Here is a 57,671-nt window from a genome sequence, read left to right on the forward strand (position 1 = left end):
CATTTATCATCGCACCTATTAGTATTTTACTTGCTTTTAAACTTAAATTTATTGCTCTTGTTCCATTAGTGGTACTTAATATTATACTTTTTCCTTTTATTTTATCTCTCGTATACTCTAATGGTGAATTAGTAAAGTCAAATCCTTCTATTTTTATAGCTCTTCGCTCTCCCCCTAACAATGTGGCTATTCCTTTTTCTGAAAGTTCTTTTTTCTTATTGAAGGCTTCCTCTACGGTTAGCATAGGAATAACTTCCCTTGCTCCATTTGCTAATGCTGTTGTAATAACCGATGTAGCTCTTAGCATATCTATTACTACTACGGTCTTATCTTCTAGATATTCTTCTTTAATATGATCTGCAGATATAATTACATCTATATTCATAAAAATACCTCCCCATATTTTAAATTGAAATTTGATCAATTATTAATTTTTATATTTTAATTCTTCATCTTTAATAATTAGACTATTTAAAATTCTTTCCTTGCCATATATCATTATCCTCTAGTGCTTTATCTATGGCATTTAATACTTCCCACTTTTTTAAGCTCCACATTGGTCCTATTAGCAATTCCCTTGGTGCATCTCCTGTTAATCTATGCACTACCATTTCTTCTGGAATCATAGAAACTCCCTTACAAACTAAATCTATGTATTGTTCCTGTGTTAATAGCTTTAGTTCACCACTTTCATATTGCTCAACCATTTTTGTCCCTTCCATTAGATGAAGCAGATGGAACTTTATACCCTTTGCCCCTGAGTGTGCTATATAATCTACTGTCTTTAACATATCCTCTTCTGTTTCACCTGGTAATCCAAAAATAGTATGTACAACTACCTCAATGTTTCTTTCTAATAATCTTTTTAATGTATTATCAAATACTTCAAAGTCATATCCTCTATTAAAGTTTCTAGCACTTTCATCATTTATTGTTTGTAGTCCAAGCTCAACAATCAAATATGTTTTTTCATTTAATTCAGTCAAAAACTCTAAAACATCATCATCAATACAATCTGGTCTTGTTGCTATCGATAAAGCTACTACATTTTTTTGCATTAATGCTTCTCTATATTTTCTTCTAAGTTCTTCTACTGGTGCATAAGTGTTGGTATAAGCTTGGAAATATGCAATTAGCTTTCCATCCTTCCACTTTTTCTCCATCATATCTTTTCTATCTTCAAATTGCTTTGTTATAGATAAGGTTCTACTTCCAGCAAAATCACCTGATCCTCTAGCACTACAAAATGTGCAACCTCCTTTAGCAACTTTTCCATCTCTATTTGGACAAGTAAATCCTCCATCTAAGGATATCTTATATACTTTTTCATTAAATTTATTTCTAAGATAATAGTTTAAACTATGATATCTCTTACCATTCCATTCTTTCATTATTTCCTCCTAATAAAAAAATAAAAGTACCACTATATTTAAGTTGTACTTTTATTCTACTACATTATTTTTATATGTTAAGTATTTTAAATATTTTTTTTAACTTCCTCTTCTTCCATATTTGCTTTATATCCACCAATAACATCTATATTAATATCATTTCTACCTTCCTTACCACTTACCTCAACAGTAATTTCACTTTTATCAAAGCTCTTTAAATTTATATTATATTTATCTTCTGGAAACATTTCATTAAATTTTAACTTAACAAGTTCTCCATCAGCTGTTTTATATACATTTATTCTATTTAACCCACTAGCATTTAAATATTCTACGATTAAATATCCCTCTTCTTTTGAAAACACCAAATTTTTCATTTTAACATTATCCAGTATATCTAAAGGTACAACTTTCTTAGCTATTGGTTTATCTACTAGCTCCTCTAAATCACTACTAATATTAGAATTTTGATTTGCACCTGCTGTTGCACTTTCTCCACCGCCTTGCCCTTGAGCCGCTTTACTTTCTTCTATATATGCAATTGATAAAAAAGCCTTATTATTTCCTATTGTGGAGATAGCTACTTTTTGTCCTTTATATCCTAATGATACTGGTCCAAATGCCTCAGATGGAGCTTTTTCCTTATATAACATTATTTTATTTTCACTTACATAAACATCCTTAGGTAAATTATTTAATGTTAGTATTAGATCACTTTTTCCCCCATCCTCTCCAATTATTCTTAAGGATTTATTTCTTACAAAAACTTGCTTTTTATTCATTGATTTAACTTCATCAATTTTATATTCATCTCCAATTTTTAAAACCTTTATTGCATAATTATCTAAATCACATTTTGGTTCTGATGCTGAATTTCTAATTACATTATATATCGCATAAACTGAACCCGAAGATTCTATCATGTTATCAGGCGCATAAGCTATTATTCTTGATGTTCCAGTAGAAATCTCCTTATTTTTACTTATCAATTGCTCTGTACATAGCTTATTTGCTTCTTCTATATTGTCATCCTTAACATAGTTTAAATAACTTTCAGCAATTTTTGCTGCTTCCTTTGGATTAAATAAATCTATATTAGCTTTTTCATTATTTTCTTTTTTTGCACATGCAGATAATAAATAAAAACTCATAATTACTACTAAACAACATTTAAACAAATTCCTCTTTTTCACTTTAATTACCTCCTTATATATATTCCTCAAAGTTATTTTCCCTAAGAAAATATACCTTATTCATTTTTGAAGAATAAAAGTGCTTTTATAAATATATATTTGTTAATAGATAGTAAATAGGGGGATTAAAAATGAAACGTGAATTTTCTAAAATTTTTCAAATAGCAGTTGTTTTTATTGGAACAATTGTTGGCGCTGGGTTAGCTTCTGGACAAGAAATCAAAGAATTTTTCACATCATATGGAGTATCAAGCTTTATAGGAATTATAGCTTGTGGTATATTTTATATAATTATGGGTTCTATAGTCTCTAAAATTAGTATTAAATATAAGTTAAACTCTTATGGTGATGTAATTAAGGTTGTAAGTCCAAATTTACTCGGCAAAATTACTGGTGTAATTACTACACTATACTTAATTTCTAGTGCGTCAATAATATTAGCTGGTAGTGGTGCATTAATAAATCAATTTTTTAATATTCCTAAGATAATTGGATCTTTAATAATGGTTGCTTTAGCAGTTTTCTTTCTTTTAAGAGATACAGATGGTTTAATTGAAGTTAATTCATTTATTGTTCCAACTCTTGTTATTACTATAACAACAATAACCATACTATATTTTATGTTTTGTAAAGATATGATTTCTATAGAATTTTTAACTAAATTTGAACCTAAAAAGACTGGTATCACATTATCTACAATACTATATGCTGGATATAATACTCTTTGTTGTCTTGGTGTATTAGTGCCTCTTAGTAATCAAATAAAAAAACCTAAAACTATGTTTTATGGAATTACACTTGGTGCAATAGGTTTAGCTTGTTTAAGTTTTGCTATAAACTTTTTGTTAATGATAAACCAACCATATATACATCAATATGAAATACCTTTATTATTTGTAGCACAACGCTTTGGCAATGTAATTCAAGCATTATTATTAGTTGTAATTTGGTTAGAAATGTTTTCCACTGAGGTTTCTGATGTTTACTCCATAAGTAAAACATTAGATAATAGCTTTAATATAGACTTTAAGAAAGCAATCTTCATAGTTCTAATTATTGCTCTTCCTATATCAAGAATAGGATTTTCAAAATTAATTGGATCATTATATCCTCTTTTTGGTATGCTTAGCTTGGTATTTATAGCACAAACAATTTATTTTTATTTTAAACATAAAAAAGAATTAAATTAATTCATAAAACAAAACACCCCAGCCTCAAAAATTGAGTCCATGGGGTGTAATTTTTTAATTATATATTTACATCATTTTCAAAGTTATCTCCAACATCCTTAATTTTTTGGAGAGTATCTATCATATCCTGAATATTTCTAGTAAACTCTTCTATATCTTGGTTAACTTGTTGAGATGATGCTGCATTTTCTGCTGCAATAGAAGCTAGTGAATCAATAGTTTTAAACATTTCTTCTACTGATTTAACTTCATTATTTAATTGGATTATTGATTTATTAGTTTCATTTGATACAACTTTAATCAACTCATTAGCTTCTAAGCTTATCTTTCTAACATTCTCTAAATTATCTGTTTCTAGCTCCAATATATTATATTGGCTTTCTATACTTGTTACTAATGAATTAATTTCTTCTGCAAAGAACGATAAATTACTATTTATATCCTTAACAGCTTGTTGTGATTGTTCTGCAAGCTTTCTTACCTCTTCCGCTACAACAGCAAATCCTCGTCCTTGCTCTCCAGCCCTTGCAGCTTCTATTGAAGCATTTAATGCTAAAAGATTAGTTTGAGACGAAATCCCTGCTACTAAAGATACTATATTAGTAATATCTTCTGCTTTTCTTTGAAGATTTTTCCCCTTTTCCTTTACATCCATAAATGATTTTAATGATTCTTTTATAGCTTCACTTGACTTGTCCACATTTATATGACTTTGATTAATTTTTTCAACAGATTTATCTAATTCATTTTTATTTTTATCTTCGGTCTTTACAAGATCTTTTAAAGCTAAAATATTTTCATTTGTTTGCTTTACAAGAGTTTCAGTACTTAATTCTTGTTGCATTGCTAACTCTGAAACTTGTTCTGAATAACTAGATATTTCCTCTGTAGTTTTTCTCATTTTTTCTGTTGTATTATGCATCGCTTTGGTAAATGTTGATAATTCATTAGCCGCAAGACTAGCTGATGTTGAATCTTTACCAATATTATCTTTTAACCTTGATATTCCCTTATATATTTTTTCAAGCTTATCATTTGTAGAAATACTTCTATCTATAGCCTCAAAATTATTATTTTCTATATTTTCTATTATGTCATTTAAAGGCTTTATTGTCATATAACATACAAATGCAGATACAATTCCAGAAATGACTCCAATAATTAATCCCTTTGACAATCCTGCAAGTAATATACTAATACAAGTAGTAATTATAAATATTGGAACTGCCATCTTTAATTCTAAACTCTTTAATCCTATTCTTGATAAACTATTACTGAATATGTACCTCTTACTATGTTGAATTGTATTTTCAAAATTAATATGTACTTTTAATTCTCCCTTTTTTCTTTCTACTTCTCTAATCTCTATAGTCTCACCAAAATGTTTAGCACTTCCATTTAACAAACCTAAGAAATAATCAAATAATTCTCTATCAGATTTATATGTAAGATATATACTATTATTTGATATTGGCTCTAAATGCATCTTAGGTGGCCTAGAACCCCTTATCTTTTTCATTATTATTGAATGTATAAAGTTAAGTGAATCTAAAAACTTATATAAGTTTACTCTTTTAAAGAATATAGGATAATCTTCTGAAAACTTCTGCAGATTATTTTCTCCAATGACTTGCCACAGCTCATTTACTGAAGTACCTACATTATCTGCTATAGTCTGTATTAAATTAAATATCTGTGGATCATTTACATCTTCTAACGGTGTAAACACTATGTTTTCTGACCAATTTACTGATTTTAAACTTTTATTTATAACTTCATTTCCATATAAATCTCTACATGTCCTTAGCCATGTAGAAACAACTGTACCTTTCATAACTGTCCCCCTTAATTTTAAATATGTATCCGCTCTGTTGTAGGTAATAAAAAAACTTATATATTCATGTTCATTATATAACTATTTTTATGAAAAAAATAGATGAATTGGAAATATTCCAATTCATCTCCTTATCATACCATATCATCCATGTAATCAAACTTAGGAATTGTAGGATCATAGTAGTTATCAAAAGACCTTGGAGGAACAAATATTCTTTGAACACTTCTTGCACTTCCCCTTAATTCTGCTATTCTTGTTACTCCTACATAAACATCTGATATTTTATACCAAGTTGCATAATCAACTACACCAGTTTTAGGTAAATTGAAAACTCCTTGGAAAACCCTAACTGCCTCTGCTGTATTAGCTCCATATATCCCATCTTGGGCAACCTTAGGAATTAGAGGATAGTTCTGGGATATTCTGTTTAAAAATTCCTGTACAGTACTAACTTCTACTCCCGATGACCCTATTATTAAATCATATCCAGGATATGATTTTGGTACTCCTTTAACTTGCTCTGCAGTAACTAATTCAATATCACTTCCATAAAAGCTCGTTAATATTTCATATGGAGTTTTACCTTGATCGCCTAAATACTTACTTCCCCATTGCGTCATCCAACCTGGACAAGATACATTTTTACCATCACAATATTGGGTTAATAGCGGTTGCTTTCTTCCCATCCTTCTTACATAAGTTGCAAATATATCATCTACTACTTCACTAATACTTTCAAATATATTTCTTCCATAAGTAAATGCATGATCATATGCTGTAGAATTTGTTATATCAAAATTCTTTCCCTTACCTCTATACCACTCTGTATATATTCTATTTAAAGTAAATGAAACTATAGCATAAACATTTGAACGTATTGTATTTTCTGACCAAGTTGAATATATCTCACATGATGCAACATTTTTTATATACTCCTTATAAGGAACTCTGTAATTAGGCGCTGATGTATTATTGGGGCCTCCAGCATGGACAACTATAAATTCGGGTACAACTGGTTTTTGCAAAACAACTCCGCTCGTTGGAGGTGGCAATGGCTTTTCTTCTTCTTCAGGTATTTTCTCTGGATAATTTCCATTTAAAACATTTGGACCTATATTTATTACTTCATTAATATTTCCTGTTGTCGGTGATACATTTGGTCCAGTTGGCGAAATATTTGATGTATTAGGTGGAACATTTATAGTTTCAGTTCTGTATGCTCTATTTAAAGATTCAATCATATTACATGGCTGTAAAGCCAATTCATCAGGAAAAACCTGACACCTATTTATTAATATACTTTGAAATCCTTCCCTCTCTACTCTTATATCATACATACTATATGGGACCTGTCCTGTTGGCTGTTGTGAGTATTCTAAAGGAGGTGCATCTAATTCTATTATTTCTGATTCTCCCATAGAGTTAGTAGTTAAAACTATATCATTTGTTTCTGGACTCCCAATCGATGGTCTTATAACTATCCTTGAATTTTCAATAGGTATATAAGTTTCATTAACAAAACATTGTACCTTTAATCTACCTTTTTGAGCCATACATTTCTCCTTTAATATTTTTCCTTTAATCAATATATGCCTTTGCCATCAATTTGGTTCTTTTATATATCTGTTGGTTTGCTTACAAATAGATTCCCCACTCTATATTCTTCATTATCTCTTGTTTGACTAACACCACCAGTTAGATTTTCTCTTATAGAATCGAATACTCCCTTCATATCTACTGCTCCATACCCCCATTGTTCGTTTGGATATATATCTCCTACCCTCATACTTGTTCCCCTTATTAAATAAGTTCTAATTTCTGTTGCATACAAATTAGGATCATTTCCATCTACAACTCCCCATTGCATTATTAATGCACAACAACCTGCTGTAATAGCTGTTGAAACAGATGAACCACTTACTACTCTAGTTCCACCTCCTGGCATTGTAACTACCGCATTTATACCACCTGCCGCAACATCAGGTTTTACTCTTCCATCCCTTGTAAATCCCCTGCCTGATTGACCTACGGTTGCATTATTATTTTGATTATAAAACGCAGCTACTATTGCCCCTCTTGACGTTCCAGGAACCGTTAATGTTGTATATTGACTTGGACTTAAGAACTTAGTATCAGGGTCTAACAAGCTTCTTTGGGGCAACCAGCTCCAATACCTTCCATCAACTATATAATCACCATAAAGCCTAAACTGCCATATTCCCTCCTTAAGTCCCCTTGCTTCTACGCTTATTATCTCATCTCCAGTAACAGGATCTGGATAAATATAAGAAATTCTCATTCGTGTACCTTCATAAACAAAACTTATATTCTCTACTTTATTTAATCTTACTGTTAGCTTTTCAACAACTTCGCCTGAAGGAGATACCACTCCTAGTGAAACTTTATCTGGTTGCTGAATATATATTTGAAAATTTAAGTCTTTTTGGCCTTTACCTATTCTAATTTCTATATTCTTTATTTGACCTGGCTTATCAAATTTACCTTCTGTATGAGTATCAGTATCACCTTCATTTCCAGTCCCTGTAACACATGCAACCGCCAATTGGCTACTTGTATTTGCCATTATTATTTCAATAGCATTAGTTCCATCATGAGCTCCTGTATTACTTCCAAGAGGGACGCATATTACCATCGGCCTTTTTATATCACTTGCTAATCTTGATAAATATCTTACAGCCAATAATACTTCAACAGTTGCATATCTTCCTGTTCCTGGAGTGCTAACTCCTGCATAATCTAATATAACGCTAGGTGCCTGCTTTAACTTAACTATTGCAAAATCACAATCTGGGGCTGCTCCCATAACTTCAGGATTTATTCCTCTAGCTCCAGCTAAACTAGCTACCATAGTTCCATGTCCTATATCATCTTTTGTTTTAACTATGGCATATGGATCTTCTCCTCTCTTATTTGCTTGTATAGCTTGATTAATTTGATCACTATTATATTCAACACCTAACTTAGCGCCATAAATATCACTCTCGCCATTTAAGCTCTGATCCCATATCCTTAATATCCTTGTAGTTTCATCTTCCCTCATAAATTCATTATTTAAATAATCTATACCTGTGTCTACAATACCTACTACAACCCCTCTTCCATTTAATTTTAGAAATGGATTGTTATGAAACAGAGGAGCACCACTAGCTTCTACCGGAGAGGATTGTTCTAATGTATAAATTACTGGTACCTCTATTGAAACTATATCTTTGACGTATGGCTCTACTTCTAAAATTCTATTAAAAGGTATATAAACTATAGCAAAGTTATTATCTAATATTGTAACTGATGCATCTGGAAGATTATTTATCTTTAATAATTCTTCTCTTGATGTATATTCAACTATAAAACCTACCACCTCGTTATAATCCTTATAGTTTTGAAATGTTTCTCTTTCAAAGTCCTTGTATATACTTGGCTGCCTGTAATCATTGCTTTTTACATCCACTTCCTTCTCCTCCAAAATTCTATTAATTAAACTTTCACTTTTGCCATCTTCATCACTATTTTTGATTTTATTATCTATAGTCACTATGTTATTCGAATCTTCATCTGCCTCATTATCACTATCCGAATCTTCATTGATGTTATTCACGCCATCATTTCTATATAATTTACTACTTCTAGATCCTATAAACCCAATATTATTTATTATAGCTTCTATAGCTGCATTTAAGCATACCTGACCATATCCCCAACTCGGATCTGGATATATTACATCCGTTCTTGGCCTCTTAGCTGAAATTACTAAATAATACTTTAATCTCTCACCAAATAGATATGGATCATTTCTTTTTAATATTCCCCATTCCATCATTAATGCTGCAATTCCAGCTACATGTGGAGTAGCCATAGATGTACCACTTTTAGTATCAAATGACCTGTTTGGAGTTGGTGCTGAAATACCTTCTCCTGGAGCTACTAAATCTGGTCTTATTGTCTGAAATATTGCTGGCCTTCCTCTTCCACTAAAAGAAGATATATTATTAGTAACATAATTATAGCTTCCAACTGCAATTATATTGCTTACTGTTGCAGGAATTCCAAGTGTATTTAATACAGTTGGTTGTAAAAACTTTGTATTAATATTTAATCCTTCAGATATTGGCAACCACATATCAAACATACCCTTATACTCATTTTGTAATGATAATCTAATTTCCCACTGCCCTGATGATATATATTGACTATTTGTTAGTAATGCAATTGATATTTCTCCTATTAAATCAAATGGTTTAGGCCCAGTATAAAAAACCTGGTATCTATCCCTTCCTATTATTCCTTCAGTATAGCCTTCCCTTATTACTATCTCTCCACTTGTCGCTGCAGTGGGGCTTGTTATTCTTATAGCTATATTGGATAAAACAGATTTATATAAATTTAATACTACGGCAGGTTCATCCTCAGCTACATTTATAGAGATTCTTTTTTCTCCTGTAAGCTCTCCACCAACATGATGAGCTGCATCTCCCTCATTTCCAGCGGCAATGGCAATTGTAATTCTTTCCAATGTTGATATGGTTGATATATATTGCTCTAAAAGACTTGTACCATTATGAGCTCCATCATTTGTACTTAAACTTATATTAACTACTAATGGTTTATTCAATTCCTTACCTCTATCAACAAGAAACTTTAATCCTCTCATTATATTAGTACTAAGTGCAAATTGGCCTCTAGTAGATTTAACCATTGCAATTGAACTTTTGGGGGCTACCCCATAAAAGGATGGATTTATATTTCCTCCAGCACAAGCAATCCCAGCAACATGAGTTCCATGTTCTGTATTATCATAAGAAGGAACTACAGAAAATGGATCCGGATTTTGAAGCGCAGTATTAATAATCTCCCTATTGTATATTTTCCCATTATCACTTAAATCATATATATAATCTATCCTTGTTGTTCCATCTTCATTCCTAAATGCTGGATGAGTATAATCTATCCCTGAATCTATAAATCCAATTAAAATCCCTTCACCTTGAATATTAAAACTCTCTCTAGCTGTATTTACACAGGCAGCCCTATTACTTTGAGCATCTGTAGTATATAAGCTTTTAGGTAACTCTATATATTGTATTGAATTGCTATTTGCTAATCTCCACAAATTTTCAACAGGTATATTAACTATTCCAAATCCAAAACCTAAATTTTCATATCTTCCTCCTAAGTCCTCTACAATTTTAGTTACATTCTCAGGACTATCTCCAGATATTATAGTGACTTCTATTGTACTTCCCTCTGAAAAACTAGTACCATGGCTTATTCCTAATTTACTCAATACATTCTTTGGTACATTTTGTATAAGTCCTAATCCTGCATCTACCTTATTTGGATTTATGTTTTCTATAGTTCTCACCTCACAAATTTTGTTTATATCAATATATGTATTGTTTTTGTAAAGTGGGAACCTAAATTGTAATTTGTTTTATATATTGATGAGTTTTATTATAAAAAAAAGTTGTTTTGAATTTATTAATCCAAAACAACTTTTTATTTATAACTTTATTTCTACTCTCTCTAATTTCGCTAATACAGAAATCTCGTTAAGATTCATAGTTTCAGTTAATAGACTTCCTGCATTGCTAACCAATAAGACTTTAGAATTTCCTAAGTTCTTTATTTGTCTTATTGCTCTTTTCCCTTTATATTCAACTAAAAATATTCCATTATTGCTTACTTCCTTTACTAAAGTAGCAAAAGCTAAATCTCCTTTTAACATTCTAAATCCAGACATCTCATCGTCTTGAATCTCTAAGTATAGAACCTTATCTTGAGAATATCCTTCAACTTTATTTGAGTGTATAGGTAATTCTTTAAATCCCTTATTATTTTTTAATGAATAATCTAGAACAGGAACATTCTTTAAAACAGATGAAAAGGCATTAGTCCAAACCTCGTCCTTTTCTATATTTCCTTTAAAAGTCTTATTTTTAACTTCTTTCATAGCCTTTCTTTCTTCAATTAAAGCTTCATCAGTAACAACCATACTAACATCATTAAAATCAGAATTTAATATTTTTGATGCTTTTTCAATTAAAGATTCTTGAGCTACTCTTCTTCCCATTTCAACTTCATTTATAAATTTTTCTGCTACACCTAACTTTTTAGCTAATACCTTTTGGCTCATTCCACTTTTAAGTCGAGCCTCTTTTATCTTTTCCCCAACTCTACTCACTTTGAGATCTTCCCTTCTGTTGTTTTAAGTACCACTCTCTTTCTTCAATTAAGTGCTCTACTAAATAATTAAATTTCCACTCCATTGAAGTCGGCGTTACTGTTGCTAATATTCCGCCTTTGAATTTTTTTCTAATACTTCTTATAGTTCCTTTTAGCTCTTCATCAGAAAAATTATTAAAAAGAATAACAGATTCTCTTCGTGGATTTGAATTAAATGTCTCGAACTTTAATCCATTTATTATATCCCTAATAGTCATTTCAACCATTTCTGATGATATTTCTAAAAGCCTAATTCCTTCTTCTTTTAAAATATTTAACTCTCTTTCAGGAACATTATAAACTAAAATACACTTATTGTTGTCAAGCATATAACCCCTCCTAAACTCTCTATTAATCCTCTATTATTTCTGGAGCATCATAAGTTTCTCCAAAAGTATCTACTGTCATTTTTAATATCTTTTGATCTTCATAAGGTTTGTCACTATAATCCCTCTTTGAATTTACTATCTTGTCTGCAATATCCATTCCTTCAATAACTTTCCCAAATGATGCATATTGTCCATCTAAATGAGGTGCATCTGCAACCATTATAAAGAATTGACTACCTGCAGAATCAGGGATCATAGTTCTCGCCATTGAAAGAACTCCTCTTGAGTGCTTTAAGTCATTTTTAAATCCATTTCTAGAAAATTCGCCTTTAATGCTATAACCTGGTCCACCTATACCTGTTCCTTCTGGGCATCCCCCTTGAATCATGAAACCTGGTATTACTCTATGAAATATAATGCCATCATAGAAACCTCTATTTATTAAGTCTATAAAATTTCTTACTGTATTTGGTGCTATTTCTGGATATAATTCAGCTTTTATAACACCTCCATTTTCCATACTTATAGTTACTATTGGATTTTTCATAATAAATCTCCTTTCAAAATTAAATCTTCTATTATTATTGTCATATTTGAATCTATAAATTCAAAGTTATATATATATCCACTTATAATTTAAAACTGGAGTTATATATGTTTTTCTTCTTATGGTAATTATATATTATTTAATAAAAAAAGCATAGATTTCTCTATGCTTTATTGAAAAGAGGTACCTAAAACTACCCTAGAATAATCAGTATAATTTGATAAATTTTTAACATATATTTGTTTAAAAATAAATTCTCTCCCAAATTTATTTATTAAATCACCAAGTAAAACATTTAAAAAAGTAGTTGGGATTCTCTCAAATCCTTCAAAATCAAGGGATACTCCAATATTTATACTATTTCTAATCATTTCTCTTAATAAAATAGCGTCCTCTATAGTTATATCTTCTCCCAATACATCTTTTATTTTAATTTCCATAAAACATACCCCCCAGTACTTTATAATTGTTTAAATTTTCTGAAAACTCCCTTTAATATAATATATCAATTTCCAGGAATTTTGTCAACATTTTAACAAATATTTTCAAAATATTAGACTTATAGAATAAAACTATAAGTCTAATATTATTATCTTTAATATTTATATTTTTATTTTTTATTAGATTCAGTTAAAGATTTTTCTATTGATTCAATAATCTATAGCTCAAATCTATAACTTCATTTTTATTTGAAGAGTTAAATATTTCAACGTTTCCCTTTTCCTTTGACTCAGTTAATAAGTTTTTCTCATTTAACCTTCTCCTTAACTCTTTAGCTGTTCCTAGTCCTCCATCTATTATAGTAATATCCTTTCCTATAATCTTAGTTAAAGTGTCTTTTATAAATGGATAATGTGTACATCCCAAAACTATAGAAGATATTTTACCATCATTGTATGTATTCATTTTTTCAAACAAATATGCTTCAACATCTTCCCCATCAAACTTACCAGATTCAATAAATTCTACAAGACCAGGGCATGGTACAGGAACTATTGATGCTCTATCCTTATATCTATTCATTAACTTGTTAAATTTCTCTTCTTTTAGTGTCATTGATGTTGCCATGATTAATATATTTCCATCATTGTTAAGTTCAACTGCTGGTTTTAATGCAGGTTCTATACCTACCAAAGGTAAATCTGGATACACTTTTCTAAGATCTGCAACAGCTGCGCTAGTTGCTGTATTACAAGCAATAGCTATGCCCTTAACCCCTTTATTTAATAGGAATTCTACAGCCTTAAATGTTAAGTCTCTAACCTCTTCAACGCTTTTTACTCCATAAGGTGCATTTTTAGAATCTCCAAAATATATATAGTTCTCATTCGGCATTACTTTCATTGCTTCTTTCATTACACTTAATCCGCCTACTCCTGAATCAAAAAAACCTATTGGCCTATTCTTATTGTCCACCTAATCTCACTCCATTTTCTTTAATTCTATATTTTATTTTATACCTTTATTTAATATAAATCTACAGATTTATATTGTTATTTAACTTCTATACATTTATAAATTACTTTCAAATACTATTTTTCCCATCTATGTTATATTATAATAAATAATACAATTAATATAATAGGGGTGGTTTTTTGAAAAGAAAGTTATTAATTTATAAGTATCTTACATTCATTTTTGTAGCTTTGTCTATAGCTACTATTTATTTTACATTTAAATTAGGAACACAGTTAGGAGGCAGAATATATCAAATAGGAATTTTTCTTTTTATTATACTTATTGTTATCTCTTCTAAACTCTTTGATAAATCAAGAAAGTTTAATGAAATAATTTTCTTAATCTCCTCTTGGCCAGATTCATATGATTCTAAATTTGACTTTAATAAGATACATAAATTTTATTATGAATATGGTCCTAAATCTTTAAATGAAAATACCTTTCATGATATAGATGATCAAACTGCTCATGATTTAAATATTGATGAGGTCTTTAAGAAAATAAGCAATTGTTCATCAACTCTAGGTGAACAAATGCTATATTATATTTTAAGAACACCAAAAACTAATAGTGCTGAATTAATAAAAAGAAATAAAATAATAGAAAAATTTAAAAATGATGAAAATCTAAGAAGTACAATACAACAGATATTTTCTAATTTAGGAAAACAAAGAAAAGGTGAGATATTTAATTTATTTAATACAGAAACAGTTGTAAATAAATCAAAGGTATTATTATACAATCTAATAGCTTTAAGCTCAGTTGTAACATTAGTTTGGTTTATTATTGATGGCGCTAATAAAATTCCAACCTTTATAGGAATTTTCGCCATATACATGTTCATTTCACTACGAACAGCATCTGAAATAGAATATGAACTTACTTCACTTCAATATTTAGGTAACTTTATTAGAGCTTCTAAGGAACTATCTAAAATTGACGATCCTACTTTAAAAGACGAAATAGACAAAATAAAAGAAAGAGTAGATCTATTTTCTAAAATAGATAAAAAAACATTATTTATCTATTCTCAAGGAGCTTTAGATATATTTATAGAAACAATAAATGCTTTATTTTTAACTAGAATACGATCTTACTACTCTATAATCAATATTATCAAGAAAAATAGACAAGAGTTAATAGAACTCTATGCATTAGTTGGTAAAATAGAAGCTTATATCTCTGTATCTTCTTATAGAACTAAATTAAAAAATTATAGTTTACCTAACTTTACTGATAATAAAAATAATTTATTTAAAATAGAAAATGCTTGTCATCCATTATTAGAGAATGGTATTCCTAACAGTATAAATTTAAATAACAAGGGAGTTATTTTGACAGGTTCAAATATGTCTGGTAAATCTACATTCATGAGAACTCTAGCTTTAAATATCCTATTAGCTCAATCTATTTATACATGTTTATGTGATGATTATAATGCTTCTTTCTTTAGGGTTATGTCATCACTTAGTATTTCAGATGATGTTTTATCTGGTACTAGCTATTATTTAGAAGAATGTAATGCTGTTCTTAGAATTTTAAATTCATTAGAAGAAGAAGTACCTGCATTTTGCATAATTGATGAAATATTTAAAGGAACAAACCCAATTGAGAGAATAGCTACATCTAAACAGATTTTAAAATATATTATGAATAGAAATGCACTTTCAATTGTTGCAACACATGATTTAGAATTAGCCGAAACTTGTAATGATAAATATTTAAAATATTATTTTTGTGAAGATGTTGATGAAAATGAAGGTTTAATTTTTGATTTTAAATTAAAAGAAGGCATTTGTAATACAGGAAATGCCATAAAACTATTATCCTATTTAGGCTATCCTAATGAGATAATAAATGATTCAATTAAAGATATTTCTTCTAAATAAAAAATATAAGTATGTAGGTTTGTTTTTTATATCTTCACTTGAAGATATAACAAGCCTGCATATTTTTATTTAAAAATCCTATATATCTCTCTAATATTATTCTTACATTATTTTGTTAAATTAATTATTGACATCATATCATGTATATAATAGAATTGCTTTATAAATTAAAGAATTTTACGAATATTATGACGTCTAGACCAGTTTAATATTCGATTTAAAGCAGAAAGGAAGTGACTTTTCCTTGTTAAGTTTCGGCAAGGAAGATTTTATGAAAGATTTAATTTTTACAATACCAAAATCAAAGCATAATAAAGAAGACTTATTTAGAATCTTTAAAGACCATCCTGAAATAAAATTTGTATCTATCGTTGGAATAGATTTATCAGGCAATGATACTGATGAAAAAATTCCAACAAGATTATTTTTAGATGATATTGACTCATTTTTAAATGGAGTAGCTATTCAAACAGATGGTTCTTCAGTTGTACTTCCTGGGATCGCAACATTAAATGATGCAAAAGTAGATATGGTAGCAGACATTAATGCTAATTGGTTTGTTGACTATAATTTCGATCATATTGATCCATTAACTAACAAGCCTATTGGAACTCTTAGAATCCCTTCATTCCTAATTCATAATAATAAATCAGTATGTTCAAGAAATATTCTTAATTCAGCAATAAATACATTTAAATCAACTCTTTTAGATATCTTTAAAAATAAACCTAAAACTTTAGAACCATTTAGAATTGAATATGATGATATAGATGAAATTGTAATAACTTCAGCTTCTGAATTAGAATTTTGGGTTAAAACTCCAAATGAACAAGCTCACATAGAAGAATTATCTACATCTCAAGTATTACAAGAACAATATTGGACAAGAACTAAAGGTGCTGTTAGAACTGCATTAGAGGAAACCTTACTTCTTATGGAATCATATGGATTCGAACCTGAAATGGGACATAAAGAAGTTGGTGGAGTAAAATCAAAGCTTGATACTAATGGACAATTCAATCATATAATGGAACAACTTGAAATTGACTGGAAATATTCAGATGCTATTCAAGCTGCTGACAATGAAATCTTCGTAAAAATATTAACTCAAGAAACATTCAGAAGACATGGCCTAGATGTTACATTTAAAGCAAAACCAATAGATGATGTTGCTGGTTCTGGAATGCATATACACTTAGGCGTTAGTTTAAAATTGAAAGATGGAAAGAGAATAAACCTATTCCATGCAACTAAAGAAGATTTCTTAAGCTGCATAGGATATGGAGCTATAATGGGAGTATTAAAAAACTATGAAATTATGAATCCATTTATCTCTTCAACTAGTGGAGCTTTTAAAAGATTAAAGCCTGGCTTTGAAGCACCTATATGTATAGTTACTTCACTTGGAGTATCTCCTGATAATCCATCAAGAAATAGAACCATATTAATAGGCTTAATTAGAGATTTAACAAATCCATTAGCAACAAGATTTGAGCTTAGATCACCTAATCCTCATACAAATATATATCTTGCTCTTTCTGTTTCATATATGTCAATGCTTGATGGAATAATATATGCTCTTGAAAATGATAAAACTGAAGAAGAGCTTTTAGCAGAATTATCAAAAAAACCTGGTGATGATGCATCTTATTTAGAAAAAACTAGAGCTTATAGAAGTGAAGAAGACGTATTTGAATTCTACACAGAGAAAGAAAGAAATGAATACTTTGGTAAAGCACCTGCTACTGTATATGAAAACTTAATTCAATTAGATACGTATTCAAATAAACTAAATATATTAAAAAGAAATGATGTATTTAGTGATAAACTAATAAATAGCTTTAAACTTGCTACAATTCAAAGATGGACTACAGATATTGTTCATAGAGTTATACTAAATCACGCTGCTGAAGTTAGATCATTTAAAAAGCTTCACTCTGAGAATGCATTAGATTTAGATATATCAAATTGGATGACTATAGATAACTTAAGACATTTTATAATGAAAGACACTTATACAACAAAAAGCTTATTCACTCGTATAAAATTAGCTTTATCTAATGAAGATTATGCTCTAGCATCTGATTTATCGCTTGAATTAGAAGATAAAATGAGTGAATTAAGAAATCTTTATACTAACTATACAAAGAATTTACTAGATATATAAATTTATATAAAAAATTTTTTAAGAAAAGTTAAGCTGACAAGCTTAGCTTTTTTTATTTTATTGAGAAATAACTTCACAATTTTAAATTCAATAAAAGGTAGAGAAAAGTTTACTCTTGATGAGTATCCCTCTGCCTTATTTTTTTTATATTAACTTATACTTTTATATCCATGCAGGAATATGAATTTTTTCATTTTCCATAAATGATATATTATTATCTAGAACATTTTTTATAACGTTCTTTTTTGTATTTAATGAATTATTATTTATAAAATCTTCAGCTTCCTTCATACTATTTGCTTTAAATATAAAAGTCCAACCATTTTTATCATATTTACCTGTACACATTAAATACTTTTCTTTTTCATTATCTATATGTTGTCTATCTATTATTAAACTCTTAAATTCACCTATTGTTTTATAATTTAATTTTACAAAAATATCATTATTCATATTACCCTCCAACCAAACATAAGTTCTACATTCATATTATACGAACATACGTTTCATGTCAATACTTGTATATAATTTTTACATAATAATTATAAAAATACTCTTTTATTGTAGAAATTTATTTTTTATTGTCAAAATTTATATAAATATTTATATAATAAAAAGTATTTTTATTATGTTGACGTACATTCTTTATATACTATGTTTACCAATATTATAGTATACCCATATACAATTATTTTTTTAATTCTTAATATAAATAATTATAAATACATAAGTTTCCTTCTTCATTTCGCCTATTAAAAGTAAAAAACAAATAGAGATCTTATTAAACAATACGTCCATAAGATCTCCATTTAATTCTTCATTATTATTCTGTTATATCAAAAACCTCTAAGTTTTTGTTTTCTACACCAAAAACTTTAACTTCAGCTATTGCTCTTAATGTATCTAAAGCTGTTATAACACCTATATTTCTTTCTACAGCAGCCCTTCTTATAATAAATCCATCTCTCTTGGAATCATTTCCCTTAGTTGGAGTATTAACTACTAAGTCTACTTCCTTATTTTTTACTACATCTAATATATTAGGTGCATTTTCATGTAACTTTCTTACTACTTCAACTTCAATATCAGCTTCTCTTAAAAGATTAGCCGTTCCTTCTGTTGCAACAAACTTATATCCAACTTCAGCTAGCATTTTAGCTATAGGTAAGAATTCCTTTTTATCATGCTTATTTATAGTCGCTAATATCTTTCCTTTTTTATTTGAAGGATACATTCCACCTGCAACAAACCCTTTATATAAAGCTTCCTTTATATTTCTTCCTACCCCTAAAACTTCTCCAGTTGATTTCATTTCTGGTCCTAATGATACTTCAACCTTAGGTAATTTTTGTGTTGAGAATACAGGTACCTTTACGGATACTAATTCTGGCTCCTTGTATATATCAACTCCATATCCTAAATCTTTTAATTTATGTCCAAGCATAACTTTAGTAGCTAAATCTACTATTGGAACCTTACTTACCTTACTTATATATGGTACAGTTCTTGATGCTCTAGGGTTAACCTCTATAATATAAAGTTCTCCCTTAAATTCTATGAACTGAATATTTATCATTCCCTTTATTCCAATTGCTACTGCTAATTTTTTAGTATAATCTAAAACCTTAGTTTTTGTTTCAGAAGTAATATTTTGACTTGGATACATAGTTACTGAATCTCCAGAGTGAACTCCAGCTCTTTCTAGATGTTCCATTACTCCTGGAATTAATATATCTTCTCCATCTGATATGGCATCTACTTCTATTTCTCTACCCATTAAATATTTATCTACTAATATAGGGTTTTTCTTATCTTTAGCAAATGTATTCTTTAAGTAATACTTTAATTCTTCTTCATCATGAGTAATTTCCATACCTTGACCACCAAGAACATAGGAAGGCCTTACTAATACTGGGAAACCTAATTCCCTAGCTTCCTCTAAGCCTTCTTCCATATTCCAAATACCTTTACCTTTTGGTCTATCTATTCCTAATCTTTCTAATAGCTCATCAAACTTCTCTCTATCTTCAGCCATATCTATTTGATCTGCTGTAGTTCCTAAAGTTTTAATTCCCTTTTCTTTTAAGAAGTTAGCGAGTTTTATAGCTGTTTGACCACCAAATTGCAGTATAACTCCATCTGGATTTTCCTTATCAATTATATTTAATACATCCTCTTCAGTTAATGGCTCAAAATAAAGTTTATCTGATATATTAAAATCTGTACTTACTGTTTCTGGATTGTTATTTATTATTATGGTTTCAATACCCATTTTCTTTAACGATTTTACGCAGTGTACTGAAGCATAGTCAAATTCTATACCTTGTCCTATTCTTATTGGACCTGAACCTATAACTATTACTTTCTTTCTATCTGATACCTCTACTTCATCATATTGTTCATAAGTTGAATAGTAATATGGTGATAAAGCTTCAAATTCTCCTCCACATGTATCAACCATCTTATATGCAGGCTTGATATTCCATATCATTCTTAACTTATAAACATCCTCAGGACTAACCTTAAGCATATCTGCTATAGCTTTGTCTGAGAATCCCTTTTTCTTTAAGTTTAATAACCATTCTTTATCTAAATCTTCTATCTTGCTTAATTTTAATCTAGTTTCTTCTTCAACTATCCATTTGAATTTCTCTAAGAAGAATATATCTATTCCAGTTATTTTTGCGATACTTTCTATTCTATAGTCTCTTCTTATCATTTCAGCAAGAGCAAATAGTCTTTCATCATCAGGCTTAACTACGATTGATTTCAATTCTTGAATACTTAATTCCTTAAATTTAGGATGATCTAGAGAATATTTTCCTATTTCTAAGCTTCTTATTCCTTTTAAAAGTGCAGCTTCTAAATTAGCACCTATTGCCATTATTTCTCCAGTCGCCATCATCTTAGTTCCTAAAGCTCTATCTGCTGCATAAAACTTATCAAAAGGCCACTTTGGAATCTTAACTACTACATAATCTAATGTTGGCTCAAAACAAGCATAAGTCTTTTGAGTTACTGCATTTTTTATTTCATCTAATCCATAGCCTAATGCTATCTTTGCTGCAAGCTTTGCTATTGGATATCCTGTTGCCTTAGATGCTAAAGCAGATGATCTTGAAACTCTAGGATTAATTTCTATTACTGCATACTCAAATGAATTTGGATTTAATGCAAATTGTACATTACATCCTCCTTCTATTCCAACTGCATTTATAATATTTATTGCTGAAGTTCTAAGCATTTGATATTCTTTATCAGATAAAGTTTGAGATGGTGCAACAACTATACTATCACCAGTATGAATCCCAACTGGATCTATATTTTCCATGTTACATACAGTTATACAGTTTCCATAAGAGTCCCTCATCACTTCGTACTCTATTTCTTTCCATCCTTTAACTGATTTTTCTAAAAGAACTTGGCCAATTGTACTTAATTGTAATCCTGAAGCTAATATTTCTCTAAGTTCTGTTTCATTTTCGGCAATTCCGCCACCGGTTCCCCCTAATGTATATGCAGGTCTAACTATTACTGGGTATCCAATATTTGTAGCATAAGCAACCCCCGCTTCTATTTCAGTTATAATTTCACTTTGTATAACTGGCTCATTAATTCTATTCATCATATTTCTAAAAAGCTCTCTATCTTCACCTTCTTTAATAGATTGAATAGATGTACCAATTACTTTTACATTATATTTATCTAAAATTCCTGCCTCATATAAATCTACAGCAAGGTTAAGTCCTGTTTGACCACCCATTCCTGTAAGTAAGCTATCTGGCCTTTCCTTATCTATAACTTTTTCTAAAAACTCCACTGTTAGTGGCTCTATATATATCTTATCAGCAACTTCTGAATCAGTCATAATAGTTGCTGGATTTGAATTAACTAAAACTACTTCTATTCCTTCTTCTTTTAATGCTTGGCAAGCCTGAGTTCCTGAATAATCAAATTCAGCTGCTTGACCTATAACTATTGGACCTGATCCTATTACTAAAACTTTTTTAATATCTTTATTTAATGGCATATCCTAAATCCTCCTATAGTGCATATTTTATAAACTTATCAAATATATATTCGCTATCTTTTGGGCCTGCTGCTGCTTCTGGATGAAATTGAACTGAGAATATTGGAAGGCTTGTATGCTTCATTCCTTCAATAGTTCCATCATTTATATTGATATGTGTTGCTACAACATCATTTGGCAAAGTTTCAACCACATATCCATGGTTTTGTGATGTAATATGAACTTTATTTTCTTCTAAATCTTTAACTGGATGGTTACATCCTCTGTGTCCAAATTTTAATTTAGTAGTTTTTCCTCCTAAAGTTAATGCTAAAAGCTGATGTCCTAAACATATACCTACTATAGGTTTCTTTCCCACTAATTTTTTTATATTTTCTATTACATCTCCTAAATCTTCTGGGTCTCCAGGTCCATTTGATAAAAACACTAAATCTGGATTTACTTCTAAAACTTCTTCTGCAGTTGCATTCATTGGAAATACAGTTAACTTGCATCCTCTATTCTTAAAATTTCTTATTATATTTTCCTTTATTCCAAAGTCAATTATTGCTACGTGCTTTCCTTTGCCTTCTACAGAATACTTTTCTTTAGTGCTAACTATACTAACTGCTTCTTTATTTGAAAAAGAGCTTATTCTTTCCTTAACATCCTCTAAAGCAACTTCTTCTAAGGAAATCATCCCTTTCATAGTTCCATAATTTCTTAAAACCTTTGTTAAAGCTCTAGTGTCTATGCCTTCTAATCCAATTATTTTATTTTGCTTCAAGTAATTTTCAAGATCCATTTCACACCTAAAGTTATTTGGAAAATTACATTTTTCTCTAACTATAAATCCTTTAACCTTCGGTGACTTTGATTCCATATCCTCTAAGTTAATTCCATAGTTACCTACAAGAGGATAGGTCATTGTAACTATTTGTCCATAATATGATGGGTCTGTTAAAACCTCTTGATAGCCTGTCATTCCTGTAGTAAATACTACTTCTCCTATACTGTCTTTTAAATATCCAAAAGCCTTGCCTTCAAAAATCATACCATTCTCTAATATTAGCTTTGCTTTCATATTTAGCCCTCCTTAATTTAAATATATTTAGCTAAAAATACACTTTATAAAAGCTCTACTTACCTAAAAATAAAAGGACAATAAGAAGAGAACAAATTATGGTTCTCTTCCTACTATCCTTATATATTTAATATCAGCATTAGAAAACGTCCTTACTGACATAGCTATGCAATTATTTTGTGAATAAAAATATAACATATTTATATACTCCCTTTCTGGCCTCACAGGACCAATTTAAAGTGTACTTTTTAACTCTTTAATTATCTTTTTGATAATTAATTATCCTTTTATAATATTCTATATTTTATATAAATATCTGTCAAGGAATTTAATATTAATAATTATGCACATATTCTCTAAGATTCTTTAAACTTCCATCTTACCCCAATAAAGTTTATATAGATTGAAAATATTAAGTTATAATTCACTTACTTCACATATTAATAGCATATTTGCTGATATATATTTTAGATAGTATTTGTTTTATTTATTGCTTATTATATTATACAACACATCTGCATAAATATACACTTCTTTGAATAAAAATTCTAGACTATTGAATTTTTTATTTACGTATTTATATTCAATGACTTATTTGTAAAAATATTCTATAATTATATTGAAAATCAATTTTATTGCTGATATAATATTGTATATTATAACTCTTAATGGAATATAAAATACCATTAATTAAATGAGGAGGTTAATAATTTGCTTAAACTAGATAATGTTAGTAAAAAATTTAAAGCCACCAAAGTAGTTGACAATTTATCTTTTTCAGTTAATAAAGGTGAAATAGTTGGTTTACTTGGTGAAAATGGGGCAGGAAAAACAACAACTTTAAGAATGATTTCTACTATGCTAGAAATAACAGAAGGTAAAATTAAAGTTAATGAAATTGATGTAAAATCAAACCCTGAAAGTGTCAGAAAAGAAATAGGAATTCTATTTGGGGGAGACGTAGGCTTATATGACAGATTAAGCGGCAGAGAAAATATAAGATACTTTGCAAATCTTTATGGAATGACTAAAAAAGAAGCTGATGAAAGAATAGATAATTTAGCAAAAAGCTTTGGTATGGAGGATTATATAAACAAGCCTGTTGGAAAATATTCTAGAGGTATGAAACAAAAAATATCTATCGCTAGATCAATAGTTCATAATCCATCTATTATGCTATTTGATGAACCAACTACTGGCTTAGATGTTAGTGCTGCTAGAATAGTACAAGACTTCATACTACAATGTAAAAGCGAAAATAAAGTAATACTATTTTCTAGTCATTCTATGAAGGAAGTAGAAAAATTATGTGATAGAGTTGTAATTATAAATAAGGGTAAATTAATAGAAGATTGCACATTAAGTACATTAAAAGATAAATATAATAATGAAGATTTAGAAGAAACATTCTTAAAACTTATAGGAGGTAAGTCTAATGAATAACTTTTTAACAGTTTTAAAGAAAGAACTATTAGACATTGTAAGGGATAAAAAAACATTAGTATTTACTTTAATTCTCCCTATACTTATTTATCCTATAATGTTTAAATTCATGTCATCTGCAATGGAGAAAACTCAATCAGACGTACAAAAAGAAATTAATATATATATTGATGGCGATAAGGATTCTTCTATGGCAAAAGCTATAACATCTCTAGATAATATTAAAATGCCAGAAACAGAATCTCCAACAGACTCCCTAAAAAATGGGGATATTCAGCTTATCGTAAAAATTCCTGAGAATTTCGATGAAAACATATCTCAAGGAAAAAACGATACTATTGAATTATTAATAGATGAAGAATCTAATAAATCTATGATTGCAAGTAGCATGATTAGTGAAATATATGAAAACTATAAAAAATCTATAGTTGAACAACGCCTAGCCGATAAAGGAATAGACTCAACTATACTTACTCCATTTGAAGTTAGTGTTAAATCAGGAATAAACACTGATAATGAAGATATTAATGGTGGTGCTGCAATGCTTCTAACTATGATTCCAACATTAATTGTAATTCTTATGGTATCTTCTACTGTAGGTATGGCAGCAGATCTTGGTGCAGGTGAAAAAGAAAGATTTACATTTGAACCACTTTTATCAACTTCAGCTAAGAGATCTTCATTACTTTGGGGTAAAATAACAGCTTTATGTACAGTTTCATTTATAGCTTTGATTGCTAACTTAGCTGCTATGGTATTTTCAATGCAAAAGTTCATGAATTTTGGAGAAGGTGAAATACAATTTAATTTAGCACCATCAACTATATTAGGTATGTTAATAATAGGCTGCTTGGTATTAGTAACATTATCAGCATTACAAATTTCAGTAAGTATTTATGCAAGATCAACTAAAGAAGCAAATTCTTATTTAGCTGCAATTACAATGCCTACTATGATTTTAGCTTTCTTGCCTTACATGATGGATGCAAAAGGAATAAATCCAGCATTCTTTAACATTCCTATAACTAATGCAATTTGCTTAATGAAAGAATTTACCGTTGGAATATTTGACATTAAACATATAGCTTTAGTAGTTGGATGGCATTTAGTTTATATAGTTGCATCAATTATATTTGCTAAATTTATGTTCTCTAAAGAAGAAGTTATATTTAGGAATTAACAAGTGATAATGGACAATGCATAATTATGGATATAATTCACTAAGGTGAATTATTAAAAATAAAAAAATAAAGGAATTCAGCTTTAGGCTGAATTCCGTCCTTAATTATCAATTGTCCATTTTCCATTATAAATTATTTAAGTTCTGCTAGTTTTTTATCAAATTTTCTTATATCAGGCCAAGTATGATAATTAGCGCCTTCTTTTGAATGATATTCCTCAAAGTCCTCTACACTAATCTCATATGTTTCAAAATCATCTAATTCTATCTCTATATAGTTGTTATCATTTATATTAAAACTAGTTACTTCTCCTGTAGGTATAACTTCGCTTCCATAATAAAATATAATTCCATTTTCTATAAGTGTCTCATAGATTTCTAAAACTTCGTCTTTAATGTTTTCTATCATAGTAATAATTCACCTATCCCTTATTCATCATTAGTATTATCTTTCTAGATAAGCTTCTAGGAATAATCTTATTCACCGCAACAATGACCTTATTTTTAAATCCAGGAATTATTATTAGCTTTCCCTTTTTAAAATCCCTATAAGCTACTTCTGCTACTTTTTTTGGTGTCATTAATGCTTTTTTAGCAGATTCTTTTTTTCTTATTCCTGCTTTATCTTGAAATCCAGTACTTACAGGTCCTGGACACAAGCAACTTATCCTTATTCCCGTTCCCTTTAATTCTTCATATATAGCTTCTGTAAAATTTAACACATAGGCTTTTGATGCATAATAGGTAGCCATCTTAGGACCTGCACAAAAAGCTGCTGTCGAAGCAACATTCATTATAGCCCCCTCACCATGACTTATCATTATTGGTAAAAACATCTTAGTCAATTCTGTTAGAGCTCTTACATTTACATCTATTAAATTTAATTCTTTTTCTCTTTCTATTTCACTTAGGTAACCAAAGGACCCCAATCCTGCATTATTTATTAAAATATCCACAGTTATATTTTTTTTATCAACAAAACTTAATAGTTTTTCACAGGAGTTATCCTCAGATAAATCTAAAGATATGCTATAAACGTTAATATTATATAATAACATTAACTCTTCTTTTACCTTTTCTAGCTTTTCCTCATCTCTTGCAACTAAAATTAAGTTATTTCCATCATTAGCATACAGCTTTGCTAATTCATATCCAATCCCAGTAGTAGCTCCAGTTATAAGTACATAGCTCCTACCATAAGGTTTACCCATAAAAAATCCTCCACAAAATTTATTTATTAAAATTTATATTTAAATATATCATATAGTCATATATATATAAATATTAAATAAGATTAGAATATATAATGAAAACACCTATTTTCCTATAAAAAATAGAGAGAGGTTGTCCTCTCTCTATTTTGCTAAATTTATCTTATATATAATTAAAATCTTTAATAATATAGTAATTTTAAAAACTACATATTGCATTTACAGTAATTTAAATTTTACTTTATACCATTAATAATAAAATTAATTAAGAACAAAGCACTTACAACATACATTATTGGATGTACATCCTTAGCTTCTCTTTTAACTATTTTAGCTAAACAATATGTTACAAATCCAGCTGCTACACCATTTGAAATGCTTCCTGTAAAAGGCATGAATGTCACTACAAAAAATGCTGGCATAGCTACTTCAAAATCACTCCAATCAATATTTTTGAAGGATTCCATCATTAAGATACCTACTACTATTAACGCTGGAGCAGTAGCTGCTGATGGTACCATCCCCATTATAGGTGATATAAATAATGATAATATAAATAAAATAGCTACTGTAACTGAAGTTAATCCAGTTCTTCCACCTTGTCCAATTCCTGCTGCACTTTCAACATATGTTGTTGTATTACTTGTTCCTAATAAAGCTCCTATTGAAGTAGCTGTTGCATCTGCAAATAAAGCTCTTTCTAATTTTGATGAAAAATTATTTCCACCTTCAAATAGCTTTTCATCATTATCATCAAATATTCCTGCTTTTCTTCCTGTTCCTAAAAATGTACCAATTGTATCAAAAGTATCTGATAAAGAAAATGCAAATATCGTAATCAACACTAAAGATATTTTAGATGGATCACTAAATAATCCAACAAAATCTAACTTAAAAAATGTTGGTGCTATACTTGGAATCCCAAAACTAATTTGTGAAAAGTCAGGCACTTGAGTTACTCCCATAAAGATGCCAACAACTGTAGTTAAAAGAATTCCTAATAAAATTGCACCCTTGAATTTAAGAAGCATTAATATAAGAGTAATTACTAATCCTATTAATGCTAATAAAGCTACTGGGTCCTTAAAGTCAGTCATTGCTAAATTCACACTGTTAAATATTGACGAGTCTCCTGATGAAGTAATTTGATTAGCAGCTTCTCCTGTGAAAGTAAGAAAATGTGCTTGCTTAATACCTAAGAATGCAATGAAGAGACCTATACCTCCTGAAATTGCATATTGAAGTGAATGAGGAATAGCTTGTATTATCATTTTTCTTATTTTTGTAGTAGTAATAATAATATTAATAATTCCACAAATGAATACCATAGCTAAAGCTTGTTGCCATGTGAATCCAAGTCCCAATACTACTGTAAATGTAAAAAATGCATTTAGTCCCATTCCTGGTGCTTGTGCAAAGGGTACATTAGCTACTAATCCCATAACTAGAGTTCCTATAGCTGCTGCAATAATTGTAGCAACAAAAACAGCATTTTTATCCATTCCTGCTGCTGCTAAGATAGATGGATTTACAAATAAAATATATGCCATTGTTAGAAATGTAGTTAATCCTGCCATTAATTCAGTTTTAACATCTGTTCCATTTTCCTTAAGTTTAAAAAATTTATTCATGATAGCCCCCTCATTTTCGAATATTATATAGATATATTATCATTTCATTCGTATTTAATCAACATATTTTTTGCACTTTTTCTTAAATACTACCATTTTTACATAATATATTAATATTAAAGCTAAACAACTGCCATTAGTTAAACTATTTATTAAATAAATACGAATATTATGTTAAGCATCCATATTTAAATATTTGCTTGATTATATGGTTTAATTATTAAGGAAATTTTATATTTATTGATATAAAATTTCACTTCATCACCATATATTTACAATAAAGTTTCAAAGTGGTACAATGTAGATAATATTTATATGTATATTTTAAATGAATATATTGTTGAAAGGAGATTTTATTTTGGTTTTTACTATGGCGAGCATGAATATAGTAATTCATGTAATTAACAATACATCTATGGATTTAGAAAAATGTACTATTGAGCACACAGGCAACGGTGGTCACCCCATTAAATTAGGAAATATTAAATCAATGGAAAAAACTAGTGAAGAAATGTGTATCTTAACTTCAAGAGAAAAATCAGAACTTATTTTTAGTTATACTCTAAACTGAGAAAAATATAGCTCAACAGTATACGATAAAATAATTTTTTCTGATGTTAGACCAATAACTATCACTATAACTGAAGAAAATAACACTTTAATATTTAATCTTAAGCATAAATCAAACGACTAATTTTAAGGAGATGTAATTGATAAAGAAAATCATGCCTTTTCTTTTTACAGGAAACCAATTTAATCTAAGGAATATAATTGTTTACGTAAGGAACAATACTTCAAAAACACTAGAGGACGTAACTATTCAACACACAGGTCCAGGAGGACATTCTATCAAATTAGGCACTATTAAGCCTAATAGTAATGATACTCAAGAGGAAATTTGTTCAACAACAATAGTAAATAAATCTGAATTAATATTTAGTTATGTGCTAGGTGAAAACAGATATAGCTTAGTTGTCTATGATGATGTTATTAATACCGATATAAGACCAATAGTAATTACTATAACTGAAGAAGATAATAATTTAATTTTTAATACTGAAAGAATACCTGGTAAAGATATATAATAAATATTTAAATGAGGAGCGCTTGTAATGAAAAGAGAAGTTCAAAAATTTCCTGTTTCTTGGTTGCTTTTTAGTAGTGACTTTAATAGACACAATACAACTCTATATATAAAGAATCATACAGCTTATAATTTAGAAAATACGACTATTGAAAGAACAGGAATAGGTGGCCATCCTATTGAGTTAGGAACTATAAAAGCAATGAGTAGTGATATTAATGAAGAAATATACCCTTCACCAATTATGGAAAAGTCAGATTTAATCTTAAATTATGTACTAAATGGTAAAAATCACAGTTCAGTTATACATGGTAATATAATTCTTACTGATATAAGGCCTATCGTCATTGATATAATTGAAGAAAATGGAGAATTAAATTTTTCAGCAACTCGTATAGCACATGAAGATATAATTAATTAAAAATAAAAGTGAGGACTTAGTACCTCACTTTTATTTTACTCTAAATTATTTCTTTTCGTCTTCAGTCACTCTTCCATCTGAGCTGCTTACAGGAATTGCTTCTCCTAAAAATTTAGGTTCTGGTTTTAATATATTTACATAAATAAAATCTTTTAATTGTGCTAAAACTTCACGCTTTTTATAACTATCCATCAATTGATATTGTCTTTTATCTGACTTTATTCCATAAGCATCTATTCCTAATTTTTTAGCTATATATAAAGCTCTTGGCAAATGATATTCGTTCGTTACTATTATTGCCTTATCAACTTTAAAAATCTCTTTTGCTCTATACATTGTATCATAAGTACTAAAGCCTGCATGATCCATAAAAATTAATTTTTCATCTATATCATTTTGTAAGATATATTTTTTCATAGATCCAACTTCATTATATTCTTCTCTACCATGATCTCCACTTAATAAAAATACGTTTGCTAGTCCAGCTTCAAAGACTTCTAATGAAGTTTCTAATCTATCTGCTAGTATATCTGATGGTGTTCCGTCTACTCTAACTCCAGCCCCTAGTACTATAATTGCATCACTTTCACTAGGAATATCTTCAATATTATAAATATATTTTTTATAGCTATTGACTGTTGAAATGGTTATACTTATGGATATTATTAATATCATTAGTAATATTATAAATATACTCATAATTCTTTTCCCCACTTCTAAATTTGAAATTTCTCATAAAACCCTCTTAATACATTATATTCCGTACTTCATTTTAATGTGTGGAATTCCTGCTTCATCATATTCTTCTGAGGCTTCCTTAAACCCTACAGAATTGTATAATTCCTTTATATAACTTTGCGCTGATATTGTTATCTTTTCTTGTTTAAAATTCTTATGTATCTCTTGAATTGCTTTAATCATCATTTCTTTAGCCAACTTTTTTCCTCTATACTCTTTTAAAACTAACACCCTTCCTATAGATGCCTCTTCATAAGATAGTCCTGGTGGTAGTAATCTGCAATATCCCACTACACTTTCTTCCCCATCTTTATTATCTATTGCAAATAAGTGCACACACTTCTTATCTTTATCATCAAAGTCATTTTCACAAGTAATCTTTTGCTCACAAGCAAAAACCTCATATCTAACTTTAGCTATTTCATAAAGTTCACTTATGTTAAGTTCATTAAAATACTTACTTCTAAACTCAATTTTATTCTCCATATAATACTCCTTTTAAATTGCAATTTTTAATATATTATAATTATAATATTATCATTTTATCTTTTCTATATATATATCTACTTTAAGAATAGTAATATAATTGTCATAGTTTTATAATATCTAAAAAATTTATTTATTATATTTTAATATTTATGGAACCTTTTTATATATTTATTCGTCTATAATGTGAATCGATTCAGAAAGGGGCATTAATAATGGTTAATGAACTATTATTCAAAAAAGCTGTAAAAGGCGATAAGGATAGCTTTATAAAATTAATAGAGCCAATTAAAGAAAAACTATATAGAGTAGCATTTGTATACTTAAAAAATGAAGATGACGTTTTAGACTGTGTTCATGATGGAATAATAAAGGCAATAAAGTCATTAGAGACACTAAAAGAACCTCAACATTTTAATACTTGGATAACAAGAATAATTGTGAACGTCTGTAAGGATTATATTAAGAAAAACAGCAAGGTTGTTTTAGTTGATATAAATGATTATGAAAATAACTTAATATCTGAAGATAATAAAAGTGATATTAATGAGGATATAAAAAGCGCTCTAAATAAGCTATCTGAAAAAGAAAGAGACTTAATAGTAATGAGATATTTAGAAGATAAATCATTAAAAGATATAGTCACTAACACCAATTTACCACTAGGAACAGTTAAAAGCAGGCTAAATAGAACCTTAATAAAATTAAGAGAATATATGGGGGAAGCATAGAAATGAAAGATATAAACATAGATGATATACAAGTTTCTTCAAAATTGGATGATATCATTAAAAATTCTGTAGATGAAGGATATGATACAACATTTAATAAAAGTCTATCAAATAAAAAATATAAAAGGTTTAATAAAAATATAGTTGCAGCAACTATAATGGTAGCTCTAGGCGTAACAGTATTTGGCTCAATATTTAGTAATGAGGTAATTGCAGCAGTTAAATTAACCATGTTTGATATAAAAAATTATCTAGGAGTTAATGATAACTTAGATGAATATAGCACTATAGTTAATAAGGCTGTAAGTAAAAATGGAATAACAGTTCAATTAAATGAAGTTATTTTAGACAAAGATGAAATTATTGTATCAACAACAGTAAAATCAGATGAAAAACTAGATGATAACGGAAATATAATGGTATTTGGAAATGTGTATATTAATGGTAAGAAAGCATCTAGTTCATCTGGAGGTTCTGGAAAGAAAATTGATAATTATACTAAAGAAAATGTACTTTCATATACATTAAATAAAGAATTAGAAAGAGGAGATTTGTATATAGAAATAAAATATGATGAAGCTCTTTTACACATAGGCGAAATAGAAACTAAAGTAGAAGGCCCATGGAAGTTTGAGTTTACTTCTAATGGTGATGCATTATCTAAAAATACAAATAGTATAAATTTAAATAATTCATTTACATTAGATAATGGTCAACAGATAACACTTAATGAATATAGAGGTAATGCTGTGGGTGGAAAGATTTACTACTCTATTGAAAATAAAGATAGAAATAACATCTATTCATTAGAATTAAGAGGCTATGATAATTTAGGAAACGAAGTTAAATTTTACAGTTCTCATGAAGAAATGACTACTGGTTTAATGAAAAATCAAACTGAACTTTCTCAAGATGCAAAGGCATTAACATTAACACCATATGCAGTAGCCTTTCCAAAAGAAAGCGGTAAGATGAGTAGTGATTACAAACAAGTTGGTGAAGAGTTCACTATAAAATTAAAGTAATTTTAACTTTTCTTATATAAAGATGTAGTTACTTTATATTTCATTAAAGTAACTACATCTTTTATATTAGAAAGCAACTTGAAACTCATCCATAAAAAAGCTTGTAAATCTAAGCTAAGCCTTTCTTCTTAAGGAAATACAACTTTATAAGATGCTAATATTTTATTAATCTATCTTACTTGTCCATTACCATAGATTATATATTTAATAGTTGTAAGCTCTTTTAATCCCATTGGTCCTCTTGCATGAAGCTTTTGAGTACTTATTCCTATTTCTGCCCCAAATCCAAATTCACTTCCATCTGTAAATCTAGTAGAAGCATTTACATAAACAGCTGCTGCATTAACTTTATTTAAGAACTTTTGTGAATTCTTATAACTATTTGTTACTATTGCTTCTGAATGCCCTGAACCATATTTATTAATATGATCAATTGCTTCATCTACATTTTTCACTATTTTTGCACCTATTATATAATCTAAATACTCCTTACTCCAATCATCTTCGCAAGCTTCTTTAACATCGGTTATTAAAGCTTTCACTTTTTCATCTCCAATTATTTCAACATTCTTTTCTCTTAATGCTTTTACTATGATTGGAAGAAACTCATTTGCTATATTTTCATTTATAATCATCTTTTCTGCTGCATTACAAACTGCTGGTCTTGATGTTTTTGCATTTATTATTATATCCTTTGCCATATCAAAGTCACAATCTTCATCTACATATATATGACAATTTCCAACCCCTGTTTCAATTACAGGTACAGTTGCATTTTTCACAACAGTTTGGATAAGCCCAGCTCCACCTCTTGGAATTAAAACATCTATATACTCATTTAATTTCATCATTTCTAATGCTGTTTCCCTACTAGTATCTTCAACTAATTGAACTGAAAACTCTGGCAATCCGGCTTCTTTTACAGCATTAGCTAGTATCTTTACTATTTCTTTATTAGAATTTATAGCTTCACTACCACCTCTAAGTATTACAGCATTTCCTGTTTTTAAACATAGTCCTGCTGCATCGCATGTTACATTTGGTCTAGCCTCATATATTATTCCTATAACTCCCATTGCAACTCTTTGCTTTCCTATTTGAAGACCATTTGGTCTTTTCCACATTTCTATTACCTCTCCAATAGGATCTTCTAAAGCTATCAGCTCTCTTAATCCCTTAGCCATATCCTCTATTCTTGACTCATTTAATGATAATCTATCTAACATAGCCTTGGATGTTCCTTTTTGAACTGCTCTATCCAAATCTTCTTTATTTGCTTTTATGATTTCATTTGTATTGTTAATTAAAGCATTTGCCATTGACTCTAATGCTTTATTTTTTTCAGTAGTTGATGCTATTCCTAAATCATATGATGCTTCTTTAGCTCTTTTACCTAACTCATAAATACTTGGCATTAATAATTCTCCTTCACTTTTATTTTTCAATCTATTACTAATTTATTTTTAAACTTTACATAGCAAAACATCATTCATTTTCAGTTCTACCTTCTACATTTTACATTTCAAAAGATTCTTATAAGCTTTTGAATAGTGTTCCTATTTCCTCGCCATTTAATATATTTAGAATTATTTTAGGATCTTCTCCGTTAGCTAGTACCATATCTACTCCAGATTCAGTAGCAGTCTTGGCAGCAGTTAACTTTGTAATCATTCCACCTGTTCCAAGATTGCTTCCAGCACCTCCACAGCACTCCTCAAGCTCAGGAGTAATTTCATCTATTTCCATTATTAATTTTGAATTTGGATTCTTTCTAGGATCTGAATCATAAAACCCTTCTATATCTGATAATATTATTAAAAGATCTGCATTCACTAATTTAGCCACTATAGCTGATAAGTTATCATTATCTCCAAATCTAACTATATTTTCTATTTCATCTATAGCCACAGTGTCATTTTCATTAACTATAGGTATTATTCCATTTTCTATTAGAGTTTCGAATGTATTACAAACATTTTCTCTAATATGATTATCTTCAACTACATCTCTTGTTAAAAGAACTTGACCAACAGTATGGCTATACTCTCCAAAAAACTTACTATAAATATGCATTAACTCACATTGCCCAACTGCAGCAACTGCTTGCTTTTCTCTTATAGTCTTAGGCTTTTCCTTTAACTTAAGCTTAGATACTCCAACTCCTATTGCTCCTGAAGTAACTAATATAACTTCCCTTCCTGAATTCATCACATCTGATAATATTCTAGTCAACTTTTCTATTCTAGTTAAGTTAATTTTGCCATTTGCATATGTTAATGTTGAAGTTCCTACTTTAACTACAATTCTATTAGAGTTTTTAACTTTACTTCTAGTTCTCATCCTACTATCCCCCAGATATTATTCTTTGTTTAATTATAATTTTTTTTATATCTTTTTTCTACATAATATAATTTACTCTTTGAACTCTTTCAATTTTTCCTCTACCTCTTTATTAAAATGCCTAAAGATAACTTTGCTTACTGCATAAACAGGTACTACTACAAAAGCTCCTATTGGGCCAATTAGACTAGCTGCTCCAACTACTAGAAAAATATCCGTTATTGGATGTATATTCATTGTTTTTCCCATTATTAGTGGTACGATAATTCTTCCCTTAAGTGTTTGGGCAATTACTACTAATACAGATAATTTTATAATCATATTCCAGCCTGAAGCTATTGCAATTATATATGGAATAATCATTGATATAAAAAAGCCTACAAATGGTATAAATGCTAATACAAAAGTAATTGATGCTAAAAGTAGTGGACTTGCCATTCCTATAATTTTATATCCGATAAAAACCATTAAAGATAATGAAAGTGCCACCTTAGCTTGACCTAAAATATACGATGATAATACTTCATCACTTTCTTCTACAATATCACAAATTTTATACTTATATTTCTTAGAAAATATATTAATTATACTCTTTTTAATTTTATCTTCGTCCTTAAGAAGATAAAATACTATTAATATAACAAGTAAAACATCAGAAAATAATTGCATTCCCTTATCGAATATTCCTCTTAAACCACTTGCTAATAAAATAGCATATTTTTGTATATCACCTAAAAACTTCTCATAATAATCTAATTTAAATATATCCCCTTTAAAAATTTCATCTATTTCATATAGATTACCTTTCTCTTGTACTATACTAAAGAATGTTGTTTTTAAATTCATAAATTGCTCAATGAAATAATCCCCAAAGTATTTGATAACACCAGCTGCAATAAAAAAGAAAATTAATAAAGTTAAAGTTGCTGCTCTTCCTCCTTTTATCTTCTTTTTTATAAATATATCATTAAGAGGTTTTAGTATATAAAATAAAAATATTCCAAATATTATTGGTATGACAACTACTGAAAAAATTACATTTATAAAATTTTTTAATACTGAAATTTTGCCTAATAATATTATTAATATGGCTAATAAATTAAAAATAACTAAATATGTAATTAAATTCTTCTTACGCATAAAATATTTCTCCTTTGCTTAATTTAATTAAATTTAGTTTATCCTTAGGAGAAAATATTATTATATAGCTTTAAACTTTCAGATTTTTACTAAACGAATCTCTTAACTATTTTATATCTTCTTAACATTACTTTTTCCATATTTATAAATCAAATTAGATATATTCATATATTTAGAAATCATCCTAAATATATAATTCATTGCATAAATTTTAGGTAAATTTGTATAAAAATCTATTGATTTTATGTATAAAAATGTATTAAAATAAAATTCAATGTATAAATATTAATTTTTTGAATATAAGGAGACCGGAATGAAAAACTTAACTAAAGATGAATTTTCATTAAAATCACCATTGTTCTTTATTGTTCCATCTCTAATAGGAATGTTTTTATTTATGATTCCTATTAGTTTTAATGGAGAAATAACAATACCAATAGCAATTTTATCAAAGTTCTTAACTAAATCTCTTGGAGATTCCTTAACGCTAATAATAACAATAGCAATTTGTATATCAGCTATCATGAGTATAATAGCTAAAGTTTTTAAACCAAACTTCATTATAAAAAATGAATTTCTAAACACCCTATTTAATGTAGGTAATATTTGGTTTGCTGCTAGAGTACTTGGAGCTATATTTTGCATTTTATCTTTATTTAAGGTTGGTCCTGAACTTATAATTAGTAATTCAACAGGATCATTTGTATTAAATGATTTACTTACAATATTATTTTCTATTTTCTTTTTTGCAGGACTTTTACTACCACTATTACTAAATTTTGGTTTATTAGAATTCTTTGGTACAGTACTTACTAAAGTTATGAGACCAATATTTACACTACCAGGTCGTTCATCTATAGACTGTATAACTTCTTGGCTTGGAGATGGAACTCTTGGAATACTATTAACAAATAAACAATATGAAGAAGGATTTTATTCTAAAAGAGAAGCAGCTATAATCAGTACAACCTTTTCTGCTGTTTCAATAACCTTTAGCTTAATTGTAATAGATACAGTGGGATTATCTCATTTATTTATCCCATTTTATTTAACAGTTAGTATTTCTGGAATTGTCGCTGCTATTATAATGCCAAGAATCTATCCATTACGTAAAATTCCTAATACATATTATAATAATAAAGAAAAGAAAAACGATGAATCAATACCAGATGGACATTCATCTTTCTCTTGGGGATATAAGAAGGCTTTAGATAAAGCCTCTCAAAATTCTGGCATAAATCACTTTTTTATAGAGGGAACTAAAAATGTAATAGATATGTGGCTTGGAGTACTTCCAGTTGTTATGGCACTTGCTACTATAGCTTTAATAATAGCTGAGTACACTCCTATATTTCAGGTTTTAGGGCTACCTTTCATACCATATCTTAAATTATTACAAGTTCCAGAAGCAGTTGCGGCTTCACAAACTTTAGTTGTGGGATTTGCTGATATGCTATTACCATCCGTTTTAGCTGCAAATACTATAGTTAGTGATATGACTAAATTTATAGTTGCTTGCACTTCCGTTTCTCAACTAATATATATGTCTGAAGTAGGAGGAGTTCTACTTGGATCAAAAATTCCTGTATCACTAAAGCAACTGTTAATAATTTTTATAGAAAGAACTATAATTACATTACCTGTAATTGTTATTGCTGCTAATATAATATTTTAATAAAAAGCTGTATCCTTTTAAGATACAGCTTTTTTATCAAATACTCTAATAGTATAATTACCTCCCACACTCCTACCTTAAATTAATAAGATATCCTATGTGCTTTCTTTTTATGATTCTTATAAAATACACACTTATTAGTTTAATTAAATGTACTTATATTTTAATTCAAATTTATCATTTTCTTTTTAATTATACTTCATAAACAACATACAAATTTTTCAAAATAATATTAATCGTTCGACTTTTTTTGAAAACCTATTGCCATTACTTAACTAATAGTTTATATTGTAAATAAGTGGTATATACCACTTATTGTAAAGGAGGTGATGTGTTTACCTTCGATGAAATAATAAGCTTTACTGTTTATTATTTATTAACTTCTTTGTTCCTAAATAATTCATTATCACTTCACAAAATATAGGAACTAATAAACACTTCAGAGAAATCTAATAAATTACCATTTAACATTTTCTGATTAGTATATTAATACTTATTAGGATATTTGACAAACCCTTTGAAAACATTTTCCAATATATAAAATGCATATTTTATATATCTAATAAAGAAAACTCTACATTTTAAATAAACAAATGAATTTATTTTATATGCACAAATGTTTAAAGTGAGTCTCTTATTTTTTCTAAAAATATCTAACTTACTTTAAATCTAATATCAAATTATTAGATATTTACCTACTCCAAAAAAGATCCTCATTCAATATACAGATGAGAATAAATAAATATATCGTTAGGAGGTAAATATAATTGAAGAAAAACTTTCTTAATAAAGTTATTTGCACACTTTTGACAACCTTCGTTACACTTACATCCACTTCATTTATTACTAAAGCAGCTACAAACATCGGTAGTTATAATGCTGGTTTAGGAACAAAAAATTGGCCTGCACAAGTTAACGCTCCTTATGTTGATATGGTGGGCTGGGTAACTAAAAATGGATACTATATGGGGAATGATGGCGGAGGACCTGCTAATCTAAAAAAATTATCAGATGAAACTGGTATAAAATACTTTAACTTAGCTTTTATACAATCAACTGGTAGTGTTACAAATGGGAAAATCAATTGGGGCTGGGGAGGATATTCTGTTTTAAGTGAAGGAAAAAATGATAATCAATATAACGGAATTAAACAGTCTCTAAAGGACCTAAGAGCAAGTGGTGGTGATGCAACTATATCTTTTGGTGGAGCTAGTGGAACTGCATTTTGGCAAACTTCTCAAGATGTAAATGTTCTTTATAATACCTATCTAGATATAGTAAATGGATATGCATTAACAAGAATAGATTTAGATGTTGAAGGTGGTGCTCAAAATAAACAAAGCAATATTGCTAATGCAAAGGCTATTAAAATGTTACAAGACACTACAGGAGTAGAAGTAACATTAACTGTTCCTGTTTTACCATCTGGTTTAACTCAAACTCAAATAGATTTATTAGATGCTTATTTATCTAATAATGTTACTCTAAAATATATAAATATAATGGCTATGTGCTATGGAAGTGGTACTTTGCTTCCTGGAGAAAATTATGGCACAGCCTCAATACGAGCAATAGACTCAACAAAGAATCAAATAAAAGATGCTTACCAAAAATTTGCCAATACTACTTTATCTGATTCTGAAGCTTATTCAAAAATTGGTGCTACAGTCTCTGTAGGTTATGAAAGTTCTTCAGATCCTATATTTACTCCAGCATGGTCTCAATTAGTAGTTGACCATGCTAAATCTAAAAATATTGGAATGACTTCTTATTGGTCACTAAATAGAGATTCTCAAATAGAAAATAATCAAGGAATAAGTTCTCAATATGAACATTCAAAGATATTTGCTAAATTCGGTTCACCAGCAATTCCTAGCGACAATACTGCTCCAGTGATTAGTGGTGTTACAGATAAACAAATTAATATTGGAGATACCTTTAATCCTCTAGCAGGAGTTACTGCATCTGATAAAGAAGATGGTGATTTAACTAGTAAGATTATTGTTAATGGATTAGTTGATACATCTAAAGCAGGAATCTACAATGTAAGCTATACAGTTTCTGATAGTAAAGGCTTATCAACAACAATAAGTTCTACAATAACAGTAATCGATACTTCAGTTCAGACATACAGTCCAACTAAGACTTATGTTGCTGGAGATATAGTTTTATACAACGGAGTTATGTATAAAGCTAAATGGTGGACTCAAGGAGAAACCCCTGGAGCAACTCAATGGGGCCCATGGGAAAAAATGAATTAAATTAATTTAGAAATTAATTTGTAAAGGGGTTTTAATATTATGATAAGGAAAAAGCTTTATAAAAAATCGAAGCCTATTGTTGCATTAACAGCAATAGCAGCAATGCTTATAACAGGTGTTACTCCAGTTAGAGCTACTGTTAATTCTAATACCGATTTTGCACCTAATGCAGTTCAACAATCTGCTCAAAAATATCGTAATGTAATGTATTATGGGGATTGGTCAATCTGGGGAGGTCAAGGTAGCTTCTACCCTAAGGATATTCCTGCTGATCAATTAACCCACCTTAATTTTGCATTCGTAGATTTTGATGCACAAGGTGTTTTAAAATTTACTGATAAAGATGCCGCTACTGGTCATCCTCTAGGAAATGCTGGCGTAACTTATGGTGATGTAAATGGTGGTATTCTAAACGCATTCCAAGTATTAAAAAGTGAAAATCCTAATTTAAAAATAGGAGTATCTTTAGGTGGATGGTCTAAATCAGGTGACTTCTCAGTTATAGCTGCTAATCCATCAATAAGAGCAAACTTTGTAAAAAATGTTATGGCGTTTATTAAATATACTAATATGGATTTTGTTGATATAGATTGGGAGTACCCAGCTAGCCTTAGAGATCCAGACAAAGTTGATAATACTAACGATGAAGGAACTACTAAAGCAACTCCTGCCGACAAAGAAAACTTTATTACTTTATTGCAGGATTTAAAGAATGCTTTAAATAAGCAAGGTGCTGAACTTGGAAAAACTTATGAACTTTCAGTTGCTATCCCTGCTGGTAAGGCTAAAGTTGATGAAGGAATAGATGTAGCAAAATTATTTAATGTAGTTGATTTTGCTAATATTATGACTTATGATATGGCTGGTGCATGGAGCACAGTTAGCGGTCACCAAACAGCACTTTACACTAATCCTAACTCTCCATTTAAAGGAGAATGCCTTTCTGTTGATGAAAGTGTTAACTACTATATTGCAAACGGAGCTAAACCTGAAAAAATAGTTATTGGAGCAGCTTATTATACACGTGGCTGGGAAAAAGTAAGTAATAATGGACCTGATGCTGCTAACCCTGGATTATTTGGAACAGCTGCAGTAGTTAACAAAGATGCAGACCTTACTCCAACACCAGGTGCTCTTAATGAAGCTCCAATAAAGAATGGTGAAGGTGGTCGTGCTGGTGGAGTATGGTCATACAATGCTCTTAGCCAATTAAAATCAAAATATACTGGTTTAAAAGAATATTGGGATGATAGTGCTAAAGCCCCTTATCTATATAATGAAACAACAGGTGCATTCTTTACCTATGATAATGCAAGATCAATCCAAGAAAAAGCTAAATATGTTAAAGAGCATAATTTAGGTGGAATGATTGCTTGGATGGCTTCACAAGATGCTAAAACAACATCTACTAAACGTGATGAACTTACAAAAGTAACTAAGGAAGCCCTATTTGGCTCCGCTAGTCTAGACAACTATACATTAACTTATAATAAGCTTAATGTAACTTCTAAATTAACTACAAGTAAACCTGCATGGGGAAGCGGTAGTGTAATAAATTTAAGCTTTACCAACAATGAGAAACTAAGTGAATCTGGTGAAGTTCTTAGTTCTGTTGAAACTGCAGCTAAAACTCTAAAAAATGTAAAGCTTTATATTAAGACAAATGGTATTACTATAACAGGTTCTCAACATCCAAGTCCTGCAGTTAAGCAAGAAAATGGATATTACGTAATAGATTTCTCTGTATCATATGATGGAAAGCTTATTAAACCTGGTCAAACAATATCTTTCGATTTAAACATTGCTGAATCTATAGATAACCTAAATGGATTAGTAAGTGTTGAATTATCACAAAGAATGTATTCAACATCTCCTGAAATGGGAAGACAATTTATTTATGGTAGCGCAACATCTCCTGATAATAATACTGCACCAGTAATTAATGGAGCTACTAATAAACAAATATACGTTGGTGATTCTTTTAATCCCTTAGCTGGTATAACTGCATCTGATAAAGAAGATGGTGATTTAACTAGTAAAGTAACAGTTTCTGGTACTGTTGATACAACTAAAGCTGGAACTTACAATTTAACTTACTCAGTTGTTGATAGTAAAGGTTTAAAAGCTACTGCAGCAGTTACTATAACTGTTTCCGAAAAAAATACAACTAACACAGCTCCTGTAATTAATGGCGTTGCTAATAAGGAGATTAAGATTGGATCAACCTTCAATCCATTGACTGGTGTTACTGCTTCCGATAAAGAAGATGGTGATTTAACTAGTAAAGTAGTTGTTTCTGGCACAGTTGATACAACTAAAGTTGGAACTTACAATTTAACTTATTCAGTTACTGATAGTAAGGGTTTAGTAACTACTGCTAAAGCAACAATCACAGTAGTTGATAATACAACTCCTGAAATTCCAACCTATAGCCCAACCAAAGCTTATGTAGCTGGCGACGTTGTTATGTATAACGGTGTTAAATATAGAGCTAAATGGTGGACACAAGGTGAAACTCCTGGCGCAAATCAATGGGGTGCTTGGGAAAAAATTAGTTAGTTCATCTAACTATTTATAATTTGAAGATGGCTAACATTATTTGTTAGCCACTTCTATCACCTTTTTCGATTAATATTTATGGAGGGAAGATATGAAAAAAATTAAAATTAAAAGAATAGTAACTGGAATAACACTTTCACTGTTTACCCTATTTAATCTATCAATACAACCTCAAGCTGCTGTCACAAATAATAATGAAAATATAACACCAACAGCTTCTGGTGTTAGCGATACAGATTTAAGCAGAAAAGTAATTGGATATTTCCCTGAATGGGCATATAAAAGCGAAGTCCAAGGATACTTTGATGCTGCAGATTTGCAATGGGAATCTCTAACTCATATTCAATACTCCTTTGGAATGATTGATCCAACGACTAATAAAATAACACTTGGAGATAAGCATGCTGCTATTGAAGAAACCTTTGCAGATCATCCACTAAGCCATAATGGTAAAGCTGTTACCTTAGATCCAACTCTACCTTATAAGGGCCATTTCAATGTTCTTCAAACAATGAAAAAGCAATACCCGAACGTAAAGCTATTAATGTCCGTTGGAGGCTGGGCTGGTAGTAGAGGTTTTTATACAATGCTAGATACTGATCAAGGCATCAATACTTTTGCTGATTCATGTGTTGAGTTTGTAAGGAAATATAATTTTGATGGTATAGATATAGACTTCGAATATCCATCTGCAACATCAACTTCTGGTAATCCAGATGATCAAGATTTAGCTGAACCTAGAAGAGGCAAGCTAAATGAAAGATATAACCTATTAATGAAGACATTAAGAGAAAAGCTTGATGCTGCTGGAAAGCAAGATGGTAAGAAATATCTTGAAACAGCTGCAGTAACTGCATCTTCATGGGTTCTTGGTGGACTGACTGATAATTCTTATGCTCAATATTTAGATTTTCTTAGTGTAATGTCTTATGATTTTCACGGTGGTTGGAATGAGTTTGTTGAAAACTTAGCTAATATCTATCCTGATCCAGCTGATAGAGAAACTATACAAATGGCCATGCCTACATTAAATATGGATTGGGCTTATAAATACTATAGAGGAGTCTTGCCTCCTGAAAAAATAATTATGGGAATCCCTTACTATACAAGAGGATGGGAAAATGTACAAGGTGGGACTAATGGATTGCACGGCTCTAGTAAAACTCCTGCCACAGGAATATATAATGTTTGGGGCGATGACGTAGATAATAATGGTGTCTTAGATCCTGCAGGAGCAAACCCATTGTGGCATGTACTAAACTTAATGGAAAATGATCCAAATCTAAAAGTTTATTTTGATGAAGTTGGTGGAGTTCCATACGTTTGGCAAAATGAAAAGAAAGTATTCCTATCTTTTGAAAATGAAAAGTCCATAGATAAAAGAGTAGAATATATTAAAAATAAAAACTTGGGTGGAGCATTAATATGGGTAATGAATGGAGACTTTGGACCAAACCCTAATTATAAACCAGGCTCTACTAATATAAATGAAGGAAAATATACTTTTGGAGATACACTAACAAGTAGACTAAAATCTGGCTTAGATGCAATAGGAAATTGTAAAGTAACAGATGATTCTATTCCAGGATTATCTCAAACTGATGTAGACGTTGTATTTGGAGGAAAATATGATCATCCAAATTACACTTATGATATTAAAGTTACAAATAAAACAGATAAAGCAATAGATAAAGGCTGGACGGTAAGTTTTGATTTACCTAAATCAGCAATATTCGCTCAACCACAAGGTGGAACTGCAACAATTGAAGATATTGGAGATTTTAATAGAGTTACAATAACATCATCAGGATGGCAAAACCTCGGAGTCGGAGAAACAGCTTCATTAGCAGGATCAATTAAACTATGCTTTGGAGGAGTTAAGAATTTAACGTTTAATGGAATGAGACCATCCAATGTTCCTGCAAATGGAAACTACGCTCCAACATTAAAAGGCATTTCAAATACTTCAATTAGTTTAGGTGATTCATTTAACCCTCTAACAGGAGTTACTGCTTCTGACAAAGAAGATGGTGATTTAACTAGCAAAATAACTGTTTCTGGATCAGTTAACACATCCAAAGCTGGTGATTATACTCTTAAATATACAGTTGCAGATAGCAAGGGATTAACTACAACTAAAGAAAGAATAATAACTGTTCTCAGAGCATTAGAACCTGGACAACAATTCTATGATCCAAGTAAAACTTACAAATATGGAGATCAAGTTGTCTATAAAGATGCTTTATATGAATGTATTTCTTGGTATATAGCTCCTACAGATGATGGCTCCCCTGCCAACACAAAATATTGGAAATTAATAAGAGTACTTCCTGATGGATCAACTCCTACTGAAAATACTGCTCCTGTAATTAATGGAGTTGCTAATAAACAAATTAATATCGGTACAAGCTTTAACCCTCTAACCGGTGTTACTGCTTCTGATAAAGAAGATGGTGATTTAACTAGTAAAATAGTTGTTACTGGCACTGTTGATACAACTAAAGCTGGTGCTTACAATTTAACTTACTCAGTTACTGATAGTAAAGGATTAATAACTACTGCTAAAGCAACAATTACTGTTGTTAATGATACAACACCAGAGATTCCAGCCTATAGTCCTACTAAAGCTTATGTAGCTGGTGATATTGTTATGTATAACGGTGTTAAATATAAAGCTAAATGGTGGACTCAAGGTGAAACCCCTGGCTCAAATCAATTTGGTGCTTGGGAAAAAATCAGCTAAATTAATATAGTTTATCTCTCCTTTAAATACTAACTAATCTATAAAAAGACAGTATAGAATTTTATTAATTAAAACTCTATACTGTCTTCTTTATAGAAAATATAATTATATTTTCATTATTTAATAACTATGTTCATTAATCTAGTTAAATCTAATGCCTGCATACTAGTAACAATTGCACCTGATAAATCATTTATTTCAACATCTATTCCAGTAATATCACATGTAGTCAAATCTATTTTATTTAGTGATGTTTTATTAAAATATGCAGAAGTTAAATCTGCATTATTAAAATTAACTTTATCAAGTTTAACTTGCTGAAACATGCTTTCTTTAAAATTACAATCTTCTATACATACATTTTTTAACTTTGAATAAGATAAATTTATATATTTGCCAAGGGCGTCGCGAAACGCGACGTCCTTTATATTACATTCATCTAATTTTGCTCCAAGTAGTTTACAGTTAATAAATTCTACTCTATGTATGCTTCCATCTCCTAAATCGACATTAGATAAATCACAGTTTTCAAATCTTGTGTCTAATAAATCTACATTTCTAAGTGATGAATTTTCAAATACAACATTCTTAAATATACAAGAGTCTATTGTAACTCCTTTATTATTCATATTATTTATTTCTATATTTTCTACTATCTTATTTTGAATTTTATCAGCTTCAATTATTTCTTCTATGATATCTTCTACTTCTTCAAAATCATCTAGAAATTTTGGCTTTTGAATCTTATTACCTTTCATAAAAATTTACTCACCACACCTTTATTAATTTTATATATAGATATTATATATTATTAACCTATATATACCTAGAGTAAATTTGTAATGTTAATCTAAAAAGTGTCATGTGCAAGTTTATCCCTTATAGCTCTTAATTAGACTTAGTCAACTAAATTCATTTTATTAACCCTTAAAACACTTAATGCTATAAATGTAATTGAAAATGCCAGCATTAAAAGTACAACCAAATAAATTTTTAAGCTTGGGTTATATAATGTTTTTATTCCTGTAACAAATTCATAAGAATTAGCATACACTATTGGATTTAACAAATCACTAACTCCAATCATATCTGGAAAAATATATAATGATGTAATTCCAAGTCCTAGTATTGCTAATGGTGCAATTTTATTTTTAAATAATGATGAAATAAGTATACCAATAGCTGTAAAAAATAAAGCTACAATAAAATTATATAAGAACATTTTTATTACTATCCGTAGCATTGGTTCTATACTAGTGTAATCTATTATAAAGGTTTCTTGTGCTGGAAGAAGTGTATTATTATTAAATATAGCTACTGGATAATTTATATCACCAAGTTTAGTAATTTTGGTTCCAACTATTAATGGAATTATAAATGATAAAATAACTATGAATGATGATATAATAAAACTACTTAAAAACTTTGATAATAATATTTTCGTCTTTTTTATTGGATAAGAAAATAATATCTTATAAGTCTTTTCTTCAAACTCTCCTGAAATACTCATACTTGAAAATAAAACAAAAACTAGTGGTAACAAAATAATATATATTTTATTAGATATCTGCATAAATAAATTTAATCCACTTGGATAAAATTCATCTCCTTGAATTAATTTTATATTATTTTCATACATATATTCGTACTTTAGAAGGGATATTCTTTCCCTATCATACGTATACTTTGATCCCTCATCCGATCCAAAGCCTTTATTTTTGGTAGATTCCTTTAAGGCATCTATTTCACTTGCTAATATTCTTTTATTATCACCCTTTATTAGGGCTTCCTTCTTTTCTATTTGACTTTCCATCCTCTTCTCATACATATTAACTAAATTTTTCTCATTTTCATCTAACGGTCTTATAGTTTCTATTTCCTTAAAGTAATTTATTTGTCCTTGGAAAGCCTCTATATTATTATTAACTGGCCATAATACGTTACTTTTCACATCCTTATATAAATCATTATATTTCATAGCAAATGCTATATTAACAGCAACTAGTAAAATTAATACACCATAGGTTAATTTATTTTTAAAAGCCCTTCTTAAATCCCAATATATTATCTTCCCCATTATTTATCTCCTTCAAAATAATCCAAATATATTTTTTTCAAATTATTATTTGTTCTTTCAACTGAATTAATCTTTATATTATTTGTAATTAACTTGTTGATTGTATTACTTAAGGTTTCTTCAGTTGATACTATAAGATTATTTTCTTCATCATAATTTCCTTCAAATAATTTTAAATGGGATTCATTTAAAGATTCTCTAATATTGAAATTATAAGTATCTATATTAATTTCATCTCTATTTAATTCATTAATTATATTCCCATTATCTAAAAATATAAATCTATCACAAAGTTCTTCTAAATCTGCTAAAGTATGTGATGATATTAATATTGAATATCCTTTTTCTTTATACTTCTTTAAAAGCTTAATTAAACGAATGATACTTTTTTGGTCTAATCCATTAGTTGGTTCATCCAAAACCAAGATTTCTTTAGCTGATAAAAGCGCTATTGCTACTGCAAGTCTTTGCTTCATGCCTAAAGAATAAGTTGAGGTACGCCTTTTAAACGCTTTTCCTATATCAACAAACTCCAGGATTTCATTAAAATCCTCATCAGATATTCCTCTAATACTCTTAATCATTTTTAAATGCTCATATCCTGTTAACTCCTTATAAAATCCCATATTCTCAATTACCGCTGCAGATTTATCCAATAAAATCTCACGATTTTTAAATACATTTACTCCATCCAACAAAATTTCTCCACTATCAACCTTTAAAAATGTCATTAAGGCTTTCATTAAAGTAGATTTTCCCGCTCCATTATTCCCAACTAGCCCTAGTATTTCTCCATTATTTAATTTAAAAGATATCCCTTTTAATCCTTTTGAATTATTATAAATCTTAAATAAATCTTTGATTTCAAGCATCAAGCTACTCCCCCAATTATTTTCGATTATATAAAAGAAACATAGTAAAAACTATGTTTCTTTTATATTTATTCCTTTAATTAATGAGCATGTTCCCATTTATATTCTGTAGAACTTTGATTATATGCTGCTCCTCACCTATTGCATCTATAAGTTGTTGTCTTTGTTATTGAATATTTTTTACAAATATAATATGAATTATCTTGATATGTTGCTTGTCCTATATAAGCCCAAGATGTGTAACTTGTTGTCTGACCAGAAAAAGTTCCTCCACAATCACATATTAAAGCTCTAGGTTGAACTTCATTAGTTGCCGCTGAACTTTCAATCCTACTCACCCCAATTAATAAAACTACAGCACATAGTAATACCGTTAAAAAAATTTTATTTTATAACCCCTATATATAAATTGTATATTATATTTACTTTTTTTGTAAATACCTTAAAAATATATAGTAGAATAGAAATTTTTATGTATTTTTATCATCAACTTAACAACATTTTATGTTTATATTATATATATTTTATTAAACTTACAATATTTTATCATGGGGTAATTTTATCTTAATGTATTTACATTATAGCCAGAAACATAAAAAACTTATAAATATATCCCTATATAATTAATAAAAATAAAAGTACAACCATTTCAAACTGATTGTACTTTTATAAAACTATCTATTCAAATCAACAGTAAATGTACTATTGTTATATACAGTTACCTTTTCTGATATATCGTAATATTTTATCTCGTAATTTTCTCCAGTTAATTCACCATTAAATTCTACTATAACCTCTCCTGTTTCAGCTAAATATCTTGTAGTATTATACTCCTTAGACTCCAAATTATCCACAGCTTTTATTACTTCATCAGTATCTTTATCCACAATTTCTTTTAGTTCTGCTAATAACCCATAATCAGATTTATAATATAACTTAGTTTTCCCATTATTAACTTCTATTCTTGTAATTGTTGCGTAATCATTTCCCGCCTTATTTTTCAGATTTGTTTCTCCATTAATATTTAATTCTTCACTCAAGCTAAAATCCTCTATTATACCGTTATCTTCTCCTATATTTTCCTTTTTAATTCTTGCATAATTTCTCTCATAAGGTATAAATGTTAACCATTTAGTATCTTCAACTGCCTGCTCAAAGCTAGTGTTAAAATAAAACTTATAATTACTATCATCATCAGTACTACCAAATCCACTTCCATCTTTCTGGCTTATATACCTACCCTTATCGTCAATAACCATGAAATATAAATCCATATCTTCTAAGCCTATATATCCTTGAATTGTTGTATTTATAGGAGTTAATATAAGTTTACTAATTGCAGAATTTTGATAAATATTACTTAAATCAATATTCAAATCATATTCTTTAACCATTCCTTTTAACTTTTCATTACTAACTGGTATATCAAAAGTCCACTCCCCATTAGTAATTTCAGTTTCTTTAATATCTCCTACTTTGTTAATATTTATAGAAAGCATAAATTCATCTGGTATCTCTATATCTCCTCCATAAAAATACTTTTCTTGCTCTTCCTTAGAAATCATAGACCTTATGCCTACATGATAACTTCTAATTCCTGCATATACTTTATTATCATCTAAAAACTTTCCACTTTCTCCATATCCAAATGAAGTAACTTTATCATCTATTTTAACTTCATTCACTAATAAAATAGGCACATATTTCATTGATGTTTCGCTTTCTATTGTATAAAAAATAGATAACTCTGATCCATCATAAATAACATTATTTATAGTTACCTTTAGACCATTACTCTCCTTAGTTATATTTAACTCAGATGAGTATTTATCATAATCCTCATATCTACTTGTCTTAAACAATTCTAATACATTTGATATAATAGGCATCTTATTTGCATAAGTAGTTATGGTTTCTCCAAAAAACATAGTTATTATAAGTAATGCTGCACATATACCTACAACATTTCTAAATTTATTTTTTCTTTTATTTTTTGCCTTATTTATTGCTTTATCAAAAACCTCATTGATATTTTGTGGAAGATATAAATTCTCAGAACTTATTTTATCTCTAATTTTTTTATCTAAAATATCATCAGACATTTTCACTTAAATCTACCTCCTCAACAACTTTCCTTAATTGTTGCCTAGCTCTTGAAAGTCTTGATCTAACAGTACCCTCTGGTATATCTAAAATTATTGCTATATCTTTACTTGACATGTCCTCAAAATAAAATAGCACTGTCACTGTTCTTAACTCCTCACATAGCATACTTATAGCTCTCGTTAAATCTATATCTTCATATACATCGTTATATGTTGCTTGATTTATACCTTCATCTAATGATATTACTCTTTTATTTTTTCTTATTATTTCATTGCATTCGTTTATTAAAATTCTAATTATCCAAGTTTTAAATAAATCATTATTTTTTAGAGTATTTATTTTTTCATAAGCTCTTATAATAGTATTTTGTATTGCATCCTCTATATCGTATTTATTGTTAAGAATGCCTTTTGCAACTTTATAAATACTCAATTTATTTTCATTTATTAGTGCTAAAAACTCATCCTTATTTCCTTTTTTAGCCCTTTCTACACTAGCTTTCTTTTTAAAATTTAATATTGAAATAAGTTCCATCTTCCTCCTCCTAATTTTTACTTAGCTAAGTATTTCACTTATTAGATGGATATCAATACTATAATGTTCATATATTTCGTCATTTTATAAATCTAAATATGTATACACATCAATAAAGCTAATTTAAATATTATAAATATCCGAGAACTCCTTATCGCATTTATTAATAAGATCCCCTAATTCTTCATTAATTTCTTCACCATTTTCTATTTCATTTGAATACAGTCTTATTGTCACTTCAGTGCCCAATCCAACTTCACTCTCTATGCTAATAGCTCCACCATGCATTTCTACTAATGATTTAACTATAAATAAGCCTAATCCACTACCCTCATGTTTTCTTGACAAGCCTTTATCAGCTTGTCCAAATTTGTTAAAAATATTTTCTATGTATTCTTGTGGAATTCCTTGCCCATTGTCCTTTACAGTTATATCTACACAATCTTCATATGCATTAATATTAACTAATATATTTCCCTTTCCATTAATATTCTTTATTGAGTTAGATAATAAATTCAATACTATCCTTTCAATACTATCCTTATTGCACTTTACAAATTTTTCTTCCTCACTCGTATCAAATATTATTGATATGTCTTCAGAGCTAATATAATCTATTACTGCTAAGACTACATTTTCTATTACTGATATAATATTATAATTGTGCATAGATATTTTATAATCTCCAGAATCAATTTTCGTTATATCTATTAAATTATTTACTAATCGTTCTAATCTAAAAGAATTTTTTTCTATTGAAGTAACATATTTTTTAAGAATTATATCATTTAAGTTTTCTTTAAATTCATTTTCCAAGTATGTTTTAATTAATTTATTTGCAGTAATTATTACATTCAATGGAGTTTTAAACTCATGTGATATATTCGTAAAAAACTCATTTTTTAAAGTTTCCATTTGAATTTCATGTTCTAAAAGCTTTTTCTTTTCACTTAAAGTAACTTCATCAGTTATGTTGTCTGCAAGTCCTATAATGATCTTTACTTTTTCACATTCATCTAAAATTGCAAACTTTATTATATTAAACCACACATCTTCATTTCTTATACTAACCTTTTGCTTATCAACAAAATACCCCTTGTTTTCAATTATCCTTAAATCTTCATTTCTACAGATATTAGATTGATACATATTCCAAAAATGAGTATCATCTTTTCCTATTATCTGAGATTTATCTAGCTTCAAGAGTTCTGCATACCTTCTGTTAGTATATACATACTTACCATCTATATCTTTGGCCCATGCAGATACAGGTATGTTGTCTAATATCAACTCTAAATCAAATATATTATATGATTTGTTTTTTAACTCCTTTAAAGTTATCAATCTTAATTCTGTTCCATCTATAGTAATGTCTTTAATAATAGGTTCAACTGTAATTTTATTATTATATTTATCATTTATAGTTATGTATCTATTTGATTTAGCCTGCTCCTTAATCAATTCTAACATCTCTAAATTATGTCCTAACAAATCTTTTAGTGCCTTATTATGGAATTTTATTTTACTATCTTCTATAACCAAGATGTAATCTTGCAATATATTTAGAAATTCCTCCATAAATAGTACCCCTTTCATACATATTTCAACCAATAAAATATTATCATTTTAAATTTTTCAATTCAACCTATTAATGCTGTTTAATAATAATCTAATTATTTGCACAAAAAAAGTGGCACCTAAGTTAGATACCACTACATATTTAATATATTAAATTTTTCTTGCTACTTCAGATGCCTCTTCTATACAATTAAGTGCTCTACGAGCTCTTACTGCATCACCAATTACATGATATGGTATATTATTTTCCTTACAGTAGTCAGATATTTCTTCAAAGTTACGAGATCTTGCTCCTATTGCAACTATAACTGAATCACATGGGACCTCTTTAATCTCTCCATTTTTATCTATAACTATTGATTTTTCCTTTATTTCAATACATTTTGCTTCTGTTATAGTTTTAATTCCTTCATGATATAGATTTTCTATAACACAAATCTTTCTTAATTGCCCTAAATCTTTTGCTACTTCATTAAGCATTTCTACTACGGTTATGTTATCAATATTTCCTGATAAGTATTCAGCAACCTCTAAGCCAACAAGCCCTCCCCCAATAACAACTGCATCTCCATTTACTTTTGATTTACCTGCAAGTATATCATGTGAGTTAGTTACATGAGGTAAATCTGCTCCTGGTACATTTAATTTTATTGGTTCTGCACCAGCTGCTATTATAACTTCGTCTGGATTTATTTCCTTAATTACCTCAGTAGTTACAGGTGTGGATAATCTTATTTCAACACCCTTTCTCTTAGCCATTTCTCCCATTGCAATAGCAGCTTCCTTCATTTCTTCTTTCCTTGGTGCTGCGCCAGCAAGAACAAATTGTCCACCTAATGAATTAGATGCTTCACATAAAATTGGATTATGTCCTCTATCTTTTAACTCTATAGCTGCTTCTAGTCCAGCTACTCCTCCACCAACTATTAATACGTTTTTAGGGTTTTCTGCTTTTTTAATAACGAATTCAGCTTCTCTGCCTAAAGCTGGGTTTCTCATACAAGTTATAAATGGTACATTTGGATCTGTAAATCCATCATAACAACCTTGGTTACACCCTACACAACGTATTATATCATCAACATTTCCATTTTTAGCTTTATTACAGAATTCTGGATCAGCTAATTGAGCTCGTCCCATAACAACCATATCTGCTTTTCCACTTCTAATTATTTCATCTGCTTGCTCAGGATCATTAATTCTTCCAACAGCAACAGTAATCATTCCAGTTTCTTTCTTAATTCTTGCTGCATTTTCAACATTAAATCCTCTTGGTAGGTCAACTGGTGGCACTTCGTATTTTACAGCTGCGCTTGAAAAGTTTCCACGAGATACATCAAGTACATCTACTCCAGCCTCTTTAGCCCATTTACAAAATTGAATAACTTCTTCTATAGTAAGTCCATCTTCTACGCAATCATCATGAGCATCTATTCTCATAAATAAAGGCATATCTTCTGGTATGTTTTCTCTAATGGATTTTATGCATTCTAATAAAAATCTAGCACGATTTTCTAAGCTTCCACCATATTCATCAGTTCTTTTATTAAAAGCCTTACTTAAGAATGAGTGTGGTGTATAATTATGCCCAGCATGAAATTCCACTGTATCATACCCTGCTTCAACAGCACGTCTAGCACCTTCTCCAAATGCCTTGACAGCTTCATTTATTATTTCTTTACTTGCAGCCTTAATAACATAATCTGTTCCATCTACTTTAAAATCACTTGGTACAACTACCATTGCAGTTTGATCCCCAAATAATACAGCTGAACCGCCAAGCCATAATTGAACCCCAGCCATTGCTCCACCTTCATGTATTGCATCAGCAAGCTTTTTCAAACCTGGAATATATTTATCATCTGATATTGATAAAAAGTTCTTTGGTGCAGCTTTATCATATACAGAACATACTTCTGTGAAGTTTAATCCATTTCCTCCTATAGCTCTTGCAACATGATAATTTATAAGCTGATCAGTAACTTCCTTCTCATCCTTTACCATCTTTGTTCCCATTGCAGGAAATTCAATTCTATTTTTTATTTCCATTCCTCTGATTTTTATTGGACTAAAAAGATTATTAAATGCCATTTCACTACCTCCAAAATTTAAATTTCAATATTTCTCCCACCTTCATTATATGACTTTGTTAAATTTAAATCAATATGTTTCAAACATTTTGTTTTAAATTTAACAAAAAAATTATCTCATTTCATCAATGAGATAATTTCCCCTATGTCTATAGTTTACTTATGTTCTTTTAACATTCTAATTATGTACTTTATATATTTAAACCTTGATTCTATATTATCTGATATTTCTTTATCAAAAAGTTCATGGCTTTCACTCATAAATGGATATATAATAGACGAAATAAATATAGCCCTTTTATATTTAACTTCCTCACCCTTGCAATTTAAAACTTCTATCAATATACTATCTAATTTTTTATTTGCTTCTCTTGTATTTTCAATTATTTTTATATCCATCTCATCTTTTTCTTTTGAATCAGTTGCCTCTTTATTCATAACAAGCACACCTGGGTATCTTAATGAATATTCTATAATTTCATTAGCACATCTAATAATTCTCTCTTCATTACTTAACTCTTCATCATCTAAGGGTGAATATGCCTGAGTAATATTATCTATATAAAATTGTTTAACATATTTCAGCATATTATCCTTACTACCAAAATAATAATTTATTGCACTTACATTTACTCCAGCTTCCTTCACTATTGTTCTAATTGAAACATTCGTTGATCCATTTTTTCCAAAAAGATATAATGCCTTATCAAGAATTTTTTCTTCTATCCCCTTTAGTTCCTTCATATCTTCACTCCCAATCCATTTTAATTTTATACTTTTATTTAAAATATAAAATTCTTATATTATATAAATCAAATTAAAAATATTATATCAATTAACTATTTATATATCAAAATTTTTAAGTGCTTTCTCGATGAATAATTTTTATAAATTATTCATCTCTTACTTGAAAGCAAGCCAAATAGATTAAGTTATTTCATTTGTATCGCAACTGAAAACTATGCTTCAATTTAAAATTACTACGGTACTTTTACAATTCTAAATTAAATAATATAGCACAAGAAAAACTTGATATTCTTATTACTAAGCTTTTCTTGTTTATATATTTAAGCTTATACCCTAAATACAATTAAACTTACTTTATAAAGTATTATAATGATTTTATAAACATACTCTTTGATAATTCTCTAAGCCTTTTTTCATCTAAAATGTATATTTTTTTATTATCACATCTTATAATCGATTTTAATTCTAACTCTTTAAAAGTCCTATTTAAATGTCTATAAGTTGTACCCAAGAACTGTGAAATTTCTAGAAAAGATGAATTTAAAATTATATAATCTTTATCTTTAATATGCTCAACTAAATATGTTGCCAGTCTATTTATAAGTGGATATACAAAATTATATGAACTATTATTGATAGTTGCATAAAGTTTGTCACTTAAAGAATCTGCTAGATGCCTTACAAATTTAATATTTCCCATAAACTTCTTTCTAAGTATATCTGCTGGTACTGCTATTAAATATGCATGATCTATAGCATTAATATTACAAAGTATCTTAGTATTTTTTAATAATTCTATGTCTCCTATTGAATTAAAGCTACTATAAAATTTTAAAAACATTGATTTACCATTTTCAAAAAGATAAGATACCTTTATCTTACCATCTACAAGTAAATAATAATATTCAAGATCATCTTCTGCTCGCAATATATATTCTTCATTCTCAAAAAGATGAAGCTGAACGTATTCTATAATTTCTTCATCTAATATATTTTTTATACTATGTTTGTTTATATAATATTTCAAAAGATTTTTATCTGATATTTTTCTCATAATTTCTCCTATAATGACATATGTCATGTCGTAACCAATATAAATATTGTAGTTTAATTATAAAAGATTGTAAATTTTAAAATTATATTATATATACTTTAATTAATAACCAAAATAATTAGTATTAGTGGTATATTATTAAATATTATCTTTATTTAAATTGAATGGCGTAATTATAAAATTATATGCTATATTTTAATTATGTAAATGAATACTTGGAGGATTTTTATGAAATATGAAGTTATATTATTCGATGCAGATGAAACATTATTTGATTTTAAAAAGTCTGAAAAATATGCTTTTGAACAAGCAATTTTAGAATTTAATATAGATTATAGAGAAGATTATCACCTAAAAATTTATTCTGATATCAACGCTGCTATTTGGAAGGAATTTGAGTGTGGTCTTATTACCCAAGAAAAGTTAAAGGTTGAGAGATTTAGAAGATTATCTAACAAACTAAAAATAAAATTTGATGAAATTGCATTTTCTAAATCGTATTTAAAACATTTATCTCATTCATCATTCCTATATGGTAAAAGTGCCAACATTATAGAAACATTAAGCAAAAATTATAAACTAGCCATTATCACTAATGGTCTTTCTGATGT

At 28.9% G+C, this 57,671-nt stretch carries 47 protein-coding genes (2 of these 47 cut by a window edge); 15 read left to right on the forward strand and 32 right to left on the reverse strand.

Features of this window, described 5'->3' with window-relative positions:
- The 3 genes from I2A75_RS07600 to I2A75_RS07610 all read right to left on the reverse strand — a co-directional run.
- Positions 1–385 carry the 5' portion of a 2-phosphosulfolactate phosphatase family protein gene (locus I2A75_RS07600; RefSeq protein WP_195263879.1) on the reverse strand. The gene continues 347 nt to the left of window position 1, outside the view, so the window shows 385 of its 732 coding nt (coding positions 1–385); it begins with the start codon at positions 383–385; its stop codon lies off the left edge, out of view.
- Positions 386–467: 82 nt separating this feature from the next.
- A complete protein-coding gene (locus tag I2A75_RS07605) occupies positions 468–1,394 on the reverse strand; it encodes a TIGR01212 family radical SAM protein (protein WP_195263961.1) in 927 nt (308 codons plus the stop codon).
- An 83-nt stretch (positions 1,395–1,477) separates the two neighbouring features.
- The gene (locus I2A75_RS07610; protein ID WP_195263880.1) at positions 1,478–2,584 is read right to left on the reverse strand and encodes a hypothetical protein; all 1,107 of its coding nucleotides are present in this window, start codon (positions 2,582–2,584) and stop codon (positions 1,478–1,480) included.
- A gap of 131 nt (positions 2,585–2,715) precedes the next feature.
- On the opposite strand from I2A75_RS07610, the gene I2A75_RS07615 reads away from it, so the two are divergent.
- Positions 2,716–3,774, forward strand: a complete 1,059-nt coding sequence (locus tag I2A75_RS07615) for a transporter (RefSeq protein ID WP_195263881.1) — start codon at positions 2,716–2,718, stop codon at positions 3,772–3,774.
- 58 nt (positions 3,775–3,832) lie between these two features.
- Here I2A75_RS07615 and I2A75_RS07620 read toward each other — a convergent pair whose 3' ends face one another.
- The 8 genes from I2A75_RS07620 to murI all read right to left on the reverse strand — a co-directional run bounded on the left by I2A75_RS07620 (position 3,833) and on the right by murI (position 14,143).
- Positions 3,833–5,608: a heme NO-binding domain-containing protein gene (locus tag I2A75_RS07620; protein WP_195263882.1), complete on the reverse strand. Its 1,776-nt coding sequence runs from the start codon at positions 5,606–5,608 to the stop codon at positions 3,833–3,835.
- 134 nt (positions 5,609–5,742) lie between these two features.
- Positions 5,743–7,164, reverse strand: coding sequence for a peptidoglycan-binding domain-containing protein (locus I2A75_RS07625; RefSeq protein ID WP_195263883.1), 1,422 nt, complete (start codon positions 7,162–7,164; stop codon positions 5,743–5,745).
- Between the two features lie 62 nt (positions 7,165–7,226).
- Positions 7,227–10,991: a S8 family serine peptidase gene (locus tag I2A75_RS07630; protein ID WP_195263884.1), complete on the reverse strand. Its 3,765-nt coding sequence runs from the start codon at positions 10,989–10,991 to the stop codon at positions 7,227–7,229.
- A 138-nt stretch (positions 10,992–11,129) separates the two neighbouring features.
- Positions 11,130–11,810, reverse strand: coding sequence for a helix-turn-helix transcriptional regulator (locus I2A75_RS07635; protein ID WP_195263885.1), 681 nt, complete (start codon positions 11,808–11,810; stop codon positions 11,130–11,132).
- Positions 11,803–12,180: a DUF3783 domain-containing protein gene (locus I2A75_RS07640; RefSeq protein WP_195263886.1), complete on the reverse strand. Its 378-nt coding sequence runs from the start codon at positions 12,178–12,180 to the stop codon at positions 11,803–11,805. Before I2A75_RS07640 ends, I2A75_RS07635 begins: the two co-directional genes overlap by 8 nt.
- Positions 12,181–12,202: 22 nt before the next feature.
- A complete protein-coding gene (locus I2A75_RS07645; protein ID WP_195263887.1) occupies positions 12,203–12,727 on the reverse strand; it encodes a peptidylprolyl isomerase in 525 nt (174 codons plus the stop codon).
- A gap of 170 nt (positions 12,728–12,897) precedes the next feature.
- Positions 12,898–13,167, reverse strand: a complete 270-nt coding sequence (locus I2A75_RS07650) for an STAS-like domain-containing protein (protein WP_195263888.1) — start codon at positions 13,165–13,167, stop codon at positions 12,898–12,900.
- Positions 13,168–13,369: 202 nt separating this feature from the next.
- Positions 13,370–14,143, reverse strand: coding sequence for a glutamate racemase (murI, locus tag I2A75_RS07655; RefSeq protein ID WP_195263889.1), 774 nt, complete (start codon positions 14,141–14,143; stop codon positions 13,370–13,372).
- Between the two features lie 179 nt (positions 14,144–14,322).
- On the opposite strand from murI, the gene I2A75_RS07660 reads away from it, so the two are divergent.
- Together I2A75_RS07660 and I2A75_RS07665 are read left to right on the forward strand one after the other, a co-directional pair.
- A complete protein-coding gene (locus tag I2A75_RS07660) occupies positions 14,323–16,074 on the forward strand; it encodes a DNA mismatch repair protein MutS (protein WP_195263890.1) in 1,752 nt (583 codons plus the stop codon).
- A gap of 271 nt (positions 16,075–16,345) precedes the next feature.
- Positions 16,346–18,241, forward strand: coding sequence for a glutamine synthetase (locus I2A75_RS07665; RefSeq protein ID WP_195263891.1), 1,896 nt, complete (start codon positions 16,346–16,348; stop codon positions 18,239–18,241).
- A 162-nt stretch (positions 18,242–18,403) separates the two neighbouring features.
- Here the strand turns inward: I2A75_RS07665 and I2A75_RS07670 are convergent, their stop codons facing one another.
- The 3 genes from I2A75_RS07670 to I2A75_RS07680 all read right to left on the reverse strand — a co-directional run bounded on the left by I2A75_RS07670 (position 18,404) and on the right by I2A75_RS07680 (position 23,334).
- Positions 18,404–18,694 (reverse strand): hypothetical protein, encoded by a 291-nt coding sequence (locus I2A75_RS07670; protein ID WP_195263892.1) that lies wholly within the window; start codon positions 18,692–18,694, stop codon positions 18,404–18,406.
- Between the two features lie 370 nt (positions 18,695–19,064).
- Positions 19,065–22,271: a carbamoyl-phosphate synthase (glutamine-hydrolyzing) large subunit gene (gene carB, locus I2A75_RS07675; RefSeq protein ID WP_195263893.1), complete on the reverse strand. Its 3,207-nt coding sequence runs from the start codon at positions 22,269–22,271 to the stop codon at positions 19,065–19,067.
- A 13-nt stretch (positions 22,272–22,284) separates the two neighbouring features.
- On the reverse strand, positions 22,285–23,334 hold the full coding sequence (locus I2A75_RS07680; RefSeq protein WP_195263894.1) for a carbamoyl phosphate synthase small subunit: 1,050 nt from the start codon (positions 23,332–23,334) through the stop codon (positions 22,285–22,287).
- Between the two features lie 711 nt (positions 23,335–24,045).
- Between I2A75_RS07680 and I2A75_RS07685 the strand changes: the two genes are divergently transcribed.
- Both I2A75_RS07685 and I2A75_RS07690 read left to right on the forward strand, forming a co-directional pair.
- Positions 24,046–24,777, forward strand: coding sequence for an ATP-binding cassette domain-containing protein (locus I2A75_RS07685; protein WP_195263895.1), 732 nt, complete (start codon positions 24,046–24,048; stop codon positions 24,775–24,777).
- Positions 24,770–25,957, forward strand: coding sequence for an ABC transporter permease (locus tag I2A75_RS07690; protein ID WP_195263896.1), 1,188 nt, complete (start codon positions 24,770–24,772; stop codon positions 25,955–25,957). Before I2A75_RS07685 ends, I2A75_RS07690 begins: the two co-directional genes overlap by 8 nt.
- Positions 25,958–26,090: 133 nt before the next feature.
- Here I2A75_RS07690 and I2A75_RS07695 read toward each other — a convergent pair whose 3' ends face one another.
- The 3 genes from I2A75_RS07695 to I2A75_RS07705 form a co-directional block, all read right to left on the reverse strand.
- The gene (locus I2A75_RS07695; protein ID WP_195263897.1) at positions 26,091–26,366 is read right to left on the reverse strand and encodes a hypothetical protein; all 276 of its coding nucleotides are present in this window, start codon (positions 26,364–26,366) and stop codon (positions 26,091–26,093) included.
- A gap of 13 nt (positions 26,367–26,379) precedes the next feature.
- On the reverse strand, positions 26,380–27,168 hold the full coding sequence (locus tag I2A75_RS07700) for an SDR family oxidoreductase (protein ID WP_195263898.1): 789 nt from the start codon (positions 27,166–27,168) through the stop codon (positions 26,380–26,382).
- 236 nt (positions 27,169–27,404) lie between these two features.
- Positions 27,405–28,799 (reverse strand): NCS2 family permease, encoded by a 1,395-nt coding sequence (locus I2A75_RS07705; protein WP_195263899.1) that lies wholly within the window; start codon positions 28,797–28,799, stop codon positions 27,405–27,407.
- Positions 28,800–29,178: 379 nt separating this feature from the next.
- On the opposite strand from I2A75_RS07705, the gene I2A75_RS17970 reads away from it, so the two are divergent.
- The 3 genes from I2A75_RS17970 (at position 29,179) to I2A75_RS07720 (ending at position 30,304) form a co-directional block, all read left to right on the forward strand.
- Positions 29,179–29,370 (forward strand): hypothetical protein, encoded by a 192-nt coding sequence (locus tag I2A75_RS17970; RefSeq protein WP_243242079.1) that lies wholly within the window; start codon positions 29,179–29,181, stop codon positions 29,368–29,370.
- Positions 29,371–29,509: 139 nt separating this feature from the next.
- Positions 29,510–29,884 carry a hypothetical protein gene (locus tag I2A75_RS07715; protein ID WP_243242081.1) on the forward strand — a complete coding sequence of 125 codons (375 nt, stop codon included), beginning with the start codon at positions 29,510–29,512 and terminating at the stop codon, positions 29,882–29,884.
- A gap of 27 nt (positions 29,885–29,911) precedes the next feature.
- Entirely contained in the window at positions 29,912–30,304 is a 393-nt protein-coding gene (locus I2A75_RS07720; protein WP_195263900.1) for a hypothetical protein, read from the forward strand.
- 45 nt (positions 30,305–30,349) lie between these two features.
- Here the strand turns inward: I2A75_RS07720 and I2A75_RS07725 are convergent, their stop codons facing one another.
- Both I2A75_RS07725 and I2A75_RS07730 read right to left on the reverse strand, forming a co-directional pair.
- Positions 30,350–31,003: an ElyC/SanA/YdcF family protein gene (locus tag I2A75_RS07725; protein WP_195263901.1), complete on the reverse strand. Its 654-nt coding sequence runs from the start codon at positions 31,001–31,003 to the stop codon at positions 30,350–30,352.
- A 54-nt stretch (positions 31,004–31,057) separates the two neighbouring features.
- Complete coding sequence (locus I2A75_RS07730) at positions 31,058–31,528, reverse strand: GNAT family N-acetyltransferase (protein WP_195263902.1); 471 nt, start codon at positions 31,526–31,528, stop codon at positions 31,058–31,060.
- A gap of 215 nt (positions 31,529–31,743) precedes the next feature.
- Here I2A75_RS07730 and I2A75_RS07735 point away from each other — a divergent pair, with 215 nt between their 5' ends.
- Together I2A75_RS07735 and I2A75_RS07740 are read left to right on the forward strand one after the other, a co-directional pair.
- Positions 31,744–32,259 carry a sigma-70 family RNA polymerase sigma factor gene (locus tag I2A75_RS07735; RefSeq protein WP_195263903.1) on the forward strand — a complete coding sequence of 172 codons (516 nt, stop codon included), beginning with the start codon at positions 31,744–31,746 and terminating at the stop codon, positions 32,257–32,259.
- 2 nt (positions 32,260–32,261) lie between these two features.
- Positions 32,262–33,284, forward strand: a complete 1,023-nt coding sequence (locus I2A75_RS07740) for a DUF4179 domain-containing protein (protein ID WP_195263904.1) — start codon at positions 32,262–32,264, stop codon at positions 33,282–33,284.
- A 170-nt stretch (positions 33,285–33,454) separates the two neighbouring features.
- Here the strand turns inward: I2A75_RS07740 and I2A75_RS07745 are convergent, their stop codons facing one another.
- From I2A75_RS07745 to I2A75_RS07755, 3 genes are all read right to left on the reverse strand, one after another.
- Positions 33,455–34,699, reverse strand: a complete 1,245-nt coding sequence (locus I2A75_RS07745) for a glutamate-5-semialdehyde dehydrogenase (RefSeq protein WP_195263905.1) — start codon at positions 34,697–34,699, stop codon at positions 33,455–33,457.
- 118 nt (positions 34,700–34,817) lie between these two features.
- Positions 34,818–35,624 carry a glutamate 5-kinase gene (proB, locus tag I2A75_RS07750; RefSeq protein ID WP_195263906.1) on the reverse strand — a complete coding sequence of 269 codons (807 nt, stop codon included), beginning with the start codon at positions 35,622–35,624 and terminating at the stop codon, positions 34,818–34,820.
- A gap of 72 nt (positions 35,625–35,696) precedes the next feature.
- A complete protein-coding gene (locus tag I2A75_RS07755; protein ID WP_195263907.1) occupies positions 35,697–36,764 on the reverse strand; it encodes an AI-2E family transporter in 1,068 nt (355 codons plus the stop codon).
- Positions 36,765–37,077: 313 nt separating this feature from the next.
- On the opposite strand from I2A75_RS07755, the gene I2A75_RS07760 reads away from it, so the two are divergent.
- The 4 genes from I2A75_RS07760 (at position 37,078) to I2A75_RS07775 (ending at position 46,002) form a co-directional block, all read left to right on the forward strand.
- Positions 37,078–38,439 (forward strand): YjiH family protein, encoded by a 1,362-nt coding sequence (locus I2A75_RS07760; RefSeq protein WP_195263908.1) that lies wholly within the window; start codon positions 37,078–37,080, stop codon positions 38,437–38,439.
- 767 nt (positions 38,440–39,206) lie between these two features.
- Entirely contained in the window at positions 39,207–40,700 is a 1,494-nt protein-coding gene (locus I2A75_RS07765) for an immunoglobulin-like domain-containing protein (RefSeq protein ID WP_195263909.1), read from the forward strand.
- A gap of 39 nt (positions 40,701–40,739) precedes the next feature.
- On the forward strand, positions 40,740–43,259 hold the full coding sequence (locus I2A75_RS07770) for a glycosyl hydrolase family 18 protein (RefSeq protein ID WP_195263910.1): 2,520 nt from the start codon (positions 40,740–40,742) through the stop codon (positions 43,257–43,259).
- Positions 43,260–43,350: 91 nt separating this feature from the next.
- Entirely contained in the window at positions 43,351–46,002 is a 2,652-nt protein-coding gene (locus I2A75_RS07775; protein ID WP_195263911.1) for a glycosyl hydrolase family 18 protein, read from the forward strand.
- A 116-nt stretch (positions 46,003–46,118) separates the two neighbouring features.
- Here I2A75_RS07775 and I2A75_RS07780 read toward each other — a convergent pair whose 3' ends face one another.
- From I2A75_RS07780 to I2A75_RS07825, 10 genes are all read right to left on the reverse strand, one after another.
- Entirely contained in the window at positions 46,119–46,760 is a 642-nt protein-coding gene (locus I2A75_RS07780) for a pentapeptide repeat-containing protein (protein WP_195263912.1), read from the reverse strand.
- Positions 46,761–46,900: 140 nt separating this feature from the next.
- The gene (locus tag I2A75_RS07785; protein WP_195263913.1) at positions 46,901–48,079 is read right to left on the reverse strand and encodes an ABC transporter permease subunit; all 1,179 of its coding nucleotides are present in this window, start codon (positions 48,077–48,079) and stop codon (positions 46,901–46,903) included.
- A complete protein-coding gene (locus I2A75_RS07790) occupies positions 48,079–48,951 on the reverse strand; it encodes an ABC transporter ATP-binding protein (RefSeq protein WP_195263914.1) in 873 nt (290 codons plus the stop codon). Before I2A75_RS07790 ends, I2A75_RS07785 begins: the two co-directional genes overlap by 1 nt.
- A gap of 134 nt (positions 48,952–49,085) precedes the next feature.
- A complete protein-coding gene (locus I2A75_RS07795; protein ID WP_195263915.1) occupies positions 49,086–49,289 on the reverse strand; it encodes a hypothetical protein in 204 nt (67 codons plus the stop codon).
- 336 nt (positions 49,290–49,625) lie between these two features.
- Positions 49,626–51,053, reverse strand: coding sequence for a DUF4179 domain-containing protein (locus I2A75_RS07800; protein WP_243242091.1), 1,428 nt, complete (start codon positions 51,051–51,053; stop codon positions 49,626–49,628).
- Positions 51,046–51,591: a sigma-70 family RNA polymerase sigma factor gene (locus I2A75_RS07805; protein WP_195263917.1), complete on the reverse strand. Its 546-nt coding sequence runs from the start codon at positions 51,589–51,591 to the stop codon at positions 51,046–51,048. The genes I2A75_RS07800 and I2A75_RS07805 overlap by 8 nt, the downstream gene beginning before the upstream one ends.
- A gap of 123 nt (positions 51,592–51,714) precedes the next feature.
- Positions 51,715–53,169, reverse strand: a complete 1,455-nt coding sequence (locus I2A75_RS07810; protein WP_195263918.1) for a PAS domain-containing sensor histidine kinase — start codon at positions 53,167–53,169, stop codon at positions 51,715–51,717.
- Between the two features lie 150 nt (positions 53,170–53,319).
- Positions 53,320–55,260 (reverse strand): NAD(P)/FAD-dependent oxidoreductase, encoded by a 1,941-nt coding sequence (locus I2A75_RS07815; protein ID WP_195263919.1) that lies wholly within the window; start codon positions 55,258–55,260, stop codon positions 53,320–53,322.
- A 155-nt stretch (positions 55,261–55,415) separates the two neighbouring features.
- On the reverse strand, positions 55,416–56,003 hold the full coding sequence (locus I2A75_RS07820) for a TetR family transcriptional regulator (RefSeq protein WP_195263920.1): 588 nt from the start codon (positions 56,001–56,003) through the stop codon (positions 55,416–55,418).
- A 367-nt stretch (positions 56,004–56,370) separates the two neighbouring features.
- A complete protein-coding gene (locus I2A75_RS07825; RefSeq protein ID WP_195263921.1) occupies positions 56,371–57,060 on the reverse strand; it encodes a helix-turn-helix domain-containing protein in 690 nt (229 codons plus the stop codon).
- Positions 57,061–57,288: 228 nt separating this feature from the next.
- On the opposite strand from I2A75_RS07825, the gene I2A75_RS07830 reads away from it, so the two are divergent.
- Positions 57,289–57,671, forward strand: the 5' portion of a protein-coding gene (locus I2A75_RS07830; protein WP_195263922.1) for a YjjG family noncanonical pyrimidine nucleotidase. 307 nt of this gene lie beyond the right edge of the window; 383 of the gene's 690 nt are visible here — the first part of the coding sequence; its start codon is at positions 57,289–57,291; the stop codon falls past the right edge of the window.

This window comes from Clostridium sp. 1001275B_160808_H3 (genome assembly GCF_015550425.1).
In the GTDB taxonomy this organism is placed as follows: domain Bacteria; phylum Bacillota; class Clostridia; order Clostridiales; family Clostridiaceae; genus Clostridium.

Excerpts from the sequence above, each read along its gene's own strand:
- I2A75_RS07640 (WP_195263886.1), bottom strand. The coding sequence starts at position 12,180 with ATGCTTGACAACAATAAGTGTATTTTAGTTTATAATGTTCCTGAAAGA.
- I2A75_RS07700 (WP_195263898.1), bottom strand. The coding sequence starts at position 27,168 with ATGGGTAAACCTTATGGTAGGAGCTATGTACTTATAACTGGAGCTACT.
- I2A75_RS07730 (WP_195263902.1), bottom strand. The coding sequence starts at position 31,528 with ATGGAGAATAAAATTGAGTTTAGAAGTAAGTATTTTAATGAACTTAAC.
- I2A75_RS07740 (WP_195263904.1), top strand. The coding sequence starts at position 32,262 with ATGAAAGATATAAACATAGATGATATACAAGTTTCTTCAAAATTGGAT.
- I2A75_RS07645 (WP_195263887.1), bottom strand. The coding sequence starts at position 12,727 with ATGAAAAATCCAATAGTAACTATAAGTATGGAAAATGGAGGTGTTATA.
- I2A75_RS07695 (WP_195263897.1), bottom strand. The coding sequence starts at position 26,366 with ATGATAGAAAACATTAAAGACGAAGTTTTAGAAATCTATGAGACACTT.
- I2A75_RS07705 (WP_195263899.1), bottom strand. The coding sequence starts at position 28,799 with ATGAATAAATTTTTTAAACTTAAGGAAAATGGAACAGATGTTAAAACT.
- I2A75_RS07780 (WP_195263912.1), bottom strand. The coding sequence starts at position 46,760 with ATGAAAGGTAATAAGATTCAAAAGCCAAAATTTCTAGATGATTTTGAA.
- I2A75_RS07720 (WP_195263900.1), top strand. The coding sequence starts at position 29,912 with ATGAAAAGAGAAGTTCAAAAATTTCCTGTTTCTTGGTTGCTTTTTAGT.
- carB (WP_195263893.1), bottom strand. The coding sequence starts at position 22,271 with ATGCCATTAAATAAAGATATTAAAAAAGTTTTAGTAATAGGATCAGGT.
- I2A75_RS07725 (WP_195263901.1), bottom strand. The coding sequence starts at position 31,003 with ATGAGTATATTTATAATATTACTAATGATATTAATAATATCCATAAGT.
- I2A75_RS07760 (WP_195263908.1), top strand. The coding sequence starts at position 37,078 with ATGAAAAACTTAACTAAAGATGAATTTTCATTAAAATCACCATTGTTC.
- I2A75_RS07625 (WP_195263883.1), bottom strand. The coding sequence starts at position 7,164 with ATGGCTCAAAAAGGTAGATTAAAGGTACAATGTTTTGTTAATGAAACT.
- I2A75_RS07805 (WP_195263917.1), bottom strand. The coding sequence starts at position 51,591 with ATGGAACTTATTTCAATATTAAATTTTAAAAAGAAAGCTAGTGTAGAA.
- I2A75_RS07665 (WP_195263891.1), top strand. The coding sequence starts at position 16,346 with ATGAAAGATTTAATTTTTACAATACCAAAATCAAAGCATAATAAAGAA.
- I2A75_RS07815 (WP_195263919.1), bottom strand. The coding sequence starts at position 55,260 with ATGGCATTTAATAATCTTTTTAGTCCAATAAAAATCAGAGGAATGGAA.
- I2A75_RS07650 (WP_195263888.1), bottom strand. The coding sequence starts at position 13,167 with ATGGAAATTAAAATAAAAGATGTATTGGGAGAAGATATAACTATAGAG.
- I2A75_RS07775 (WP_195263911.1), top strand. The coding sequence starts at position 43,351 with ATGAAAAAAATTAAAATTAAAAGAATAGTAACTGGAATAACACTTTCA.
- I2A75_RS07825 (WP_195263921.1), bottom strand. The coding sequence starts at position 57,060 with ATGAGAAAAATATCAGATAAAAATCTTTTGAAATATTATATAAACAAA.
- I2A75_RS07785 (WP_195263913.1), bottom strand. The coding sequence starts at position 48,079 with ATGGGGAAGATAATATATTGGGATTTAAGAAGGGCTTTTAAAAATAAA.
- I2A75_RS07620 (WP_195263882.1), bottom strand. The coding sequence starts at position 5,608 with ATGAAAGGTACAGTTGTTTCTACATGGCTAAGGACATGTAGAGATTTA.
- I2A75_RS07770 (WP_195263910.1), top strand. The coding sequence starts at position 40,740 with ATGATAAGGAAAAAGCTTTATAAAAAATCGAAGCCTATTGTTGCATTA.
- I2A75_RS07790 (WP_195263914.1), bottom strand. The coding sequence starts at position 48,951 with ATGCTTGAAATCAAAGATTTATTTAAGATTTATAATAATTCAAAAGGA.
- I2A75_RS07820 (WP_195263920.1), bottom strand. The coding sequence starts at position 56,003 with ATGAAGGAACTAAAGGGGATAGAAGAAAAAATTCTTGATAAGGCATTA.
- I2A75_RS07745 (WP_195263905.1), bottom strand. The coding sequence starts at position 34,699 with ATGCCAAGTATTTATGAGTTAGGTAAAAGAGCTAAAGAAGCATCATAT.
- I2A75_RS07735 (WP_195263903.1), top strand. The coding sequence starts at position 31,744 with ATGGTTAATGAACTATTATTCAAAAAAGCTGTAAAAGGCGATAAGGAT.
- proB (WP_195263906.1), bottom strand. The coding sequence starts at position 35,624 with ATGAGAACTAGAAGTAAAGTTAAAAACTCTAATAGAATTGTAGTTAAA.
- I2A75_RS07670 (WP_195263892.1), bottom strand. The coding sequence starts at position 18,694 with ATGAATAATGATATTTTTGTAAAATTAAATTATAAAACAATAGGTGAA.
- I2A75_RS07615 (WP_195263881.1), top strand. The coding sequence starts at position 2,716 with ATGAAACGTGAATTTTCTAAAATTTTTCAAATAGCAGTTGTTTTTATT.
- I2A75_RS07800 (WP_243242091.1), bottom strand. The coding sequence starts at position 51,053 with ATGTCTGATGATATTTTAGATAAAAAAATTAGAGATAAAATAAGTTCT.
- I2A75_RS07755 (WP_195263907.1), bottom strand. The coding sequence starts at position 36,764 with ATGCGTAAGAAGAATTTAATTACATATTTAGTTATTTTTAATTTATTA.
- I2A75_RS07810 (WP_195263918.1), bottom strand. The coding sequence starts at position 53,169 with ATGGAGGAATTTCTAAATATATTGCAAGATTACATCTTGGTTATAGAA.
- I2A75_RS07680 (WP_195263894.1), bottom strand. The coding sequence starts at position 23,334 with ATGAAAGCAAAGCTAATATTAGAGAATGGTATGATTTTTGAAGGCAAG.
- I2A75_RS17970 (WP_243242079.1), top strand. The coding sequence starts at position 29,179 with ATGAATATAGTAATTCATGTAATTAACAATACATCTATGGATTTAGAA.
- I2A75_RS07690 (WP_195263896.1), top strand. The coding sequence starts at position 24,770 with ATGAATAACTTTTTAACAGTTTTAAAGAAAGAACTATTAGACATTGTA.